53 protein-coding genes, 1 pseudogene and 2 riboswitches (2 of these 56 only partly in view) are annotated in these 57,671 nt (G+C 36.8%); of the genes and pseudogenes, 38 read left to right on the top strand and 16 right to left on the bottom strand.

Annotated features, from left to right (window positions below; all coding sequences use genetic code 11):
* Positions 1-600, bottom strand: partial view of an acyltransferase family protein gene (locus MKY02_RS19690; protein ID WP_076034263.1) — the 5' portion only. 468 nt of this gene lie to the left of the window's left edge; 600 of the gene's 1,068 nt are visible here — the first part of the coding sequence; its start codon is at positions 598-600; its stop codon lies beyond the left edge, outside the window.
* Between the two features lie 114 nt (positions 601-714).
* On the opposite strand from MKY02_RS19690, the gene MKY02_RS19685 reads away from it, so the two are divergent.
* The 3 genes from MKY02_RS19685 to MKY02_RS19675 all read left to right on the top strand — a co-directional run bounded on the left by MKY02_RS19685 (position 715) and on the right by MKY02_RS19675 (position 2,626).
* Complete coding sequence (locus MKY02_RS19685; RefSeq protein ID WP_076034264.1) at positions 715-1,578, top strand: GNAT family N-acetyltransferase; 864 nt, start codon at positions 715-717, stop codon at positions 1,576-1,578.
* Positions 1,579-1,609: 31 nt separating this feature from the next.
* Positions 1,610-2,218, top strand: a complete 609-nt coding sequence (locus tag MKY02_RS19680) for a GDSL-type esterase/lipase family protein (protein WP_340711633.1) — start codon at positions 1,610-1,612, stop codon at positions 2,216-2,218.
* A gap of 270 nt (positions 2,219-2,488) precedes the next feature.
* Positions 2,489-2,626, top strand: coding sequence for a hypothetical protein (locus MKY02_RS19675; protein WP_155981159.1), 138 nt, complete (start codon positions 2,489-2,491; stop codon positions 2,624-2,626).
* 54 nt (positions 2,627-2,680) lie between these two features.
* Here MKY02_RS19675 and helD read toward each other — a convergent pair whose 3' ends face one another.
* On the bottom strand, positions 2,681-4,912 hold the full coding sequence (helD, locus tag MKY02_RS19670) for an RNA polymerase recycling motor HelD (protein ID WP_038180308.1): 2,232 nt from the start codon (positions 4,910-4,912) through the stop codon (positions 2,681-2,683).
* Positions 4,913-5,086: 174 nt separating this feature from the next.
* Between helD and MKY02_RS19665 the strand changes: the two genes are divergently transcribed.
* The gene (locus MKY02_RS19665) at positions 5,087-5,806 is read left to right on the top strand and encodes a glycerophosphodiester phosphodiesterase (protein ID WP_340711632.1); all 720 of its coding nucleotides are present in this window, start codon (positions 5,087-5,089) and stop codon (positions 5,804-5,806) included.
* A gap of 271 nt (positions 5,807-6,077) precedes the next feature.
* Here the strand turns inward: MKY02_RS19665 and MKY02_RS19660 are convergent, their stop codons facing one another.
* Positions 6,078-7,100: a DUF2804 domain-containing protein gene (locus tag MKY02_RS19660; protein WP_038180301.1), complete on the bottom strand. Its 1,023-nt coding sequence runs from the start codon at positions 7,098-7,100 to the stop codon at positions 6,078-6,080.
* 306 nt (positions 7,101-7,406) lie between these two features.
* Here MKY02_RS19660 and MKY02_RS19655 point away from each other — a divergent pair.
* Positions 7,407-7,898: pseudogene (locus tag MKY02_RS19655) on the top strand (amidase domain-containing protein); the annotation flags it as partial.
* Between the two features lie 86 nt (positions 7,899-7,984).
* Here MKY02_RS19655 and MKY02_RS19650 read toward each other — a convergent pair.
* Positions 7,985-8,569 carry a glycerol-3-phosphate acyltransferase gene (locus MKY02_RS19650; RefSeq protein WP_038180298.1) on the bottom strand — a complete coding sequence of 195 codons (585 nt, stop codon included), beginning with the start codon at positions 8,567-8,569 and terminating at the stop codon, positions 7,985-7,987.
* Between the two features lie 96 nt (positions 8,570-8,665).
* On the opposite strand from MKY02_RS19650, the gene MKY02_RS19645 reads away from it, so the two are divergent.
* Complete coding sequence (locus MKY02_RS19645) at positions 8,666-10,486, top strand: sensor domain-containing diguanylate cyclase (protein WP_038180297.1); 1,821 nt, start codon at positions 8,666-8,668, stop codon at positions 10,484-10,486.
* Positions 10,487-10,623: 137 nt separating this feature from the next.
* Positions 10,624-11,196 carry a nitroreductase family protein gene (locus MKY02_RS19640; RefSeq protein WP_038180295.1) on the top strand — a complete coding sequence of 191 codons (573 nt, stop codon included), beginning with the start codon at positions 10,624-10,626 and terminating at the stop codon, positions 11,194-11,196.
* A gap of 301 nt (positions 11,197-11,497) precedes the next feature.
* Here MKY02_RS19640 and MKY02_RS19635 read toward each other — a convergent pair whose 3' ends face one another.
* Complete coding sequence (locus tag MKY02_RS19635; protein WP_038180292.1) at positions 11,498-12,880, bottom strand: dipeptidase; 1,383 nt, start codon at positions 12,878-12,880, stop codon at positions 11,498-11,500.
* 161 nt (positions 12,881-13,041) lie between these two features.
* On the opposite strand from MKY02_RS19635, the gene MKY02_RS19630 reads away from it, so the two are divergent.
* Together MKY02_RS19630 and MKY02_RS19625 are read left to right on the top strand one after the other, a co-directional pair.
* On the top strand, positions 13,042-14,295 hold the full coding sequence (locus tag MKY02_RS19630; protein WP_038180291.1) for a hemolysin family protein: 1,254 nt from the start codon (positions 13,042-13,044) through the stop codon (positions 14,293-14,295).
* A gap of 229 nt (positions 14,296-14,524) precedes the next feature.
* Positions 14,525-15,103: an RNA polymerase sigma factor gene (locus tag MKY02_RS19625; protein WP_076034265.1), complete on the top strand. Its 579-nt coding sequence runs from the start codon at positions 14,525-14,527 to the stop codon at positions 15,101-15,103.
* 203 nt (positions 15,104-15,306) lie between these two features.
* Here MKY02_RS19625 and MKY02_RS19620 read toward each other — a convergent pair whose 3' ends face one another.
* From MKY02_RS19620 to MKY02_RS19595, 6 genes are all read right to left on the bottom strand, one after another.
* Positions 15,307-15,735, bottom strand: coding sequence for a MarR family winged helix-turn-helix transcriptional regulator (locus tag MKY02_RS19620; RefSeq protein WP_038180287.1), 429 nt, complete (start codon positions 15,733-15,735; stop codon positions 15,307-15,309).
* 25 nt (positions 15,736-15,760) lie between these two features.
* Positions 15,761-16,165 (bottom strand): transcriptional regulator Spx, encoded by a 405-nt coding sequence (spx, locus tag MKY02_RS19615; protein WP_340711631.1) that lies wholly within the window; start codon positions 16,163-16,165, stop codon positions 15,761-15,763.
* Between the two features lie 202 nt (positions 16,166-16,367).
* Positions 16,368-17,255: a YitT family protein gene (locus tag MKY02_RS19610; RefSeq protein ID WP_038180285.1), complete on the bottom strand. Its 888-nt coding sequence runs from the start codon at positions 17,253-17,255 to the stop codon at positions 16,368-16,370.
* Between the two features lie 758 nt (positions 17,256-18,013).
* Positions 18,014-19,576 (bottom strand): ribosomal protection-like ABC-F family protein, encoded by a 1,563-nt coding sequence (abc-f, locus tag MKY02_RS19605; RefSeq protein ID WP_038180267.1) that lies wholly within the window; start codon positions 19,574-19,576, stop codon positions 18,014-18,016.
* 724 nt (positions 19,577-20,300) lie between these two features.
* Complete coding sequence (locus MKY02_RS19600) at positions 20,301-20,489, bottom strand: SE1832 family protein (protein WP_038180262.1); 189 nt, start codon at positions 20,487-20,489, stop codon at positions 20,301-20,303.
* Positions 20,490-20,569: 80 nt separating this feature from the next.
* Positions 20,570-21,649 carry a PseG/SpsG family protein gene (locus MKY02_RS19595; RefSeq protein ID WP_038180261.1) on the bottom strand — a complete coding sequence of 360 codons (1,080 nt, stop codon included), beginning with the start codon at positions 21,647-21,649 and terminating at the stop codon, positions 20,570-20,572.
* Positions 21,650-21,795: 146 nt separating this feature from the next.
* Here MKY02_RS19595 and MKY02_RS19590 point away from each other — a divergent pair, with 146 nt between their 5' ends.
* Both MKY02_RS19590 and MKY02_RS19585 read left to right on the top strand, forming a co-directional pair.
* Positions 21,796-22,596 (top strand): oxidoreductase, encoded by an 801-nt coding sequence (locus MKY02_RS19590; RefSeq protein WP_038180260.1) that lies wholly within the window; start codon positions 21,796-21,798, stop codon positions 22,594-22,596.
* A 220-nt stretch (positions 22,597-22,816) separates the two neighbouring features.
* Positions 22,817-23,380: an NADPH-dependent FMN reductase gene (locus MKY02_RS19585; RefSeq protein WP_038180259.1), complete on the top strand. Its 564-nt coding sequence runs from the start codon at positions 22,817-22,819 to the stop codon at positions 23,378-23,380.
* Here the strand turns inward: MKY02_RS19585 and MKY02_RS22105 are convergent.
* Both MKY02_RS22105 and MKY02_RS19580 read right to left on the bottom strand, forming a co-directional pair.
* Entirely contained in the window at positions 23,339-23,533 is a 195-nt protein-coding gene (locus MKY02_RS22105; RefSeq protein ID WP_051448582.1) for a heavy metal-binding domain-containing protein, read from the bottom strand. The genes MKY02_RS19585 and MKY02_RS22105 overlap by 42 nt on opposite strands.
* Positions 23,530-23,718 carry a heavy metal-binding domain-containing protein gene (locus tag MKY02_RS19580; protein WP_051448581.1) on the bottom strand — a complete coding sequence of 63 codons (189 nt, stop codon included), beginning with the start codon at positions 23,716-23,718 and terminating at the stop codon, positions 23,530-23,532. The genes MKY02_RS22105 and MKY02_RS19580 overlap by 4 nt, the downstream gene beginning before the upstream one ends.
* Before the next feature lie 73 nt (positions 23,719-23,791).
* On the opposite strand from MKY02_RS19580, the gene MKY02_RS19575 reads away from it, so the two are divergent.
* The 6 genes from MKY02_RS19575 (at position 23,792) to MKY02_RS19550 (ending at position 30,127) form a co-directional block, all read left to right on the top strand.
* Complete coding sequence (locus MKY02_RS19575) at positions 23,792-24,385, top strand: TetR/AcrR family transcriptional regulator (protein ID WP_038180258.1); 594 nt, start codon at positions 23,792-23,794, stop codon at positions 24,383-24,385.
* A gap of 16 nt (positions 24,386-24,401) precedes the next feature.
* On the top strand, positions 24,402-26,585 hold the full coding sequence (locus tag MKY02_RS19570) for a DNA topoisomerase III (protein ID WP_038180256.1): 2,184 nt from the start codon (positions 24,402-24,404) through the stop codon (positions 26,583-26,585).
* 120 nt (positions 26,586-26,705) lie between these two features.
* Positions 26,706-27,356 carry a hypothetical protein gene (locus MKY02_RS19565; protein ID WP_038180254.1) on the top strand — a complete coding sequence of 217 codons (651 nt, stop codon included), beginning with the start codon at positions 26,706-26,708 and terminating at the stop codon, positions 27,354-27,356.
* 14 nt (positions 27,357-27,370) lie between these two features.
* On the top strand, positions 27,371-27,856 hold the full coding sequence (gene ybaK / locus MKY02_RS19560; RefSeq protein ID WP_038180252.1) for a Cys-tRNA(Pro) deacylase: 486 nt from the start codon (positions 27,371-27,373) through the stop codon (positions 27,854-27,856).
* Between the two features lie 124 nt (positions 27,857-27,980).
* Complete coding sequence (locus tag MKY02_RS19555) at positions 27,981-28,622, top strand: YczE/YyaS/YitT family protein (RefSeq protein ID WP_038180250.1); 642 nt, start codon at positions 27,981-27,983, stop codon at positions 28,620-28,622.
* A gap of 305 nt (positions 28,623-28,927) precedes the next feature.
* The gene (locus MKY02_RS19550; protein WP_179078261.1) at positions 28,928-30,127 is read left to right on the top strand and encodes a glycine C-acetyltransferase; all 1,200 of its coding nucleotides are present in this window, start codon (positions 28,928-28,930) and stop codon (positions 30,125-30,127) included.
* A 167-nt stretch (positions 30,128-30,294) separates the two neighbouring features.
* Here the strand turns inward: MKY02_RS19550 and MKY02_RS19545 are convergent, their stop codons facing one another.
* Positions 30,295-31,458, bottom strand: a complete 1,164-nt coding sequence (locus MKY02_RS19545; protein ID WP_076034270.1) for a pyridoxal phosphate-dependent aminotransferase — start codon at positions 31,456-31,458, stop codon at positions 30,295-30,297.
* Positions 31,459-31,638: 180 nt separating this feature from the next.
* Between MKY02_RS19545 and MKY02_RS19540 the strand changes: the two genes are divergently transcribed.
* The 7 genes from MKY02_RS19540 (at position 31,639) to MKY02_RS19510 (ending at position 38,554) form a co-directional block, all read left to right on the top strand.
* Positions 31,639-32,427, top strand: a complete 789-nt coding sequence (locus tag MKY02_RS19540; RefSeq protein WP_038180240.1) for a carbon-nitrogen family hydrolase — start codon at positions 31,639-31,641, stop codon at positions 32,425-32,427.
* 79 nt (positions 32,428-32,506) lie between these two features.
* A riboswitch (SAM riboswitch) is annotated at positions 32,507-32,612 on the top strand.
* A 118-nt stretch (positions 32,613-32,730) separates the two neighbouring features.
* Positions 32,731-33,744, top strand: coding sequence for a methionine ABC transporter ATP-binding protein (locus MKY02_RS19535; RefSeq protein WP_076065795.1), 1,014 nt, complete (start codon positions 32,731-32,733; stop codon positions 33,742-33,744).
* Entirely contained in the window at positions 33,734-34,405 is a 672-nt protein-coding gene (locus MKY02_RS19530) for a methionine ABC transporter permease (RefSeq protein WP_038180235.1), read from the top strand. The genes MKY02_RS19535 and MKY02_RS19530 overlap by 11 nt, the downstream gene beginning before the upstream one ends.
* Before the next feature lie 15 nt (positions 34,406-34,420).
* Positions 34,421-35,239, top strand: a complete 819-nt coding sequence (locus MKY02_RS19525) for a MetQ/NlpA family ABC transporter substrate-binding protein (protein WP_038180232.1) — start codon at positions 34,421-34,423, stop codon at positions 35,237-35,239.
* Between the two features lie 577 nt (positions 35,240-35,816).
* Positions 35,817-37,073, top strand: coding sequence for a Y-family DNA polymerase (locus MKY02_RS19520; protein WP_038180230.1), 1,257 nt, complete (start codon positions 35,817-35,819; stop codon positions 37,071-37,073).
* 285 nt (positions 37,074-37,358) lie between these two features.
* Positions 37,359-37,700 carry a YolD-like family protein gene (locus tag MKY02_RS19515; RefSeq protein ID WP_038180226.1) on the top strand — a complete coding sequence of 114 codons (342 nt, stop codon included), beginning with the start codon at positions 37,359-37,361 and terminating at the stop codon, positions 37,698-37,700.
* Between the two features lie 407 nt (positions 37,701-38,107).
* A complete protein-coding gene (locus tag MKY02_RS19510) occupies positions 38,108-38,554 on the top strand; it encodes an RDD family protein (protein WP_038180224.1) in 447 nt (148 codons plus the stop codon).
* Between the two features lie 279 nt (positions 38,555-38,833).
* Here MKY02_RS19510 and MKY02_RS19505 read toward each other — a convergent pair whose 3' ends face one another.
* On the bottom strand, positions 38,834-39,475 hold the full coding sequence (locus MKY02_RS19505; RefSeq protein ID WP_038180221.1) for a hypothetical protein: 642 nt from the start codon (positions 39,473-39,475) through the stop codon (positions 38,834-38,836).
* Positions 39,476-39,719: 244 nt separating this feature from the next.
* Between MKY02_RS19505 and MKY02_RS19500 the strand changes: the two genes are divergently transcribed.
* Together MKY02_RS19500 and MKY02_RS19495 are read left to right on the top strand one after the other, a co-directional pair.
* The gene (locus tag MKY02_RS19500) at positions 39,720-40,667 is read left to right on the top strand and encodes an L-threonine 3-dehydrogenase (protein WP_038180220.1); all 948 of its coding nucleotides are present in this window, start codon (positions 39,720-39,722) and stop codon (positions 40,665-40,667) included.
* A gap of 670 nt (positions 40,668-41,337) precedes the next feature.
* Positions 41,338-42,945, top strand: coding sequence for a long-chain fatty acid--CoA ligase (locus tag MKY02_RS19495; RefSeq protein WP_340709438.1), 1,608 nt, complete (start codon positions 41,338-41,340; stop codon positions 42,943-42,945).
* 118 nt (positions 42,946-43,063) lie between these two features.
* On the opposite strand, the gene MKY02_RS19490 is transcribed toward MKY02_RS19495, so the two are convergent.
* Entirely contained in the window at positions 43,064-43,552 is a 489-nt protein-coding gene (locus tag MKY02_RS19490) for a QueT transporter family protein (protein ID WP_038180218.1), read from the bottom strand.
* A gap of 7 nt (positions 43,553-43,559) precedes the next feature.
* Positions 43,560-43,604, bottom strand: a riboswitch (PreQ1 riboswitch).
* 493 nt (positions 43,605-44,097) lie between these two features.
* On the opposite strand from MKY02_RS19490, the gene MKY02_RS19485 reads away from it, so the two are divergent.
* From MKY02_RS19485 to MKY02_RS19430, 12 genes are all read left to right on the top strand, one after another.
* On the top strand, positions 44,098-45,702 hold the full coding sequence (locus MKY02_RS19485; RefSeq protein WP_340711630.1) for a helix-turn-helix domain-containing protein: 1,605 nt from the start codon (positions 44,098-44,100) through the stop codon (positions 45,700-45,702).
* Positions 45,703-45,800: 98 nt separating this feature from the next.
* Positions 45,801-46,760, top strand: a complete 960-nt coding sequence (locus MKY02_RS19480; RefSeq protein ID WP_340711629.1) for an ABC transporter substrate-binding protein — start codon at positions 45,801-45,803, stop codon at positions 46,758-46,760.
* A 188-nt stretch (positions 46,761-46,948) separates the two neighbouring features.
* On the top strand, positions 46,949-48,664 hold the full coding sequence (locus MKY02_RS19475; RefSeq protein WP_038180214.1) for an ABC transporter ATP-binding protein: 1,716 nt from the start codon (positions 46,949-46,951) through the stop codon (positions 48,662-48,664).
* Positions 48,665-48,734: 70 nt separating this feature from the next.
* Complete coding sequence (locus tag MKY02_RS19470) at positions 48,735-49,718, top strand: ABC transporter substrate-binding protein (RefSeq protein ID WP_340711628.1); 984 nt, start codon at positions 48,735-48,737, stop codon at positions 49,716-49,718.
* Positions 49,719-49,841: 123 nt separating this feature from the next.
* A complete protein-coding gene (locus MKY02_RS19465; RefSeq protein ID WP_327192109.1) occupies positions 49,842-50,822 on the top strand; it encodes an ABC transporter substrate-binding protein in 981 nt (326 codons plus the stop codon).
* 217 nt (positions 50,823-51,039) lie between these two features.
* A complete protein-coding gene (locus tag MKY02_RS19460; RefSeq protein WP_038180211.1) occupies positions 51,040-51,855 on the top strand; it encodes an ABC transporter ATP-binding protein in 816 nt (271 codons plus the stop codon).
* A 17-nt stretch (positions 51,856-51,872) separates the two neighbouring features.
* Positions 51,873-52,919, top strand: coding sequence for a FecCD family ABC transporter permease (locus MKY02_RS19455; RefSeq protein ID WP_038180208.1), 1,047 nt, complete (start codon positions 51,873-51,875; stop codon positions 52,917-52,919).
* Between the two features lie 50 nt (positions 52,920-52,969).
* Positions 52,970-53,953, top strand: a complete 984-nt coding sequence (locus MKY02_RS19450; protein ID WP_445329622.1) for a FecCD family ABC transporter permease — start codon at positions 52,970-52,972, stop codon at positions 53,951-53,953.
* A gap of 51 nt (positions 53,954-54,004) precedes the next feature.
* On the top strand, positions 54,005-55,063 hold the full coding sequence (locus MKY02_RS19445) for an NAD(P)/FAD-dependent oxidoreductase (RefSeq protein ID WP_038180203.1): 1,059 nt from the start codon (positions 54,005-54,007) through the stop codon (positions 55,061-55,063).
* A gap of 394 nt (positions 55,064-55,457) precedes the next feature.
* Positions 55,458-56,465 carry an ABC transporter substrate-binding protein gene (locus MKY02_RS19440; protein WP_038180201.1) on the top strand — a complete coding sequence of 336 codons (1,008 nt, stop codon included), beginning with the start codon at positions 55,458-55,460 and terminating at the stop codon, positions 56,463-56,465.
* Positions 56,466-56,482: 17 nt separating this feature from the next.
* The gene (locus MKY02_RS19435) at positions 56,483-57,505 is read left to right on the top strand and encodes an ABC transporter permease (protein ID WP_038180198.1); all 1,023 of its coding nucleotides are present in this window, start codon (positions 56,483-56,485) and stop codon (positions 57,503-57,505) included.
* Positions 57,498-57,671: the 5' end (the start) of an ABC transporter ATP-binding protein gene (locus tag MKY02_RS19430; protein ID WP_340711627.1), read on the top strand. 624 nt of this gene lie beyond the right edge of the window; the window shows 174 of its 798 coding nt (coding positions 1-174); its start codon is at positions 57,498-57,500; its stop codon lies beyond the right edge, outside the window. Before MKY02_RS19435 ends, MKY02_RS19430 begins: the two co-directional genes overlap by 8 nt.

Here is a 57,671-nt window from a genome sequence, read left to right as displayed (position 1 = left end):
AATGGCGAAGTAGACCAAAGTTATGAGCGTAACATCTAAATTCCATAGTATAGGAATTGTTTGTGCAGCTTCAGCTGAAGAGCCGCCAATAATATCTATTACATAGTAACTTTGGATATGCGCGATAATATAGCAAATTGCAAGTACAAGAAATTGATAGAATCGGTTTAAATATTTTGTTAGTAATAAGAATAATAAGTAAGTAAAGAATAAGACTGTTGTAAACCAAAATACACCGTAAGATCCGCGTGCATAACGTCCACCAATAATGAGCGTACTTAAATCCTCCATATACCATGAAATATCGGTATTTCCATAAGCGAATGCCAATATATAACGAATGCATGTAATAACCAATAGGAAAAAGAAATAGGGAACCATCAATTGCATAAATCGTTTTTTAACAGCTTTACGAATAGGCTCGTCCTTTGATAACGGTTTGAAAAATAATCCACTCAGTACAAAGAAAGCGGGCATGTGGAACCAATAAATATATTGTAAAAGAGGGTAATCCAAGTCGCCAGGAAAATGACCTATTACTACTAATATCATTAAAAATCCCTTTGTCACATCAACCCAAGTTAAGCGTTGTTTTGTCATTGTAAAACCTCCATCTCGATATTCTATACCCCTAAAAAGCCAAATGATAGTCGCTTAATTTGATAATTTGTTATCATTTAGATGACAAAACAATTACAACAAGGTGGTTTCAATTTGAATATTTTTATAATGAAAGCAACATATCCTATTGATGGTGAAACTTATCAAGAAGTTTTACAATTATTGAGAAAAGCTGAACTTGAAGATAAACTAAATTACAAAGTGGTGATGAACGAAAGTAGCTGGTGCAACCCAGAGGCATATGGCTTTCTAGTGCTGGCTTATGATGATGACAAGGACGAACTTGTTGGTGTAGCTAGTGCAGTTGATACGATGGGGTTCAATACTTTTGAATGGTCAGCAGTTGTAGCTCCTATGTATCGTGGGATGGGAATTGGTAAGCTACTAGTTGGGAGCATTGCAACTGGATTTAATGAACGTAATACTGTTGGAGAATTAGCTCTTACATTAAACGGTGACGAAGGTCGTAAATTCATCGAAGAGCAAGGCTATGAATATAGTTTTTCAGAAGCAACACTACAGGCATCTGCTGAATATACAGACGTTCTTAGAGACTTAACAATTCGCTTATATAATGGAGAACGCGATGCACTTGTTCCTATTTTTGAATCTGCATTTGATGATACTCCAGAAGATACAGATCATCTAATCTCTACGAATACGACAACAGAGGGACGCGTGTTATGGGTTGCGGAAAAAGCGGGTGTAGTTGTTGGTACTGTGACTTCAGTTGAAGAGAATGATGTCCAGTGGGTAACTGCTTTAGCAGTACATCCTGATTTCCAACGTCAAGGAATAGGAGCTGCACTTTTAGCATGGGTCAAAAATGTTGCTTCTAAAAAAGGGCAATCGACAGTATTACTTGATGTTGAGATTGAAAATGAACAAGCGCTATCTGTTTATGAAAGAGCTGGATTTTCGAAAATACAGCAAGTAGATTATTTTGCGAAAAAATAATCACTAGAAAAGAGCAGAAGGGGATTATTAGATGAAAATCATATGTTTTGGAGATAGTATTACAGCACGAAAAGAAAACTATCCAAAACCAGTGTTAACATCCATGCTAAAGTTGAAAATGAAACAGCATCAATTTATTAATGCTGGAGTATCTGGTAATACAACGGAGCAAGCTAGAGTTCGTTTTCAGAAAGATGTACTTTCAAAAAATCCTGATGTTGTAACAGTATTATTTGGTGGAAACGATTCTGCAAAGCATAAATTAATACCGATAGGCACGTTTAAATCTAATATTCGCTACTTTGTTCAGCAAATTGGAGCTGATCGAACTATTCTTATTACATCTCCGCCAGTCGATGAAGCATTACAACCAAATCGTAAAAATCAAAGGCTAAAGAAATACGGCCAAGCAGTCAAAGATGTCGCGGAAGAAACAGGATGTCATGTCATTGATTTTTTTGACATTCTCTACAGTAGGGTAAACTACAAGGAGCTTTTGGTCGGTATAAAAAACGATGGGTTACACTTCGGAGAAGCTGGTTACGAAATGTTATCAGACGCGATAATAGTAGAATTAAATAAAATGGAAGATGTGAGTAAAGTGGGTTTTTTCAAAAGAATTTGGAGCATCTTTAAATAATCCGAAGAATACCAAGCAAATAATAAATTGCTTGGTATTTTTAATTTACTAAATCATTTTAAGAGGTGTTTAAAATCATAAGTCATTTAAGGATAGTTGTAGTGCGATAATAATCTGGATATCATAAATCATTTATTTTATAAAATTCAAAATAAAAATTTGAAATCAATAATAATTTTTACTAAAAATATACATATTTAGTCGATAATATTCATAAACTAATGGTAATGTTAAAGGAATACAAAAACCATCGCAAAGGGGAGATCTACAATGAGATTACCTGCACTAGGAAAAGTCGATGAAAAAAACGAAAAGCAATTAGTAAAAGAGAAAAAGGGCATCCGCCGAAAGATAATGAATATATTCTCTAAAAAACAAAATTATTATCCTCTCTCTGCGAGGAAATAAAAAGAGGCTTCCAATTGTCGGCTTGCAAACGACTTTTGGAATGCCTCTTTATTTTTATTCTGCTAATAAAAACGCATTGCGTGAAGAGCCTACTAAATGTAGCTCATGCATGGCACGGGTGACAGCTACATATAAAAGCTTTCGATCAAGTGCTGTATCACGGAAAGGCTTTTCGATGGCTGTTACAATAACTGCATCGAATTCAAGCCCCTTTGCTAAATGACTTGGTATGACGAGAAGTGCACCCTGATCAATCTCGGATGATTCAGATAAAGTCTGTGCCATTACACCAGCATTTTGTAATACTTTCGTATAGTCCATTGCTTCATCAGAGGTTTTACAAATGAGTGCGATGGAGCGGTGCCCTTTTGCTCTAATTTGTTGATGAATATCTTCAATCGCTGTGGGGTCAATTATTCCCATCTCATGGAAGGTTGGTTCATCTCCATGACGGACAACTGGCTCTACAAGTGGTAAATCTTCGCCCATTTTCGATAAGATTTCATTTGCAACAGCCATAATTTCTATTGTAGTACGATAGCTTTTTTGTAAAGTTTTATAAGTAGCGCGAGGGAATAACTCGCGTACGGGCGTCCAGTCCGTTAAGGAGCGGTAACTATGTATACCTTGGGCCAAGTCGCCTACCATAGTGAACATATCAGTTTCTAGACCTTCTTTTAAAGCAGCTAACTGGAATAAGCTATAATCTTGCACCTCATCGATGAAAACAACGCGCATTTTCCATTCTTCGTTGACCCCTTTGATTTTGGCATGCAAATAGAAGATTGCAGCCAAATCTTCTAAGGCCCAAGTTTCTTTTATATGAGCGTTGAAAAATTGCGCATGCTCTTCTTCAGACCATTTGGGAGATAACTCTCTTTGTAAATCATAATTCGTCAAAAACTCACGATATAAGGATTTGATTTTATGCTTCTTAAAACGCTTCATATAACTTGAACAGGTAGATTTAGCCATCTTTTCAACAGCTGGAATTCGAACATCACGTTCATCAATCCATTTTGTAACTGTTTGTTTACGCTTAGCTGCATCTTGAATACCGAACAATGCCTTATCCAACATTTCATCATATCTTTTATTTAAAGAAAGTAGTATTTGCTTTTTCTTTTGTCGTACATAATTTTGTAGCACAGCTTTAATTCGTTCAATTCGCTTTTCAATGGGCATATAGGCAAAATCTTTTAAGAAGAGTTTTCTTAAATGAGAGCCTGTTAAAATGCGATATTTTTCGATATAAACGTCTTCGAATTGATCAGCTATTTGGGATTCAATCCTTTTTAAATAGCGATCCATAACATCTCGGTATTCTAATGAACCTTTCATTTTGGTCAGCCAAAGCACTGTTTCATCGGTAGTGTCTTCGCTCACGAGTTTTTCAAGCTGTTCATTTGGATTTTGGATTTTCAGCTTAATATCAGTTGCGTGTTGCACATAATCTGAGTAAGTTGTTTGGCAAATTTGATCAACACCAAGCTCAGGTAATACGTCGCCAATATAGTCTATGAATAGCTGATTAGGTGCTAAAATCATCAGTTCTTTTGCGTTGAAATGCTCGCCCATTGTATAAAGGAAATAAGAGATTCTATGGAGTGCAATAGTTGTCTTTCCTGAACCAGCTGCACCTTGTACGAGTATCGGTTGTTTTAAGTGAGCACGTATAACATCGTTTTGTTCAGCTTGAATCGTTGAGACGATTTCAGTAAGTCGTACATCAGCTTTACCTGCCAGTGCATCTTGTAATAGCTCATCATTTGTTGTCAGGTCAATATCTTGGACGTCTAATAGTTTGCCTTCTTCAATTTTATATTGCCGTTTTGAAAAGAGGTGCCCATTGTATTCTTCGTCATGTACTTTATAAGTAAGATCACCAAGTCGTCCGTCGTAGTATACGTTAGCGACAGGAGAGCGCCAGTCAACTATGATGGGTTCTTGTGTTTCACGGTCAAATAGAGAGGTCTTACCAATATATAGTTTTTCCGCTGGTTCGCCTTCTTTTTGAAAATGTATACGTGCAAAATAAGGTTTTTGTTGAACTGCTTCAAGGCCTTCTTTTTGATCACGTGCCATTTCAAAAAAACGAGCATTCGTTAAAATATTGAGGTAGCTTAAACTTGAATCTAGGTATTCTAAATCAGCCATCGATTTTCGAATACTGTCCTGTGCTGATTGAACGTCACGTTTGGATTCTTCTAAGAGTTTTCGCATATAATGTTTTGTGTAAGCCAGGCGCTGAGCTTCTTGTTCAAAATCGGGATGCTTCTGTGTCATTTACAGTCCTCCAATTTGGCAATTTTGCGTCCTGTTGAAGATGTTGGGGTTTTGATAGCAATGATAAATATTACTACATGAATTCAGAGAGTACAAGTAAAAGTTTTCAATTGTCTGGAAAATCTAGAAAGTGTAGCATATAGTTAACGAATAAACCTTTGGAGGAAATAATAAATGAAAATATTTGCACATCGTGGGGCTTCAGGTGATTTCCCTGAAAATACACTTTGTTCTTTTCGTGAAGCCGCAAGATTACCTATTTACGGTATTGAATTAGATGTCCAACGTACAAAAGATGGTGTTCTCGTTATCAACCATGATGAACGTATCAATCGTACTTCAAACGGAGAAGGCTATATCCGTGATATGACGTTTGAAGAATTACGTTCATATGATTTTGGGTCATGGAAAGGTGAACAATTTGCAGGCGAGAAAATCCCAACTCTGCAAGAGGTATTAGAGCTTTTCAAAGCGACTCATCATATGATTAATATTGAATTGAAAACGGATGTCTTTTCATATCAGGGGATAGAAGATGAAGTAATAGCTTTGCTAGTAGAAAATGACATGTTAGACAGAGTTGTTTTTGCATCATTTGATCATGAAATGGTGGAGCGAGTATTAAAAAAAGCACCGCAAAATGAAGTAGGGGCATTATTCATGAAGATATTAGTAAATCTACATGAGTACGGTGTAATGATAGGTACGGATGCACTGCATGTTTCATTAGTAGCGGCTAAACGAGAAGCCGTTAAAACGGCGATTGAACGAGGAAATATAGTGCGCGTCTATACTGTGAATACAATAGAAGATTATGATTTGATGAAAAAGCTTGGAGTCGAAGCTGTGTTTACAGATTATCCGGAGAAACTCTATATGCATGGGAATAAATAAAGGATTGGTGCTCGCTATTGGGAAGGAATCAGTGCTAGTCGAGAAGAGATAATCGCTACTGGGAAGAATTATCGATACTCAGAGCGAGATTAGCGCTACTCGAGAAGAAAGTATCACTACTCAGGGGAGAAGTATCACTACTGGAGAATAGATTATCACTACTCAAGGAGACCATAGCTACTCAAAAAAACTAATCTTACTCAACGAACGCATTTTTAACAACTGCCAAGATAAAAGGACAGCCTCTCAATCAAATCAGAGGCTGTCCTTTTTACCATTTAGCTAAATGTTCTTCGGCGGTGCCGAGTAGTTGTTGGATAGGTAGGTAACAACCGCTGTCTAATCGGACGCGGCCGTTGAAATAGCCTACCATTTGATGTACTTCGGATTTGATAACTTTGGCGTTTGTAGTAGCGATACGTTCAAAGAAAGGTGTGAATGTAAGTTGAACATCATCCGTGAATTTAGATTTAATATGCCAAGGTTGCATAAAATCTTTTGTATTGTATTCGAAAATAACATCTTCATGGATTTTAGTCATCTTGCCATCTAGAAATATTGCATTTTCCGTCATGCCGGTACCATCTGTCCATTGTCCACCTAAGTTTAGACCGATTCGGTGTCCTCTACATCTTTGGGAAGCCATAGCCCAGTTCCAAGTTGCTTCACGTGGCCAAACGCCACGACCATAGTCAAGCACTGCGTAGCACTCTTCTTCTTGAAAATTATAACGTTTTTCTCCTATTTTAACGTAACCGTTAGTTGGTAATGAATGATGTTTTCCAGTAAATTGGAAGGTTTGACGATTCCAAGGGATGACGACATTGAGAGAGTCGTCGTTTACAGGGTGTTTGATTGTTAAGTCAGCATGCAGTAAATCGCCATCAAAATCAGGGATAGTGACAGTCATTTGTGTTTCATTTTGCGCATATAGCAGTTGGATTTTCATATCATCGTGATTGAAACTTATAGTTTCTAATACGCTTGTAGGCATTTTAACTTTATTGCCCAAGGGAATAGTGATTGTTTTTTCAAAGTAACGTTGAGTTTCGTAATCTAAGAAGTAGACGAAACAAACAGCAGCATAATCTAAATGGCTAATTGTAGCAGAGAACATAATTTCATCTCCGAAAACACACCAATAATTCCATTTCTTTTTACGCATGAAATGGCCTTTCAAATTACTATTGATAATTGGTTTTCGAGCGAATCCTATGGCAGCGGGATTTAGATTACCCTTCTTGTCACATAATAATGTCGACTCAACAATTTCTTTTTCTGCGTGCTGTGTCAATTTCGAACACCCTTTCAAACGTAAAGTAGGAGAAACAAATTAGTTGTTTTTATTGTACCAAATTTTTGACTTATATTGGGCAATTCAAATAAGGAATATTGAAATTGTTGTATAAATGTAAAGACACTGACAAATATCATGGAAATGTAATAACATGAGTAATAGTTTGAGGTTCTTTATAAATAGATAAATTTCGTTAAAAAGACTTTTAATGACAAAATAACTACTTTATAAAAATCCTTTACAATAATAGAAATATTCAATCAGGGCAATACATATACATGAGTAAGGAGGTGTGATGGAGCAGTTTACAATCGACAAGCAGCTGTCGCTTACGCCGATAAATGGTGGGACAGCTACAATCCAGCATTTCCGCGATTTGATGTGGATTGTACGAATTATATATCGCAATGTCTTTTTGCAGGAGGCGCACCAATGTGGGGAGCGCCAAACCGATCGGGGGGATGGTGGCTAAAAGGAGGTAATTGGAGTTTTAGTTGGAGTACACCGCATTCATTGCGTTGGTATTTAGAAACTTCAAAGAAGGGACTGAGGGGAAAGCGAGTTGCATCTGCCTATGACTTAGAACTAGGAGATGTTATTTTTTACGATTTCCAAGATAACGGAAGAATAGATCATTCTGTCATCGTTACAAGTTTTCAAGATGGTGAACCTCTTGTGAATGCCCACACATCCAATAGCTTTCATCGACCATGGGAATATTTAGACTCAACTGCTTATACGCCGAATATGAAATACTACTTTTTTCACATAGAAGATGTTATATTACCAATATAATAAAGTACCCGACCTATTCAATGGATAATAGGTCGGGTTTGCTGTGTTTTCAAAAAAAGTAGGCTATTATAATATTGGTTTTTTCATTATTTTTTTGATTTCCAAGCTTTTTCTTGATAGGACTCGATAATGTCGAAGCGATGTTTGTAAACAATGATTAAAATAATAAGAATGATTGGCCACGCAACTGGTAAACATCCGCTGTAAATAATTGATCCTATATAACATACATAACCAAAAAGCATACTTAGTGTTGCGCTTTTCAGGAAAGGAATTGGAATTAAAAAACCAACGACAAAAGCTAAAAATAATAACGGATTAAAAGCAAGTGTAACTCCGACAAAGGTTGCAATACCTTTACCACCTTTGCCTTTTAACCAAAAAGGAAATAAATGGCCGATAATGACAAGGGCACCAGCAACTGCGATTGAAAATTCCGTTTCGTTCAGCAAGTAGCCGAGTAGAACAATGAGTAATCCTTTGCTACCATCACCAATTGAAGTTAGGAAAAATGCGGATTTACCAATAACTGCTCCAGCATTTCTAGCGCCTAAATTCCCGCTGCGATGCTCACGTAAATCGATATTTCGCCATTTACCAACCCACCATGCAGTCATGAATGTACCGACGAAGTAACTTACTAGCCAATAACAAATCGTCAAATAAGACATACAAAATCCTCCAGACTCTTTTTTACAGTATGTAGGAAAAACAACTATGAAAACAACCCTTTTTTAATCGATTATCAAATATTTGGAGGAGTACAATTGAGAAAGATCAGTGCATTAATACTATTTGTATTCATCCTCAGTGGCTGTACATTAGTCGATTATGAAACTAATTCCCAAATCAAATACGGCTTATTAGTAATCAATCAAACAGATATAGCAGAGAGTTCTATCATTCCATTACGAGGTGAATGGTTATTTTTTACTCATGAACTACTATCTAATAGAGAGATAGAGAAGAGGATTATAACATCTAATGTTGATAAAGAATATTTGCCAAGAACTTGGAATGACTCTTTAAGGAATATAACAGACTATGCAACATTTGCTCTCTATTTGAAAATTCCTAAAGAGCAAATTGGTCATACATTTGCGCTTTCTACTCGTTTCCAATCAAGCGCCTATACCTTGCTTGTTGATGGAATGCCCATTTCAACGAGTGGTTCTGTTGGTACTTCTAAAGATACATCAGCTCCTTCAATGACACCTAAAATTGGCTATTTCGTTCCTAACTCTGATAAGATTTTAGTCGTTTTGCAAGTGTCTAATTTTGAAGACAACGTTGGTGGGCCAAGTGAAGAGATTTTATTTGGACGAGCAAATGCTATAGTCAATTATCATTCAGATCGGCAAGCAGCTCTGTTATTTATGAATGGCAGTATAATTATTATAGGGATATACCATATAATTATTTTTTTATATAGGAAAACTGAACGACCTTTCCTTTATTTTGGCTTGTTGAGTCTATTCATAGCGGTGCGCTCACTTTTCGTAGGGCCAATGCTTTTGCAAATGCAGTTCTCACATTTGTCTTGGTTTTTACTAAAGCGAATAGAGCACACATTAATTTACGGATCAGTCTTAGTATATATAGGTTTTATTTCTCGACTATTCCCTAGAGAAGCTGGTAAGAAGATAGTTTATATAGTAATAGCAATAATTATGCCTCTATTATTGCTAACGTGGGTAACACCACCGAGCTTTTTTAAATCTCTTTTCTTTGACATTTTTCCTCTTGCTTTTATACTTATGATTTTCATAACGATTATATTAGTAAAGGCTTTTGTTAACAAAAGACCTACTGCTCTAATGAACTTAATAGCGAATTTATTGTTTTTTATAACGGTGGTGAACGATTATTTGTTTGCAAAGGGTTTAATAGATACACTCATGCTTTCAATTTACGGATTTTTCTTCTACGTCATTTTGCAAGCATTCAATTTAAGTCGCAATTACGCAAAAAATTTCCATGAATCTGAATTACTTAGCAAGGAATTAATGACGTTAAATACATCACTTGACAAAAAGATTCATGAAAGAACATATGAATTACAGTTGAAAAATGAGCGATTGAAGCAACTGACAGAATTAGATGGCTTAACAGGCATTAATAATCGACGCTATTTTGAAGATCGACTACCAATCTGTTTCCGAAAAAGTTACAAAGACAAGTGGCCTCTAACAATACTCATGATTGATATTGATGAATTCAAAAAATATAACGATACATATGGTCATCTAAAAGGTGACGATCTTATTTGTCATACTGTGAATATAATGAAGGATATCGTAGCTGACCGAGGCGTAATTTCTCGTTATGGTGGAGAAGAATTCGCAATCGTTATTCGAGATATGGGCGAGGGTGAGGCAAGGATACTTGCTGAGAAAATACGCAGTTCAGTTGAAAATGCTAAATTTGAACATAAAGGTAGAAGTGATATACAATTTGCAACTATTAGCATTGGTGGCACTACGACATTTATGCATTCATTTGAATCAGTAAGTGATTTTATCGAAGCAGCTGATCAAGCACTTTATCAGTCAAAAAATAGCGGCCGCAATCAAACAAACTTTTTATAATAAAAATGATAAGGATTACTTTCGTCATTTTTTGTTTTTTTTTAGGAATATGGTATGGTGGATAGTGATGCATACATAACTCGTATGATGAAACTTACTGCCAAATTGTAAAAATTTGCAGAGTAGGAGTGATGGAAATGAAGGAACAATCATTAACAGTAATAGAAGCAATTAAACAACGCCGTTCCATTAAAATGTTCAATGGTCAGCCGATTGATCGTGAAGATTTAATGTCGATAATTGACGATGCAGTATGGGCACCTAATCACGGTAACCGTCAACCTTGGCGATTAGTAGTGGCATGCGGTCCTGAATTAGAACCATTAAAAGACCTTATTCGTGAATTTGCTGTACCAAATTGGAAAGAACTTTCAGAAGATGAGCTTCAAAGCAAGATGAGTAAATTCTCATTACCAGGTGCATATGCATTTGTAGTCATTCCAGAAGATGCTCGACAAAAAGAACGTTTAGAAGACTTCGCCGCAGCAAGTAGCTTTATACAAAATATGCAGCTGCTTGCTTGGGATAAAGGAATCGGTGCATGCTGGAAAACTCCTGCTTGGCTAGATAATCCAAAATTCCGTGAACCAATGGGTGTAAAATCAGGTGAACGCATTATCGGCATGTTACAATTCGGCTACTATGATCTTGTACCAAAAGAAAAACCACGTAAATCAGCAAGTGAAATTGTAACGATTTTTGGTGAATAGAAATATACACTAACCATAGTACTTCTATGGTATTAGAAATCCTGCATGCGTTAACCAAACGTATGCGGGATTTCTTTGATTTTGAGGGGAGGGGATGATAAAGAGAGCTTGAGTGAAGTAAAAGAGTAGGCGAGTAGGATAAATGGAAGCCTAAGTAGCAAAAGAATAGATGAGTAGGTTAAATGCGGCCTCAAGCAATGCAAAAAAAGGAGTTCGAGTAATATGAATAAAGTACTAAATCTCTGATTAAATTAATTTTGCAAATAAAAAACGCTCCTTTTTTAAAAGGAGCGTTTTTTATTTATAGGGCATCCTTATCAACTGCTGCTACTTCGTAGTAGTAGTCGCTGATAACACGGAGTCCTTTGTCGTAGTTTTCTAGATGGAAGTGTTCGTTTGGTGCATGGAAGTTTTCACTTGAAAGTCCGAAGCCCATTAAGATTACTGGAGTTCCTAGAATTTCATCAAATGCTGCGACGATAGGAATTGAACCACCACCACGAATATATGCTGTTGGAGTGTTATATATTTTTTCGTAAGAACGTCCAGCAGCTTGGATTAGTGGATGGTTCATTGGTGTAATGAATGGTTTACCTTTATCAAAGTCAGTAACTGTAATTTCAACGCCAGTTGGCTTGTGAGCTGCGATATGTGCGCGTAGCTTTTCTACAATTTCTTCAGGATCTTGATTAGGAACAAGGCGACAAGTTATTTTTGCACCAGCTTCAGCAGGTAAAACTGTTTTAATACCTTCGCCAGAGAAACCACCGAATACGCCGTTTACTTCAAGTGTTGGGCGCGCCCATGTATGTTCAAGGTAAGTGTAACCCTTTTCACCGAATAACTCTTTCACACCAATTTCCTCTTTGATACCTTCCTCGTCAAAGTTTAAAGCGCGAAATGCTGAACGTTCTTCGTCAGTAAGAGGAACAACGTTATCATAAAAGCCATCCACTGTGATAGTGCCGTGCTCATTATGGAAGGATGTTAAAATATCAGCTAAAGCATGTATTGGATTTTGTACACCACCACCATAAAGTCCTGAATGAAGGTCACCTTTCGCTCCACGAATATCTATTTGTACGCCTGTTAAACCACGTAAAGCATAGCAAACAGCAGGTTTCCCAGGTGCATAAAGACCTGTATCTGAAATTAAAACTAAATCTGCAGCTAGATAGTCTTTATGTTCCTCAACGAATGCCGGTAAGTTTTTACTACCGATTTCTTCTTCACCTTCGATTAAAAATTTCACGTTAACGGGTAGCTCACCTTTTAGTTGCATTAAAGCTTCAATGACTTTAATATGCATGAACACTTGACCTTTATCGTCACTTGAACCACGTGCATATAAAATATTGTCACGAATCTCAGGCTTAAACGGTTCGCTATCCCATAAGTTTAAAGGATCAACAGGTTGTACATCATAGTGACCATATACTAAAATGGTTGGTTTGCCTTCAGCGTGTAACCAATCTGCAGTAACAGCGGGATGGCCCCCAGTTTCATTAATTGTGATGTTTTCTAATCCGACTTTTTTCATAGCATCGCCTAAAAAAGCAGCGGCAGTTTTCATGTCTTCTTTATGTTCAGATAAAGAACTGATACTTGGAATAGATAAAAACTGCTTTAATTCTTCCAAATGTTCCTCACGTTTGGTAGTGAAATATTGGTCTATACTATTCATAATTATCCCCCATTTCGAAATATTCGATAATAAAATAAGTATAGCATATCCCTTTAAATAATTTGAAAGGTACACATGAAAAAGAGGTGGATTATCAATAATATGGTATATTGTCTATATGAAAATGTTCTGAATTCGTTTATTAACAGGAGGAAGTTTAGTTGGAGTTTATAGGTTTAATCATATGTTTGGTGGCGTCATTTTTCTTTTCAGGCAGTGAAACAGCTTTAACAGCTATCAATAGGATGAAGGTCCAGTTGCGTGCTGAGCAAGGAGATCGCATGTCTGAAAAATTGTTTTTGCTCATTTCGCATCCGGACCGCATGATTACAACAATTTTAATTGGAAATAATATTGCGAATATACTTTTGCCAACGTTCTTAACCATCATTGCACTTAGACATGGGTGGCCACTTTCGGTAGCTACTACAATTTTGACAGTAATTATCATTATATTCGGAGAAGTACTTCCAAAAACAATCGCTGTAACTTTTGCGGATCGTATTGCTTATATGGTCGCTCCAATCATTGCATTATTAGTGCAAATTTTGCGCCCAATTACTTGGATTATCCAAAGTTTTACCAATATTTTTATCCAAATCATTTCAAATGGAGCAGTGAAAGAAGCAATACTGACGAAAGAAGAACTTCGAACTATGGTGGACATTGCATCAACAGAAGGAACATTTGCTTTTGATGAATCAGAACGCCTTAAAGGTGTTATGGATTTTCCAAATAAAGATGTATCAGATGTTCTCGGTACGCACAGAACAGAGGTTATTGGACTATCTATTCATTCAACGTTTGAAGAGGTGCGCGATACCATTTTGGAATACTCGTTTACCCGTTATCCGGTTTATGATGAAAGTATGGATGATATTGTCGGTATGTTCTATTCAAAGAAATTTATTGAATGGACATTAGATCCTTCGAAAACGCTAGGTGATTTCATAGATCGCGAACCACTTTTTGTAGTTTCGAATATCAATGTAGAAAAAGTATTTAAATTAATGCTGGCTAAGAAAAAGCATTTAGCTATAGTTTTAGATGAATATGGAGGGACGCTTGGGATTATTTCTCATGAAGATATAATAGAAGAAATGATTGGACAAGAAATCGAGGATGAATCGGATGAGGAAGAGGAGTCGCTCATTTATGAAGTGACTGAAACTAAACTTGTTTGTCATGGTCGTCTTGAAATTGTGGAAGCTAATCGCATTTTTGAAGTAAATATTCCACAGCTCCATGATACGTTAGGCGGTTTTGTCCTTGAACAATGCGTACATGTTCCAGAAGAAAATGAATCATTTGATTTTGAGAATCTTCATGTAGTAGTAAATGAAATGGATGATAACCGTATTGCTAAGTTAACTATTACAAAAAAGCCAATCGAATCTGATAAAGAGGAAGAGTAATCGAAAATAAATAAAATCCTATCCAAAATTTTGGGTAGGATTTTTCTTTTGTAATGTAAGCTTTCACTTTAGATAGTTGATATTCCAACGTTTTAGAATCTAGATTACATGATTTATATATTAACCTTACATGAATGTAATAAAATTGAAAGAGAATCCGATAGAGTGAAAGGTTTGTTTTTGCGACAATAGGGTTAACAAAGCAAGACGCGAATCGGAGGTAATGAAAATGAAAACAAATACAAATACAAATACAAATACAAATACAACACTAGAAACAGTTTATGAGGAATATAATCGTTATATATATCATTTATGTCTAAAACTAACTCGCAATAAAGCAGAGGCAGAGGATTTAATGCAAGAAGTTTGGGTGAAAGTTGTACGTTATGAATCTTATGTAGCAGACGTAGATCACGTCAAAGCTTGGTTAACTACAATTTGTATGAACACTTTCCGCGACCGTTATCGCAAAAATGTTCGTCGTAGTAAATACATGATGAACCAACCTGATACTTTAGACGTTCCTGTACTAGATTTGGTTCCCAATAATGAACTATCTACTGAGGAAGTTATTGAGCAAGATGCAATCGCTCAAATTGTGCAAGATAAAATTGGTAAATTAGATGCTATATATCGCAATACATTAGTATATTTCTATGTAAATCAATACTCACTTGTTGAGATTGCAGAATTAATGAATGTTTCAATCGGTACAGTTAAATCTCGTTTATTCCGTGCGAAACAACGTCTAAAAGAAATGATGATGGCCGATCAATCTTCAGTTGAGGCAATCATGCCTGCTTAATCTATAGTTGTCCGTTAATCAAAAGTCGGGCAATCTATACAGAGATCGCCGCCTTGAAAAACGGTAAATATATAAGAAAATAGCTACCCAAATGTGGGTAGCTATTTTGGTATGGTAGGAAGTATGATATTCCAACTATAGGATTTGGCCAAAATTTTGTTCAAAATAAAACCGCTAACACAATAATTTCATGTTAGCGGTTGTTATGAACCAAATAAGCATTTAGAGAAAATCTTACTGAGCGTATGAATTTCTTCTTCGCTGAGCATGCCAAACATTTTTTCGATAATTTCATTTACATGGCGATGTGCCTTTGATAGGAGTTCTCTACCAGTATCTGTAATTTCAAGTTGTGATGCACGACGATCTGTTTCATTTTGCGTCTTTTTAACAAGGCCAGTTTTTATTAGTTTGCTAGTTAGAACAGTTACTCCACCTGTTGTCACTTGAAGTTTTTCAGCGATAGCTGAAGGACGTTTTGGACCTTCGTTATTTAGAAGATCTAGTATTAAAATATGCGTTTTAGAAAAGCCTAGACTGTTCTGGCTATTCCATTCATTTGCCCATTTGCGCTCTAAAGTAGCAACTACTTCAAATAATGAAGAAATGCTTTCTCTTCTAGCATCATTCATATTACTCATCTCCAAAATGTTTCATTCAGCCTTCTAGTGAAAGGCGTTGCATTTCATAAAGCTCATAAGCACGCACCTTGCGTGGGATGAAACGACGAATATCCATATCATTATAGCCAACTTGTAGGCGTTTTTCATCGACCAAAATTGGGCTACGTAGCATTTTTGGATGATCCTTTACAATATCATATAGTTCTTGAATAGAAAGTTGATTTATATCGCAATTTAAGTTTTTGAAGTCTTTAGAGTTTGTAGAAATAATTTCGTCTGTACCATCTTCAGTCATGCTTAAAATCAATTTGAATTCAGACAATGTTAACTGATCAGAGGTAATTCTCTTTTCAGTGAAAGAAATGTTATTTTCCTTTAGCCACTGTAAAGCCTTTTTTGATGATGTACAGCTCGTTTGAGAAAAAATTGTAACAGCCATCTATTTATCCCGCTTTCTCTACTGATTATTATACTTATATCTTACAAGTAAGATATATATAAGTCAATGGTTTTGATATGAAAAACAAGTTAAATTAACATCTAAAGCAGAAAGTTTGAATTTTCGACAAAAATAGTAGCTGATAAATAAAAAAAATCCACTGTACTAATTATGCCCAGTGGATTTTGAAAGTATGAGTTATTTAGTGAACATCTTTTTTCTTAAAGTTTCCGCCTTGAATTTCAGTCATATTACTGAAAGCAAGGAATGCAGAAGGATCGACGTCTTCTACAATGTTTTTTAACTTAGCTTCTTCTAAACGGCTGATAACACAGAAAATCACTTGTTTATCATCTTTTGAATAGCCGCCTTGTCCATTTAAGTAAGTAATACCGCGACCTAAGCGAGACATAATCTGATCTCCAATTTCATCTGCTTCATCACTAATAATCCAGATGGATTTTGTTTGATTCAAGCCTTCAGAAACAAGGTCAATTGTTTTGAATGCAATGAAATATGAAATAAGCGAATACATAGCGCGGTCAAAACCGAATACGAATCCTGCACTACCTAAAATAAATAAGTTCATGAATAAAATAATTTGTCCTACAGAGAAGGGCAACTTTTTATTGAATAAAATGGCTAATGTTTCACTACCATCTAAGCAACCGCCAGCTCTAATTGCAATCCCAACACCAATACCTAGTAATATACCGCCTAAAACCGTAGCTAATAGAGTATCATTTGTAAATGCTGATGAATTATGCATAAATGAAGTCGCTATTGATAAAACGACGATACCATAAGCGACTGAAAAGGCAAATGTTCGACCAATTTGTTTATAGCCTAAATATAGAAATGGTAAGTTAAAGAGGAATAGGAATAACCCTAGTGAAAGATTTGTAAGGTGAGAGGCCATAATGGCAATACCGGTAACGCCACCATCAATCAAGTTGTTTGGGATGAGTACCATTTCCAACCCAACAGCCATGATAAGTGCTCCTATTGTTAAGAAGAAGAGTTTTATTGCATATTTCTTAAGTTTATTTTTTTTTCTTTGTACTATTTTAGCTTTCTTGTCTGAATCCATAAAAACACCTTCCTTATAATAATTTTTACACGATATGTTGCTGATTTCAAGGGATATCTATGAAACCATGGTAAATGTATAGGATTTGAAAAAACTCCGCAAAAGCGGAGTTTTAGTTTTTAGAGAAATAATTAACTTTAGATGCTATTAGCTTGCGGATATTCGTTCTCCAACTTCAGTCGGGCGCTCAAAGTCAAATAGCGACTTTGGCTTCCGCCTTCCAACGACCTCGCAGCTGAACGAGCGCCTTTAGCATTTAGATGATATCCAGCTTCAGGCGCTAGCGGCTCGGGTCGTTTCAGTCGGGCACTCAAAGTCAAAGAGCGACTTTGGCTTCCGTCTTCCAACGACCTCGCAGCTGAACGAGCGCCATCAGCATTTAGATGATATCCAGCTTCAGGCGCTAGCGGCTCGGGTCGTTTCAGTCGGGCACTCAAAGTCAAAGAGCGACTTTGGCTTCCGTCTTCCAACGACCTCGCAGCTGAACGAGCGCCATCAGCATTTAGATGATATCCAGCTTCAGGCGTTAGCGGCTCGGGTCGTTTCAGTCGGGCACTCAAAGTCAAAGAGCGACTTTGGCTTCCGTCTTCCAACGACCTCGCAGCTGAACGAGCACCATCAGCATTTAGATAGATATCCAGCTTCAGCGGCCAACCCCTCGAGGTCACTTCCACTTTCTCGGTCGAAAATTGAAAAGATATTTTCGATTCGAAAGTTCCAGTGCTTGTCGGGGCTGAGCGGGCCGCTTCAGCATTTAGTTATTGATGTCCAGTTGAGAACCATTCTGCTACGTCCCATACTTTTGTAACTAGACCTTCGTAAAATTCAGGTTCATGGCTGACTAGGATGATTGTGCCTTTGTATTCTCTCATAGCTCGTTTTAATTCTTCTTTTGCATGAACGTCTAAGTGGTTTGTCGGTTCATCGAATAGCATCCAGTTACTTTCATCCATCATTAATTTACAAATACGAACTTTTGCTTGTTCTCCACCGCTAAGTTGGCTTAATGGACGTGAGATGTGCTCGTTTTTCAAACCAGTAGATGCTAGAATGGCACGTACTTGGCTTTGCTCCAAACTTGGATATGCATTCCAAACGTCTTCAATTGGTGTGATGTTACCGGCTTTAACTTCTTGTTCAAAATAAGAAGGGAAGAGGAAGTCACCACGCGTTACTTTACCACCAAGAGGCTGAACTTTGCCAAGCATTGTTTTAAGTAGTGTTGATTTACCAACACCATTCATACCTACAAGGGCAATTTTTTCACCACGTTCAATTTCGAAAGTAAGTGGTGGTAATAGTGGTTTGTCCTTGTCGTAGCCAATTAACAAATTTTCAGCTTCTACGACGTAACGACCCGAGCTACGTGATTCTTTAAAGTTAAACTTAGGTTTTGCTGCTGTTTCTGGACGGTCAATACGTTCCATGCGATCCAATTGTTTTTGGCGCGACTTAGCTCGTCCAGTAGTAGAATATCGTGCTTTATTTTTTGCGATAAAGCCTTCTTGTTTTTTAATAAACTCTTGTTGCTTTTCATAAGCATCGATATGTTGACGCTTGTTAATTTCAGCTAGTTCTAAAAACTTTTCGTAAGTGGCAGTGTAGCGAGTTAGTTTTGAAAATTCTAATTGGAAAATAACATCGACAACGCCATTCATAAATTCTGTATCATGTGAAATTAAGAAGAATGCATGTGGGTAACCTTTTAAATAATTTGAAAGCCAAGTTACATGCTCTTCATCCAAGTAGTTGGTAGGCTCATCAAGTAATAAAACTTTTGGTTTTTCTAATAGAAGCTTCGCAAGTAATAATTTTGTACGTTGACCACCAGAAAGTGCTGTTACATCACGCTCAAGGCCGATTGCATCTAAACCAAGTCCACGTGCAACTTCCTCAATTTTCATATCTAATGTATAAAAATCTCCAGCATCTAAAGCATCTTGAATTTCAGCCATCTGTTCTAATAATTCTTCTAGCTCTTCAGGTGTTGCTTCAGCCATTTTGCCTGTAATTTCGTTCATCTCAGATTCTTTTTGGTAAAGCGGTAAAAAGGCATCGCGTAAAGTTTCACGCATCGTTTTACCTGGTGTTAACACAGTATGCTGATCCAAGTAACCGTAATGTGTGTTCGGTAACCATTCAACTTTGCCTTGGTCATGGATTAATTGTCCCGTGATGATACTCATTAATGTGGACTTTCCTACACCATTAGCCCCAACAAGACCAACATGTTCGCCTTCTACGATACGGAACGATACATCTTTAAAAAGTGTACGGTCGCCGAATGTATGGCCAAGATTTTCAACTGTTAAGATACTCATTATTTTGTCCTCCATATAAAATACGATAGTTGCACTTTGTAAAAAAATATTCATTTCCAAACGCATGATTGCAAACGAAGCAATTCGTATTTTTTGTTATAGTTAGTAGTTCGATTTTAGGTCAACATGACGTTGATCATGCAACCGTTGCGACAGGACGTCGCAAACTTAGGTTGCTTTCCTTTAAAAGGCGGTTTTGCATTTAGATGAGATATCCAGCTTCAGGCGCTAGCTGCTTGGGTCGTTTCAGTCGGGCGCTCAAAGTCAAAGAGCGACTTTGGCTTCCGCCTTCCAACGACCGCACAGCTGAACGAGCGCCATCAGCATTTAGATGAGATATCCAGCTTCAGGCGCTAGCTGCTTGGGTCGTTTCAGTCGGGCGCTCAAAGTCAAAGAGCGACTTTGGCTTCCGCCTTCCAACGACCGCACAGCTGAACGAGCGCCATCAGCATTTAGATGAGATATCCAGCTTCAGGCGCTAGCTGCTTGGGTCGTTTCAGTCGGGCGCTCAAAGTCAAAGAGCGACTTTGGCTTCCGCCTTCCAACGACCGCACAGCTGAACGAGCGCCATCAGCATTTAGATGAGATATCCAGCTTCAGGCGCTAGCTGCTTGGGTCGTTTCAGTCGGGCGCTCAAAGTCAAAGAGCGACTTTGGCTTCCGTCTTCCAACGACCTCGCAGCTGAACGAGCGCCATCAGCTTTTACAATAAAAAAAACCCGCAGTTATGACAACGCTGCGAGTTGTTTGTTCAATTCGGCTAGTTGTTGCTCCATGTCTTTTAGGCGCTGTTCGGCCTGTTCGACAGCTGATCCGTTACCTATTGAATCGAGTTTTTCGATGTCACCTTGATGACGGATGTAGTCGCTTTTTAGTTCTAATATTTGGTATTCTATTTCGGCTTTAGTAGGCATGAAAATACTCCTTTATATAGATTTCGACTATTGTAATGTCTAATTCTGGAACTGCGACTAATTTCAACACAGCTTTTTTATTATTGTATCATACGTGGCGTTTTCTTGGTGTGATCTTGTACTAAAAAAGCCTGTGTTTTTGGTGTTCTGTGCGCAAAATTAATGAGCATGGAATAGATGTAATGGTTGTTACTTTGTAGATCGAGCTTTTTTTGGTTTCGAATGGCGCGGTCGCGACGTGCTTCGTGTAAAAGTAGTTCCATAACAGCATTTTGCAAGTGAGATTGTTTTAATTTGCGACCACTTCCAAGTTGAATAAAACCATTTTGATCACGAGGGAATGCGTGCATGATTTCTGTTTCATTTTGAGAGATGACGATACATGGGATGCCTACAACAGCAACTTTGTAAGGGGTATAACTTGCTGCACAAATGACGATTTGGGCTTGGGAAAGTAGAGTTTCAAGCATATCAGCAGCTTGTATAACAGTAATATTCCTACGACTTAAAGCCATCATATTCAATTCATCTATATCATGTGCGTATGAAGGATCTACTAATACAGAGATACGTACAGGAATTTGCAGTTGCATTAAGTGGCGCATTGTTCGATACGTTAAATTTTCCGAATCACTACCTTCATATACGACGACAATATGAGGTCTTTCTCCTTCATCTTCAGTAGAAGTAATGGCTGCAATTTTTTCAGGTACAACAAATGAAGATGGGCCAGTTAAGTAATGAGGGTCTACCTTTTCTCGAATTTCTCTATAAAGTGTATGCAACACGCAATCAGCTGCTTTACCTCCCTCGCCAAAATCATCAAAATGAACGAGAGCAGGGACAATTTCTTTTAATTTCTCCGTATCTTCGAGTTCTGTATTTATGCCATCACGTACAAGTAAATCAGGCTTTAGTTTCGATATATATTGAAGCAACTGTTTTTGATCGCGGTAAGAAATAGGCTCTATTCCTGTCGCTGCTAGCTTTTTCAAGGCTAACTCAGAAGGTTGCTTAATGAAAATGAGAATTTTTTCATCGCTGAACATCTTAACAAGTGTTGCGATTCTTTCAACAGGGTATAGGTCATTATGTGATGAAACTTCAACCGCAAATGCAATCGTTTTTTTAGAATGATTTTCTGTTTGGTTATTAGTCATTTAAATCCCATCCTTTCAACTTATCTATCTACTTTATGGTGGAAAATTAATGATTATGTCTGTAAAATCACTAGAATGTAAGATACATAGGCTAAACTATCCTTCATTTTGGACGGTATATAGAATAGGAAGGGGCGTGAACAGTTATGTTGATGCGTTCAGCAATTGTCGTTGGAGCAACTGGCTTGACTGGACAGGAGCTTGTCAAAGTCCTTTGTGAGAGTGAAGAGTACGCGGAGATTACAGTAATTGCTCGCCGTGCCTTGAATTTTGAACATCCAAAACTTATTGTGAAAATTCGTCAGTTCGATCAATTGGAAGAAATAGATTTCAAATTTTCCCATGAACTTTATTGCTGCCTAGGTACTACACGTAAAAAGGCAGGCTCAAAGGCTATGTTTGAAAAAGTTGACCTTGAATATCCAGTGAATATCGCATCGATAGCAAAAAAATGTGGTATCCCGCATATACTTGTTATTTCAGCTATGGGTGCAAATAAAAATTCTAATTTCTATTACAATCAAGTAAAAGGGAAAATGGAACAAAATTTAATGGCACTGGAATTACCTCAATTATCGATTTTTAGACCATCGTTACTGTTGGGAAATCGTGAGGAAGTACGCCCAGCAGAGAAAATTAGTGGAGCTGTAATGAATATCTTGAATCCTATATTCAGTGGTCCACTTAAAAAGTACCGTGCTATCGCTGCCAATACATTAGCAAAAGCTATGTATAGTGTAGCTATAAAAAATACAAAACAAAAAGTCAGGGTATTAGAATCTGCAGAAATTTCAATGATTGGAAAGATAGACCCATTAGTTGATGATCATGAGGAAATAATTGACGAAGAACTTATCTTTAATTGGGAGAAACGTCAAGATATTTTCATTGAAAAGGAAATACTTGAAGAAGAAAAAATAGACAAACCGTTAAATGATAAACAGTAATATTCAAAAACTGTTGAAGATAGTTAATAATTTTGTCAAAAAATAATTTTCAAAGTAAACCACCTTGTTTAAGTAGGGTGGTTTACTTTGTTTGGCGAAAAATGTAGTTTTCTGTTCCGTCTAAAGACTGAAATTATGTCGAAATTGTGCTTGTCACCTTATATAAAGAATCTGCATTTGTTACAATAACGATAGGAATTTTGAATTGGAGGTAACATCTATGAAGATCTTACTTGTAGACGGTACAATTATCGGAAGAAAAACTGGTGCAATTTTAAAACAAATAGAGACATATATTAAAGAATTTGATGATAGCTTAGAACTAGAATTATTACATCTAGCAGACTTCGAACATCAATTTGTCGATGGTCGTCCATTTGATCAATATAATACTGATATGAAAACACTTGTGAAAAAATTCGAGGAAGCAGACGGTTATATTTTAGCTACACCTATATTCCAAGGATCAATTCCAGGCGTATTAAAAAATGCATTTGATTTCCTACACCCTAAAGCTTTGCGCTACAAACCGGTTTCAATTGTAGCTAATGGTGGTACACAACAACATCACCTAGTTGTAGAAAACCAACTAAAACCAATCCTCGACTACTTCCGTGCACTCGTAACTCCAAACTACGTATACACACATGCTAGTCACTTTGATAAAGACAACAACATCATAGATGAAAATGTTCTTGAACGATTACAAGAATTAGTACGAGTATTCGGGAAGTACTGCGAACTAAGTAATGATCTTCCGAAGGAACCAATCGACCAACATTAAAAGGAGTGGCTTTTGCCACTCCTTTTTAGTTTGTATAAATTTTACTGCTGTGCCATATGCACACACATTAACCGTTGCATCTTTCATAAACTCAGATGTATACAGAACACCTATGACAGCATCTGCCTCTTTTTCTTTTGCCACCACAATCATTCGATTCTTTGTATCTTCAAGTGCTGTTTTGTCATTTCAGTATACGATTTATTTTCCCCACTCATAGTGCCTCTTAAAGAGCCAAGAATATCACGACCAATATTTTTGGAAGTTACAATTACCCCCTCTACTACAGTTATCACTTCTTCAATTGTTGTAATAAGTATTTTTAAATTTTCTTGCACACAAAATTAATACAACTGCACTAATAAAGTAGCACAACTGTATTAAAAACGTTCAATGTGTTATGATTGGGTAATGGAAAAGATAAATAAATTTGAAGTACAAAGAGAAAAAATTGTTCGAGCAACTTGGGCAGTTATTCGAAGAGAGGGACTGGAAAATGCAAGTGTGCGCAACGTTGCACAAGAAGCAAATCTTTCTGTTGGCTCTTTAAGGCACTATTTTTCAACACAAAGTGATCTACTAGTTTATTCAATGGAACTAATTCGAAAAAAATCGGATGAACGAATTGAAGCGATGCGTTTATTTGGCAACGGTCCTTCAATAGAAGATATACTAGAAGTCTTACGTCAGTTTTTGCCGTTAGATTTAGAAAGAAAATTAGAAATGGAGGTTTGGCTATCGTTTTCATCTAAAGCATTAGTGGATGAAGCCATTCGGGCAAAATGTCAGGAGCTTTTAGAAAACTCCTATCAAATTTTGAGAACGATACTTGAATTACTAATATTCTTAAAAGAGGCAAGAGAAGATTTGGATATTGATGTAGAAGTCATTCGATTATATGCCCTCCTTGAAGGGATGTCCTATCATTGCATCATGCTGCCAGATAAATTTACGCCTGAAATCATTAAGCATGTATTACATGAACATTTACAAACGTTAAAATAAGGAGATAAGAATTTATATGGGAAAAAGCTTAGTTTTAGCAGAAAAACCATCTGTAGCACGCGATATAGCACGTGTTTTAGGGTGTACAAAAAAAGGTAATGGCTTTCTAGAGGGGCCTCAATATATTGTTACTTGGGCACTCGGCCATTTAGTTACTCATGCTGATCCAGAACAGTACGATCAGAAGTTTAAAGAGTGGAAGATGGAAGATTTACCGATATTACCGAATCCTTTCAAACTAGTACCTATTCGTCAAACAACAAAACAATACAATGCAGTGAAAGCACAATTAATACGTCAAGACGTCAATCAGATTATTATAGCAACAGATGCAGGGCGTGAAGGGGAGCTAGTAGCTCGCTGGATATTAGAAAAAGCGAAATGCCGTAAACCTGTTAAACGTTTATGGATTTCGTCGGTGACGGATAAAGCTATTAAAGATGGCTTCAAAAACTTAAAAGATGGCCGTTCTTATGAACATTTATATGAGGCAGCTGTAGCACGTGCAGAAGCTGACTGGGTTGTTGGCATTAATGCCACACGTGCTTTGACAGTTAAATATAATGCGCAATTATCCACTGGCCGTGTACAAACACCTACTCTTGCAATGATTGCAGAACGTGAACAACAAATTAAAAACTTTAAACCAAAAACGTATTATGGCTTACAAGCACATACAAACGAAACAAAATTCACTTGGTTTGACCGTCAAAATAATCAATCTCAGTCTTTCCAAAAGGAAAAAATTGAACAGTTATTAAAAAAATTAGACTCTGTAACTGAAGGGGTTATTCAAGATATTCAAACGTCCCCAAAACGTCAATCTGCCCCAGCATTATTTGATTTGACTGAGCTACAAAAAGAGGCACATAAGCGTTGGAGCTGGTCTGCAAAAGAAACACTTTCAACGCTTCAAAATCTTTATGAGCGTCATAAAGTAGTTACTTATCCGCGTACAGATTCAAAGCATTTAACGGATGATATGAAGAGCACATTAAAGGAACGTATTAAAGCATCGGCTGTTGGGGATAATCGAGCTGCAGCGAACCTTTTACTTCGTAACAATTCAGTACAACCACAAAAGGGTGTTATTGATAATGCAAAAGTATCTGACCACCATGCGATCATTCCAACTGAAGAAGTGGCTATTTTACAAGATTTGTCTGATAAAGAACGTCGCTTATACGATTTAATTGTCAAACGGTTTTTAGCTGTTTTCTTTGGCCCGTTCCAATATGATCAAACAACGGTTACGTTAGCTGTGGGTAATGAAGTATTTAAAGTAAAAGGCCGTACAATTCGTGATGAGGGCTGGAAACGTGTATATCAACAAGATGATGATGACGACACAGATGAGCGTTCACTACCGAGCTACAATAAAGGTGATAAAATCGCTATCCGCGCCATTGCAATGACACAAGGTGATACAAAGCCACCAGCCTATTTCAACGAAGGAACATTACTAGCTGCGATGGAAAATCCAGCACAATTTATGAGTGGTGAGTCGAAGGACTTAATCAAAACGTTAAGTGAAACAGGTGGTATTGGCACTGTAGCAACACGTGCAGATATTATTGAGAAGCTATTTAATTCATTTTTAATTGAGAAAAAAGGTAAGGACCTACATGCTACTTCTAAAGGTCGTCAGCTTTTAGAATTAGTACCGACAGATTTAAAATCACCTGCTTTAACTGCAGAGTGGGAACAACAATTAACGAAAATTGCAAAAGGTTCAGCAAAAAAATCGGATTTCATTAATGATATGGTTAATTTTTCTGAAAAAGCTGTTAGTGATATTAAGAAGAGCGATCAAAAATTCAAGCATGATAATGTTACAGGGAAAAGATGTCCAGATTGTGGGAAATTATTACTTGAGGTGAATGGTAAACGTGGTAAAATGCTTGTCTGCCAAGATCGAGCTTGTGGTCACAAGAAAAAAGTATCAATGGTGACGAATGCGCGCTGTCCAGTTTGTCATAAGAAATTGGAACTTCGTGGTGAAGGAGAAGGACGCATTTTCGTTTGCTCATGTGGCCATCGTGAAAAATTATCGGTATTTGAGAAACGTAAGAAGGAAACTGGTAATACAAAGGTTTCTAAAAAAGAAGTCCAAAAATATATGAAAAAACAAGATGATCAACCACAAAACAATGCAATGGCAGAGGCACTGAAGAAACTTTTAGGAACAAAAGATGAATAAATGGGTATTTTTTACCAATAAAATTTTATGAACATTTGAGAACAACGACCTTTTGAATTTTCAGATAACGGTGTTAAAATAGGTTTTAACTATAATGGTATTAGAAAAGAGGTGATTTGCATGAAATTAGCTGCTCGATTAAACAATCAGTATACAGACATTGAAAATCGTAAACGAGCTCTTAGGCAAAAGAATGCAGGTGATGCTTATCGTAAAACAGCTCAGTATTTTCAACCAAAGTCGAATCCAGCTTTGGAAGAGCTAATGGATTTGCTAACGGGTAAAAAGGAAAAACAACATCAGCCGCAAGTCCAAGCTGCTATTCGTGAGCTTCAACAAAAGGACCATGAATTCCGTGCTAAAGCAAAAGATAACATGGAACAGACATCACCATTAGTTGAGACCTCAGTTGCAGTTAGTCAGGTTATTGAGAAAATGCGTTCCTCTACTAGTGCTACGCTCGAAAAAACAACTGGAGTGTTAGAGAGAGTTCACCATTCAGCATTAGAACCAATGAGACAAGATGTACGTACTGAAGACGAAAATGAGATAATCCAGCAAACTCGTGATCAAATCACCAAAGTAAAACAACCAGTTACAACAGAAGATTCTACTAATCAATTTGGGCAAGTAACAAATTCAACACAAACTTTAGAGCAAAAGCTTAAACAGCGTCTATTTGATCGAGCAATTTCTCGCTATTCATATCATGTGCAGATGGCGAAATCAGGATTTAGAGTGACGCAGCCTAGCTTTTATCGTATTGCTTAGGAGAAGTGAATGTTTTGGCTAAAAATGCAAAAGTACAAAAAACAAATGCAGTGCGCTTATTGGACCAAAAAAAAGTCCCATACTCATTGACAGAATATGAAATCACAGACGGTCAAGTCGATGGTATTTCAGTTGCAGGTAAAATTGGGCAACCTGTCGAGAGTGTTTATAAAACGCTCATTTCTACAGCTAGTAAAGGGAGATTTTACGTTTTCGTCATTCCGGTAGCAGCAGAGCTTAATCTAAAGGCTGCTGCAAAGGCTGTTGGGGAAAAGAAGATAGAGATGCTACCTGTCAAAGATTTATTGCCAACTACAGGGTATATTAGAGGTGGCTGTTCGCCTATTGGTATGAAAAAGTTATTCCCAACCTTCATAGATGAATCAGCAAAAACGATTGACCGTATCTTTGTTAGTGCAGGGAAAATAGGCATGCAAATATGTATCCAACCGGCCGTTTTAGCAAAAATCATCGATGCGAAATTCGCAGCTATTATATAAATCTAGGACAGTATTATTTTAAATAGGAACGAATTTTGTTATAATAGTTTAGTTATCATTGAAAAGCCACTTTATGCTTGTTGCGTAGAGGGCTTTTCATTTTTCTGTAGAAAGAAGGATTCTAGTGAATAAAATAAATAGTTGGCGCTGGGGATTTTTTATGACGGGACTTATCGTCATTGCGCTCGGTGTTTCGTTAACAATTAAAGGGCAAACCTTTGGGGTAGGCTCATGGGATGTACTGCATATAGGTCTATTCAAAAACTTCGGTTTTTCCATTGGTAGTTGGTCAATTATTACTGGCATAATTATTATTGGTATTACAGCAATTGGTACTCGTCAATTGCCTAAGATAGGGACCTTTATCAATATGGTGTGTATCGGTATTTTTATTGATTTCTTCAATTGGTTATTGCCTGATGTTGATCATTTAGCACTACAATTTCTTAGCTTCGTAATCGGTATTATTTTAATAGGTTTAGGTGGCGGAATGTACATCTCAGCAAATCTTGGGGCAGGTCCTCGTGATAGCTTGATGCTTTTAGCTGTAGACAAGCTGGGTTTAAGTATTACTAAAGCCCGTACAATTATGGAAATTGCAGTTGCTGTAGCAGGATGGTTACTTGGTGGTCCTGTAGGTCTTGGTACTGTCCTTATGGCATTTGGTCTTGGTCCTATTGTTCAATTTTCGCTTGCGTATAGCCGCAAATTATTATTGAAATGTATTGGCGAAGAACAAGTAACATTTTCAGAGTTAACGAAATAAGTAGAAAGTGAGTAGATAATTGTCTACTCACTTTTTTAGTACTCTAGAATAAGATGAGTGAGTCATAACAGAGAAATTTAGAAGAGGTTATGAATGATGAATTACTTAATAGAATGTACTGTTTCCATCAAAATAATCTAGAAAAGTAAGTATTCTAATTTTTCTGAGTGTACAACTGTGTTTCTTGTAAGGACAGTATGTCTAGTTATTGCAATGAATTTCATATCGCTGTTGGTAATAGTTCTTTTCAGATGTACAAATAACGATGAAAGTATGCTACAATATTTTTATCGAAAATTGAAAGGATGATATTCTTGTCAAACGTACTGAACACATTCGTAGACGACAACTTGCAACAACTGCGCGACCAAGGCTTATACAACGAAATAGATCCAGTAGAAGGCCCGAACGGTTCAGTTATTCAAGTGCGTGGCAAAAATTTGGTCAACCTATCTTCAAATAACTATCTTGGCTTAGCAACAAATGATAAATTAAAGAAAATTGCTCAAGAAGCAATCGAAAAATACGGCGTAGGTGCTGGAGCAGTCCGCACAATCAATGGTACACTCGATCTTCACGTTAAATTAGAAGAGAAACTAGCAGAATTTAAAGGTACAGAAGCAGCCATTTCATATCAATCAGGATTCAACTGTAATATGGCAGCCATTTCGGCTGTTATGGATAAAAATGATGCTATCCTTTCTGATCAACTAAATCACGCATCTATTATAGATGGTTGTCGCTTATCAAAAGCAAAAATTATTGCTTTTAATCACTCTGACATGGACGATTTACGTGCCAAAGCAAAAGCAGCAACTGAATCAGGCTTATACAATAAAGTAATGGTCATCACTGACGGTGTGTTTTCAATGGATGGAGATATCGCAAAACTTCCTGAAATCGTAGAAATTGCGAAAGAATTTGATCTTATTACATATGTGGATGATGCTCATGGATCAGGTGTAACAGGTAAAGGGAAAGGTACTGTGAAGCACTTCGGTTTAGAAAAAGAGATCGACTTCCAAATCGGTACACTGTCTAAAGCAATTGGTGTAGTAGGTGGTTACGTAGCTGGTAAGAAGAATTTAATTGATTGGTTAAAAGTACGTTCTCGTCCATTTTTATTTTCAACAGCTTTACCACCAGGTGATGTTGCTGCAATCACTGCAGCTGTTCAAATGTTAATTGATTCAACAGAACTTTGCGATAAACTGTGGGAAAATGGCGATTATTTAAAAGCGGGTCTGAAAAAACTTGGTTTTAACATCGGCGCATCTGAAACACCGATTACACCGTGTATCATTGGTGACGAAAAACTAACTCAAGCCTTTTCTGCTCGTCTCTTTGAAGAAGGCGTATACGCTAAATCAATCGTCTTCCCAACTGTACCAAAAGGCACTGGACGCGTACGTAATATGCCAACTGCCGCACATACAAAAGAAATGCTAGACGAAGCTTTAGCGACTTATGAAAAAGTAGGTAAAGAGCTAGGCGTAATTTTTTAATATAAAAAATGCTCAGCGCTATGTGTGCTGGGCATTTTATTAGGAAATTTTCTTTGTTAAATCTATAACCATCTGTGATTATGTGACTGTTTTATTGATATATTTATTAAACCCATGCACTGAAAAGCTAACTTATGAGATAAGTTAGCTTTTCAGTTTATAAATACTTAAAATAAATTTAGTTTTGAGATACGAGTTATTGCTTCATGAAGCCTGTCCTCATCAACAAGTAAGCCAACACGTACGTACCCTTCTCCATATTCACCAAAACCATTACCCGCAGCAACTGCTACATCAGCCTGTTCTAGCAATAAATCAGCAAATGTTTCACTCGTATATCCTTTTGGTACAGGAAGCCATGCAAAGAATGATCCTTTTGGAGCTGTCACTGCCCAGCCAATACGATCGCAAGCGACTTTTAATGCGTTCCGGCGGCTTTCATACATAGCCACTAACTCAGTTACACAATCTTGTGAACTAGAAAGTGCTGCAATACCAGCCTCTTGCACAGCAGGAAATAGGCTGACAAATAAATGGTCTTGTACTAAATTTAATGCTTCAATTAACTTTGCGTTACCAACGGCAAAGCCGACCCGCCAACCGGCCATATTATACGTTTTCGATAAAGTATACAACTCAACCCCGACATCTTTAGCACCTTCAGCTTGTAAAAAGCTCACTGGTTTTTCACTATCAAATCCAATTGCTCCATATGCAAAGTCATGCATTACTGCAATATCGTGATCTTTCGCAAACTGCACAGTTTCATCGAAAAATGATAAATTAGCAACAGCACCAGTTGGGTTGTTTGGGTAATTTAAATACATTAATTTCGCACGAGCTTTTACCTCATCTGACACAGTTGTGTAATCAGGTAGGAAGTTGTTTTCCGCTAGTAATGGAAGTGTATCGAACTTGACATCCGCTAGTGCTACGCCTGACCAATAGTCCGGATAACCAGGGTCTGGGAGTAGCATTGAATCACCAGGGTTCATAATAGCTAAAGGTAATTCAACTACACCAATTTTTGTGCCGAAAAGTATGGCTACTTCCGTATCTGTATCAATTTCAACGCCGTATTCTCGCGCATAAAATTCAGCAATGGCTTCCTTGAATTCTGGCAAGCCACGGAATGGAGAGTATTTATGAGTTTGCGGATTAATAACAGCTTCCTGCATAGCTTTTATAATATGAGGAGGCGTTGGTTGGTCTGGATTTCCTTGGCCTAAATTGATGACATCTCTACCTTCCGCAACTGCGGCACCTACTTTTTGTACTAAAGTTGCGAAAAACTGCTTCGGCAACTGTTGTAATCTCGTTGAAAATTCCATCTTCGAACAAACCCCCTTGAATTATTTTCTTTAATAACTTGTTATCCACAAAATCTTTCTTATAAAAACGCTATACACAACAACTACTTTGTGGATAAAATAGACGTATGTATAAAATAGTCGCAATAATAAGAGAAATATTATAACCTTTTTAAGAAAATGTCTACAGGTGGTGGAGTTATGAAAATTGCATGTATACAATTAAATGTTGCCTTCGGGGACATCGAAAAAAATTTTACAAACGTCGAAAAGTTTATCAGGGAGGCCGCTGATAAGGGGGCGGAACTCGCAATTCTTCCCGAAATGTGGAATTCTAGCTATGCTTTAGAGAAATTAGAAGACCTTGCAGATCCGAACGGGGAACGCACAAAGAATTTTCTACAAAAGCTTTCAGAAGAATTACAAATTCATATTGTTGGTGGCTCGGTATCAACGAAAAAAGATGGTAAATTCTATAATACGATGTACGTATATAACAACAAAGGGGAGCTTGTCAGCGAATATGATAAAGCGCATCTTTTCCGTCTAATGGACGAGCATTTGTATTTATCAGCTGGCGATAAGCAAAATAACTTTGAACTGGGTGATATTCCAGCAGCTGGTGTTATCTGCTACGATATTCGTTTTCCAGAGTGGTTACGTCTTCATGCATTGAACGGAGCGAAAGTAATTTTCGTTTCTGCACAATGGCCAACGCCACGTATTGATCATTGGAAAACGTTATTACAAGCACGTGCAATTGAAAGCCAGTGTTTTGTTATTGCAGTAAATAGAATTAGCCATAAAAAACAAAATTTCAACGGTCAATCGATGGTTATTGAACCTTGGGGTGAAGTGTTATGGACTGGTGGAGAAGATGAAGAAATGGCGATTATCGATGTCGATTTCTCTATAGTGGATGAAATTCGCCAACGAATCCCGGTATATGATGATCGTCGTCCTGAATTATATAAAGATATTTTGAAATAATTCAAAGTTTCAAAAAAGTGTTTGACATCTACATTATTTCACAGTAATATTTAGTTCATAACTTACAAACGAATATTGAATTTTATCTAGAGAGACCGAGGGATAGGCCCTATGACGTCCGGCAACCCCCTGCCAAAGGGAAGGTGCCAATTCCTACAGAATGAGTACATTCTGGAAGATAAATCGCCAATTTACACTTACGATGCTTCTTTCAGATAACCGAAAGAAGCGTTTTTTAATACAGCAAATTCCAAGTATTTCTATAGAAGTTACATAATTTAAACAGATTTGAGGGGATACAATATGCTCGAGATTCAGAATCTTACAAAAGTATATAAAACCAAGAAGGGTACGGTAACGGGTGTAGACAACGTATCGTTGACAATCGATGAAGGTGAAGTTTTCGGTATTGTTGGCTATTCTGGCGCAGGAAAAAGCTCGCTTCTACGTTGTATCAATTTATTAGAGCGACCAACAAGTGGCAGTATCGTAGTAAATGGTCAAGATTTAACAAAATTAAAAGGTGAACAACTTCGTAAAGCGCGTTTGAAAATCGGAATGATATTCCAACATTTTTACTTAATCAGTCAAAAAACGGTTGGCGAAAATATTGAATTTGCTTTAAAAGCAGCGGCTACACCACCGAAGCTGATTAATGCTCGTGTAAAAGAATTGCTTGAAATGGTAGGTTTATCTGAGAAAATAGACGTTTACCCAGCACAATTAAGTGGTGGTCAAAAGCAACGTGTCGGCATTGCCCGCGCACTTGCAAATAATCCATCCGTACTACTTTGTGATGAAGCGACATCAGCACTTGACCCAAAAACAACGGTTTCCATTTTACGCTTACTAAAAAAGATCAATCGTGAGCTAAATATTACAATCATCCTTATCACGCACGAAATGGATGTTGTGAAAGAAATTTGTGATCGAATGGTTATTATGCAAGAAGGAAGAGTCATTGAAGAAGGGGCAGTTTACGACGTTTTTGCAAATCCGGTTGAGCCATTAACACAAGAATTTATTAGCAGCGTTGTATCATTTGAACTGCCACCAACGATTCTTAAAGGTGTGACAGGGGAAATTGTGAAAGTACTATTCAAAGGAGATGTAGCTGGAGAGGGCGTCATTTCAGATATGATTCAAAACTTTGAAGTACGTGGTAATTTCTTGCACGGCACAATTGAATATATTCAAGAAAAACCTCTTGGCATTTTCTTAATGGAGCTACAAGGTCAACCGGATAATGTAGGGAGAGCTATTTCTTATATGGAAGGACGCGGTGCGTTTGTGGAGGTGATTAACAATGCTATTTGATTTCGAGCACTTTATTAGTATGCTTCCAGACATTTGGAAAGCATTTGGTGAAACGTTACTGATGATTGGTATTTCACTTAGCATTTCACTAATTATTGGTTTACCACTTGGAATTATACTATTTGTTACAAGCAAAGGTTTATTTTTACGTAATCGTTTTTTTAACGGAATTTTAGGGTTTATCGTCAATCTAGTTCGTTCCGTTCCGTATATCATTCTATTAGTAGCGTTGTTCCCGCTAACAAAAATACTGGTTGGAGATACAATTGGTCCCGTAGCGGCAAGTGTTTCATTATCTGTAGCAGCCATTCCGTTCTTTGCGAGACTTGTAGAAACGTCTATGCGTGAAGTTGATAAAGGTGTCATCGAGGCATCAATAGCTGTCGGTGCAACACCGTGGATGATTATACGAGATGTGCTATTACCTGAAGCGAAATCGGGTATTATCCAAGGTGTGACAATGACGATTATTAGTTTAGTCGCATATTCCGCAATGGCTGGTATTGTCGGCGGCGGTGGAATTGGCGACCTAGCTATTCGCTTTGGTTACTACCGCTATGACAACACAATTATGATTGCGACAGTTGTCATTTTAATTGTTATTGTCCAAATTATTCAACTTTCAGGCGATGCCATTTCAAAAGCAATTGATAAACGATAAAGGGGAGATTTGAAAATGAAAAAGTTTTTACTAGCAGCGTTATTATTCGTATTAGCAACAGTTTTAGTTGCATGTGGTAACAAAGATGAAAGCAAACCAAAAGATTCAAAAGACATTAAAATTGGCGCAACTGCAGGGCCGTATAGTGACATGTTAAATAAAGCAATCATCCCGCAATTAGAGAAAAAAGGGTATAAAGTAAAAACAGTTGAATTCAGTGACTACGTACAACCAAACAAAGCATTAGATTCTGGTGATATTGATGCAAACCTTTTCCAACATTCAATTTATCTTGAAAACTTTAATGAACAAAATAAAATGAAATTAACTGGTCTAATTAACGTACCAACTGCACCAATGGGCTTCTTTGCAAAAGATTTTAAATCAATTGATGGTATTAAAGACGGCGCAAAAGTAGCAATTGCTAATGATCCATCAAATGCGGCACGTACATTATTAGCGTTACAAGAACAAGGTCTTATCAAAATTGACCCGAACATCGAAGAACTAAAAGCATCTGAAAAAGACGTTGTTGAAAATCCTAAAAACTTAGTGTTCCAACCAATAGAAGCGGCGGGGCTGCCTCGTGCAATCGATAGCGCTGACCTTGTTGGTGTCCCAGGAAACTTTGCACTTGCGGCGGGACTGAATCTACAAGATGCACTCTTCTTAGAAAACATGCCTGATAAATTCCGTAATGTTATTGCGGTTAAGGAAGAAAACAAAGATTCACAACTAGCAAAAGATATACTAGAAATCGTTAAATCGGAAGAATTTGAAAAAATCATCGATGAAGAATTTAAAGGTTTCGGCAAACCTGACTGGATGAAGTAAATGTTGAAGCGGTCCGCCTAGACTCGACAAGCGCTGGAACCTTCGAATTGAAAACGTACTTTCAGTTTTCAACCGAGAAGGTGGAAGTGACCTCGAGAGTCTGACCGCTGAAGCTGGATATCTCGAGTAAATGTTGAAGCGGTCCGCCTAGACTCGACAAGCGCTGGAACCTTCGAATTGAAAACGTACTTTCAGTTTTCAACCGAGAAGGTGGAAGTGACCTCGAGAGTCTGACCGCTGAAGCTGGATATCTCGAGTAAATGCTGAAGCGGTCCCCTAGACTCGACAAGCGCTGGAACCTTCGAATTGAAAACGTACTTTCAGTTTTCAACCGAGAAGGTGGAAGTGATCTCGAGAGTCTGACTGCTGAAGCTGGATATCTCGAGTAAATGTTTCGAGCATTTTTCTAAAGAGACTACTGCACACTTTTAAGTGTGCAGTAGTCTCTTTTTATTATGAAGTCCTCCTGGTAAAACTTATACTCACTACTCATTCACAATACCTGATATTCCCACTTGCCATCTCACTCATCTCAATTTAAAATAAGAACAAACGTTCTCTATTGGAGGATAGGTGTATGTACGAAAACATGCCAAGGCGATCAATTATGTGTATCGATATGCGTTGCTTCTATGCGAGTTGTATTGCAACATTGGAGCATTTAGATGTGATGAAAACGCCGATTGCGGTAGTTGGTAACTTCAATCAAAAGGGAAGTATCGTGCTAGCGGCATCGCCGATGATGAAAAAACGTTTCCAAGTAAAAACGGGCACACGCCTCTATGAAATTCCGAAGCATCCGGATATTCGCCTATTTGAACCTAAAATGGACTTCTTCATCCGCGTTTCAATGGAAATTACACGCTTACTCAACAGTTATGTCCCAAAGGAAGCTATCCATATTTATAGTGTTGACGAAAGTTTCGTTGATTTAACAGGAACAGAAAAATTATGGGGACCAGTTGAACAAACCGCGAAGAAGATACAACGAGATATTTACAATCAGTTTGGAATTCCAAGTGCCGTCGGCATGGGGCCTAATATGTTGTTATCAAAGCTAGCGCTTGATTTAGAAGCGAAAAAAACGGGCTTTGCTAAATGGGTATATGAAGATGTGGAAGAAAAGTTATGGCCTACATCACCACTCTCTAAGATGTGGGGTATTGGGTGTCGGACAGAACGCACGCTTAATCATATGGGGATTTTTTCAGTAGGAGATTTAGCGAAAGCAGATTTAAAAACACTAGAAGCTCGTTTTGGTATTATGGGTAATCAGCTTTATCATCATGCGTGGGGAATTGATCTTTCTGAGCTCGGTTCACCGATAATTGAAGGGCAAATCAGTTATGGTAAAGGACAAATTTTAATGCGCGATTATAACAAAAAAGAAGAAGTGCTTGCAGTTGTTTTAGAGATGTGTGAAGACATCGCAAGGCGTGCGCGTGAAGCATTTAAAGTAGGGCGTACCATTTCACTAGGACTCTCCTACAGTAAAAATGCATTTGGTGGAGGCTTCCATCGTTCACGCACAATCGATGAGCCAACAAATGAAACGATGAAAATTTATCAGGTCTGCCAGCAGTTGCTTGATGAACACTATATAGAAGATAGACCGGTACGCCAGCTGACGATTAGTATTACAAAGCTTGAATCTGAACGTTCAATGCAGCTTAGTTTGTTCGATACTGACCGCTTTCGTCGTCGTAAGCTCGGAGCTACCATGGATCAACTACGCTCTCGTTACGGCCCTACTGCACTTTTACGTGCGGTCTCTTATACAGAAGCTGGCACCGCTGTCTCACGTTCAAAATTATTAGGAGGTCACAAAAAATAAAGTAATGTATATTTATTCAATATCCATTTAATTGATATACACTATTTGAATAATAGTTGTATAACACGGCAGGGTGGTAATGTCTTGCGGACATGTGGATAACTAAGTGTTAGTTGCAAATAGGTCTAGTTATGCACAACTTATGCACTAAATACACAGGTTGAAGCAGTTCGCATAAAAAGACTGACGTAATATTGAATGCGAAGAAATTAATTTAAAGTATGTTTTAGTATGTTCTTTTATATCATGTCATACAAAATATAATGGAAAAGCAGGTGTTTTAAGATGATTCGTGACAGAGGTAATGTTAAATGGGTTTCGATGATGTTACCAGAACATGTGCAGCAAATTAGAGTGTGGAAACATGAATCAGAAGAAGAATTACCGAATGAATTGACTGAATGGGAATTAGAAGAACTGCAACAGGTTATTCAACTCGCGTATGACCAAAAGTTAATTGTTACGCTTAAAATTATGGTTGATCATAATTTAAGTCACTATACAGGTATTATTACGGATCTTAAGGCATCCACTCGTGAGCTATCATTAGAAATGGATACAATCATTCGGCGTATACCATTGGATGCTGTTTATAGAGCGCAATTAGAAAATAACTATTGTGATTAATCTTTAAAATAAAAATCAATTACATTAGATGGCCCCTATACCAATGTATAGAGGTCTTTATTGTTATATAAAAAACAATGAAATCAATAATGTTTTCTGAAAATCACTTTTCGTGACAATTACGACAATAATCGTTGCTGTGTAATATTGAACAGGGATAAACTACTATCACTCCTCACAGCGTTACAGGTGGGGCATTAATTCATCGAATGATTCTATTTTAGAGCTCGTATAAATCACCTAAATATAGAGTTATAATAGGTATTTTGTGCAACGAGGGGAATTAATTTATTACACTGAAATTTCACGTATTATCTATTGAAGAACAAATGCTCAAAATGCAAAGTTATGTATCATACACTAATGATGACGACGTAAATTAATAGAAGGGAAAGGAGAAAGTAGAAGTGAACTATGGAGGGTTTTGGATCCGTTTCTTAGCGTCAATTATTGATGCTGCTGTGGTGGCTGTGGCAACAGCGCTAATTGGGGGCGTTTTAAAAGTTCCAAAAGGGGTCATATCTGAAATGATATTTGGTGATGAACTATATCTAACAACTTACCCTTTATATAGCTGGATTCTCATTATCGTAGGTATATTATATTTCATCGGACTACCGGCAACGCCATGGAGAGGTACCGTCGGGAAAAAAGTGCTAGGCATAGAAATTGTTGATAAGAACGGTGATACAATCTCTATTTTCCGAAGCGTCATTCGGAATGTCGCTCGAATCTTTAGTGGACTTCTCCTCGGACTTGGTTACATAATCGCCGCATTCCACCCGCAAAAGCGTGCCTTGCATGATTTGGTTGCAAACACTTATGTGATTGATGCTAGGAAGATTGATAAATAATACAACAGAAGATTTACTACTAGTTGGTGAAAAGTGGTGTGGGATTGAGTGACTTTATAAAATTGTTAGGCAGGTAAACGTAAGAGCTAGCTGATTTGAAATCTTAAAGTCGTGAGAAAAAGATAAAGTTTATACTAATTAATGAGGTAATCTTAACTAAAATAAATGAATTTTTAAAGTAATGTATAAAACCCACCCGAAATGCCTAATACTATACCAACTCCCCATTGGAATGTAAAAATTCCATCCTTAAAAAACCACCCTCCCCCGGGTGGTTTTTTATTTTGCCTCTAATCTTGCCTTCATTTCTTTGAAAGAATAAAACAATAAATGTTTTTGTAATCCTCTTACTTTTGCGGTGGCTGCATGTGCTTCTTTTTCGAATGTCTGGAAATCATGCTGTTCATAGGCGATCAAACCCTCAATGGCGTGTGGCATCCATTCTTTTTTTAGGTTTGGGATGAGCGATTTTGCTGCCTCGAAGTTACCGAGTAAAGTTTCAATATGTGCGATAGTGTAGCTACGAATAGGTTCTTTTTGAAGTTGCTTCGCTTCTACTAAAGCAAGTTCGAAATCTTTGTCCAGAGTAGCTAGCAAAGAACGGTAGTTGTGTTGAACATCTTGTTTTTTATAACTGCTTAGTATTTTTTGTACGCTTATTTTTTGCTCGGTTACTGTTTCATGTGCAACCGCGTATGGGTAGGCAAATACGGGTTTTGTTTTATGCTTTGTTATAAAGCGGTCCATTTTACTAATGTTGTTAGACCAAAACAAAGTGTTGAGGTATGGGAACATTGTGAGAGCGAAGACATACATAAATAGTAAGAGAAATACTACGACTATAGGTAAGTCCATTATAAGTAGGAATGTGCAGCTGATGATGGCGACCAAATAAATAAAAGTTAGTTTAAATAAATGCATCGATTCCACTCCTTTTGTTTATTATAAAATAAACAATGAATAATTGTATTGTAAACAAACTGTCCTTTGTGTGAAAACGATTATTGTGTTTTAGAAACATACATTGTATAATCTAATTATTAAAAACATTGATAAATCAACGTATTATTGTTGTTATTTGTATTTTCTAGAAATACATTTGTAACACTCGGGAGAATGTGTTTTCTGTAAATACAAATGTTTATTGGGTGAGGAGGATTTTTAAATGAAAAAAATTATGATAACCGGTGCGTGCGGTCAAATAGGGTCAGAGTTAGTATCTAAGCTGCGCGAAACATATGGAACGGAAAATGTTTTAGCAACAGATATTCGCAAACCGGATACACAAAAGGGACCTTTTGAAACACTGGATGTTATGGATGCTGGTCGCATGAATGATATGGCGAAGGATTTTGGAGCAGATACTTTAATGCACATGGCTGCATTATTATCAGCAACTGCAGAATCTAAACCGTTATTTGCTTGGAATTTGAATATGGGTGGACTTGTTAATGCTTTAGAAGTTGCGCGTGAACAAAATCTGCAGTTTTTCACACCGAGTTCAATCGGTGCATTTGGACCTTCTACGCCCAAAAATAATACACCACAAGATACGTTGCAACGCCCTACTACGATGTATGGTGTAAACAAAGTAGCGGGTGAACTATTATGTGATTACTATTACCAACGCTTTGGTGTAGATACTCGTGGAGTACGTTTCCCAGGATTAATTTCTTACGCAACTCCTCCTGGTGGTGGTACAACAGATTATGCGGTTGATATATACTATAAAGCGATTTCTGAAGGGAAGTATACTTCATATATCGCACAGGGCTCATACATGGATATGATGTATATGCCAGACGCGTTGCAAGCTATTGTAGATTTGATGGAAGCAGATCCTACGAAGTTGATACATCGCAATGCGTTCAATGTGACAGCTATGAGTTTTGAACCTGAAGAAATTGCGGCATCAATCCGCAAACATATCCCTAATTTTAAAATGGCTTATGAAGTGGACCCAGTACGTCAAGCCATTGCAGATAGTTGGCCAAATTCTATTGATGCAAGTGCTGCAAAAGAAGAATGGGGCTTTAAAGCAAAATATGACTTAGATGCAATGACAGCAGATATGTTAAAAAAGTTAAAAGAGAAAGAAACTAAAACTGCTTAATGGATAGGCATTAATAGAGCCGTACCTTCTTAATTGAAGGTACGGTTTTTTTATTGGAGAAGATAAGTATTTTAATAGATAGAACTGCATATTGTAATGAGATGATAGATTTAAGAATATTCTCTTTTAATTAATATTTTTCTCAAAAATATTCCATTTTAATAGTTTCATAATAGCGCTTACATGTATAATTGTGTAAAATGTATTTATTGGAAAAGTTTGAATATTTATGTTTTGAAAAGATAATCTATAGATTTGACTATTCTATTAGTATTAAATAGCATCATGAAATTTTGGATGCTACAAAAATTGACTTGTCAGATAAAAAATGAGGGAATCGCCTTAGGTATTATCGAGTCAAAGGATAATCGAACTTTAAGTGAGCAAATGTATTAAAGCTTCAATAGCAATAGTAAGAGGTTAGCGGCAAATAAGGTTCTGAAGAAAGTTTTATACACACAAGTGTTACCCCGCAATGCTTCTAGGATACAGGTGGCTATGTTATATGGAAGTAATAAGGTTGATAAAAGCTTCCGAGACAGCCATAGTAGCATCTATTTACGCAGATACAAATGAAGTCATGAAAATGATTATTGCAAAGAATCTCGGTTTATAAGCATTTGTTTTTAAATAAAATCATATTACTTAATTAAAGGGGAGTTGGATGAGTATGATGCAAACGCCATTAGTACTAACTGATTTTGTGAAACGTGCAGAGAGATATTTTCCGAAAAAATTAATCATTTCTAGAACGAGTGAAACGATGATTCACCGTATTACTTATAAAGAGTTTGGACAGCGGACACGAAAATTATCTGAAGCATTAACGAAATTGGGGATGAAAAAAGGTACAAAAGTAGGCTCATTAGCGTGGAATCATCACCGCCATTTAGAAGCATACTTCGGTGTACCATGTGCAGGAGCAGTACTCCATATGATCAATATTCGCCTATCACCAGAGCATATAGTATATATTATTAACCATGCTGAAGATGAAATTTTACTTGTAGATAGCGATATTTTCCCGTTAATTGCTCAAGCTGCACCTTTACTAAAAACGGTGAAACATTTCGTTGTTATGCAAGATGGAACAGACTTACCTGAAACTAACTTAGAAAACGTTCATTCTTATGAAAAACTGCTAGAAGAGGCATCAGATTCCTATGAATTCCCTGATGATTTAGATGAAAATATGCCGGCCGGAATGTGTTACACAAGTGCCACAACAGGCTTCCCAAAAGGTGTTGTTTACACGCACCGTAGTTTAGTACTACACAGCTTAGCACTTGGTTTAGCAGATTCACTTGGTATTCGCGAGAGCGATGTAGCTATGCCAGTCGTACCGATGTTTCATGTAAATGCCTGGGGTATGCCATTTGCAGCAGTAAATTTTGGCACAACACAAGTATTGCCAGGCCCAATGTTCAACCCACAGCTCTTACTCGATTTAATCGAACAAGAAAAAGTGACATTAACAGCAGGTGTACCGACAATTTGGCTTGGTGTGTTAAACGAACAAGAGCAAAATCCACGAGATTTATCGTCATTACGTGCCATAGTTTGTGGTGGATCAGCTTCACCAAAAGGTCTAATCCGTGCTTTCGAAGAAAAATACAAAGTACCATTTATCGTTGGTTACGGTATGACTGAAACTACGCCGATTGTAAGTCTTTCCACGTACACAACGGAAATGGAGAACTGGTCTGCAGAAGAGAAACTTAATATTCGTGCAACACAAGGATTGACGACAACTCTTGTTGAAACACGTGTTGTCAACGAAAATGGAGAAGTGCCTTGGGATGGTAAGACTATGGGTGAGTTAACTGTTCGAGGCCCCTGGATTGCAGATGAATATTATAAGGATGACCGCACGGAAGAAGCGTTTAAAGGCGGTTGGCTATACACAGGTGATATTGCTGTCATAACACCAGAGGGGTATCTCAAAATTACAGACCGAACAAAAGATTTAATTAAGAGCGGTGGAGAGTGGATTTCATCTGTAGATTTAGAAAATGCACTCATGACACATGAGGCTGTATTTGAAGCGGCTGTAATCGCAGTTCCAGACGAAAAGTGGCAAGAACGTCCACTAGCTTGTGTTGTCTTGAAAGAAGGTAGTAGTGCAACGAAGGAAGAGCTTCTTTCGTATTTAGAAGGGCAATTTGCAAAGTGGTGGGTACCAGATCATGTTGTCTTTTTAAAAGAAATCCCAAAAACATCCGTCGGCAAATTCTTAAAGGCAAAATTGCGTGATGAAGTGAAGGATTACCAATTATAAAAACAAAGAGAGAGTCTTCATTAGGGACTCTCTCTTTGTTTTTGGTCTGAAAAATTTTATTGTGAGCGTAAAACAAAAAACCACCCATCCGCAAAAATGCGACTAGGTGGTTATAATATTAATCTTCAATTAGCTTACTAAAGTTAATACGCTTGTTCAGTGCTAGCATAATCGGAATACCAAGTCCCATCACAACTAATTCACCGACAGCAACTGTTAGCCAAGTATATAGAAACGGTAGCTGGAATGCGAGATTCAATTCGATGGCAATTAAGAACATCGTAAATGTAAATACAAGTGTACCGAAAATCATTTGCTTAACATGTCCTTTAATAAAACGTTTCGCAAAGATTGTGATGCTTAAGGCTAAGACAGATTGACCAAGGCCAAAGATTAAATCATACATACCAAGTGGTGAAAATAGATTTGTAATCAATACACCGATCACGATACCTACAAAAAATTTCTTGTTGAAGACAACAAGATGATTGAACACCTCAGCAATACGGAACTGTATAGCACCGAATGCGAGTGGGGCAATTAGCATAGACACAGCTATATAAAGCGCTGCGATAATTCCGCTAGTAGCCAAAGATTTTACTTTCATTATTCATTTCCCCCTAGTTTTTTTTCGTGGGATGGTTACGAACCACGTTATAAAAAGTCTACACTACACCCTATCATAGCGAATTTAAATTGTACATGTATAAATTAACCTTTCACTACAACTTTTATATTCAAATTTAAGCTAAGTAAATCAATAAAAAAACAATAGATTCCATATTTTTCGGATACCTATTGTAGAATTTTTTTCATGAATCAAGATGTAAATTGTTTATAACCCTCTAAAAACAATGGGGATTTTAAAGAGACGTTCTCCACAATGACATGGCTAAATGGAAAATTCAAAGTCGTTTATTATGTATTTTAAGTTTTATGCCATTACTTATTATTGGCCACTTCAACATCTATAATACCCAAAAATTATGATGAAAGAATGAAAAGGGTGGATGTATCTTCCTTTTATATCCTACTATTCTATAGTATAGTAGTGGTGATATTGATAATCATTATCATTATTGTTATGTAAGTTGTTAATGAAGGAAATAGGTAAGTTTTCTTTTACTAGTAAAGCATAGGAGGAACAGTTTGTTGATCAAAAGTGGAAAATACATAAAGTTAATCAATGTTCTAAAAGATATAAAAATAACAGAAATAAAGCCTAAGAATGTATTGATATTTAATACTATTAAGTCACCTACTCTCATTTTAGTAGTAAAAGGAGAAGCTGAAGCAAACTTAAATGAGCTACAGTCTTCAATAGTGGAGGGGAATCTTATTAGCATACATCCTGGATCTCTTCTACGTTTAAAAAATAGTTTATCTGATGATGTTTTTGAATATTATCAAATGACACTAGAGCAATATGAATTGACCAGTATTTTGGACAGTGAATTAAAATATCATCTTCAATATAATAATCTACCTCAAAATGGATTTCTAACAGAAAAACTCCCTCATAGAGCTTTTATGATTATGAAAGAATTAATGGATTGTTTTTCGTCAATGGAAGAGGATGATCGAATTCATTATTTATTAAAAGAATTCTTAGAGCTCTACTTTTCTACAGATACTAGATATCCGAGTACAGTATTTAGCTCTACTTGTGCTTATATAGACGAGCATTTTCATGAAAAGATAACGCGTACTTTTATAGCTGAAATGATTGGTTATAATCCACGCTATTTTTCGGCATTTTTCAAAAAACAAATGGGTTGGAATTTTTCTGATTATTTGGCATACGTAAGGGTGAATAAAGCAAAGGAATATTTACTTACTAGCGATTCGCCCTTAAACGATATTGCTTATAAAGTTGGATATGCTGATGGTAGTTCGCTTAGTAAAAAATTTAAAAGTTTGGTAGGCATGTCACCAAGTGATTTTCGATTAAAACGTAAGCCAGAGAGAATTATAGCGTTACAATTTTTAGGAGATATGCTTGCGTTAGGAATTAAACCAATAGCATCTACAGCTGAAGTCTTAAATGATTCGCAACTTCTACAAGCTGAGTTAAACGGTGTTATTGATGTAGGAAAAGTCCCTTTAGATGAACTCGCTGCAGATTTAATCATTGTCCCAACTTATTACTATTATGCTAACCCGGAAAGGATAGGGCAAATGGAGAAAATTGCACCTGTTTTTATGGTTAATTGGGGAAACAGTGATTTACTAAAGGAGTTACGTTTTTTTGGAGAGCTTCTTGGGAGAGAGAAACAGGCAGAGGATTGGATAATAGCATTTAAAGAAAAGGTGCAGCAGTCTAAACGAAGAATTGAACAGGTAAAAAAACAAAATGAAACAGTAGCATTATATGAGTTTTGGGACGATCAATACATAAGAATATGGGATCGAACAGCTAGAGCGGCCTATAATTTGTACGACATGCTTGAATTAGCAGCACCAGAACGAGTTCAGAGAGAAGTGTTGGATGCTCAAAACCATTTAGTGATTCCAGAGGATCGTTTACCAGAATATGCAGCAGATCATATGTTTATCATTGCATGTGAAAAAAGTGGATATTTGCATAGAGTGAAAAAAACAATAGAAAATCACCCCATTTGGAGTTCAATCCCTGCTGTTCAAAAACAGCAGATTTATTTTTTGAAGCAAGAAGAATTTAGATTTTGTGAAGCATATGCATTGGAAAAACAATTAGAGATTCAAGTGAGACACTTGTTAAAGGAAAAAGAGGACTGACTATCTAACATATGAAAATACTGACTTATTGACATCGACTATAAATATGTAAACTGATATCCTAAATGAGAATGATAATCATTAACAGGAGGATAAAGATGTTAAAAAATAAATCAATTTTCTTGTTTTGTTTACTATTAATCATGTTTTCAATTGTTATGGTTGCGTGTAACAAAACCGAAGATAGTACAAGTAAACAACAAAATAATGAGAATAAAGAGGAAAAGGCAACAAGGGTTGTAAAAACTATACATGGAGATATTGAAATACCATCCAAACCAAAAAGAATCGTTGTAGATGGCTATTTACCAACCTTGCTTTTATTAGATGAAAAACCAGTAGGAGCAACTGATTCGGATCTTGAAAATATCCATATTCAAAATTTAGTCACCGGAATTGACAGTATCGGGGAAAACTCTAAAGAAAAAATATTAGAGTTGAATCCAGATTTAATAATAAGTGCCAACTCTGAAAATAGCGCGTTTGAAGATTTTTCGAAGATAGCACCTACAATAATAATTCCTTATGAAACTTACAAAGATGCTCATGAGGAAGTAACAGCATTTGGAGAAATGCTTGGAAAGGAAAAGCAAGCACAAGAATGGCTTGCTTCATTTGATACAAAAATTGAAGAACAGCGAGAGAAAATTAAAAAAGTAATAAGTGCCAATAAAACTGTTTCAATCTTTGGTGCTTATAATAAGGACTTCTACATATACGGAGATGGTATTTATAGGGGTGGACAGGCAATATACAAGCAACTTCAACTCACACCACCTGAAAAAATAAAAAAAGAACTGATCGAAACAGGCGATACATTTAAACAAATATCGTTTGAGGCTTTAAATGATTATGCAGGTGACTATATCTTTTTGGATCAATCATATGGTGGCAAATTGGACAAGAAAAATAGTATGTGGAATTCAATGGATGCAGTAAAAAACGACCGAGTTTTTGATCTTGATCCTAAGAGATTTTGGCCATATGACCCTATCTCAGTATTAGCTCAGTCTGAAGAAATAGCTGATTTACTAGTATCGAAGAATCAGGAAAAGTAAGACAATATTAATTTTATTTCCATTGATGAGAGGCTTTGCCTGGAGCAGTTTGATATAGTGGAGTCTCTCTTTTTATCTCAATAGCTAATAAGAGTTCATTTGAATTTTCGTGTTCGTTATCATATCCATTGAACAATATATGGATTTGGCATAAAGAAAAATATTGCTGAGTAGGGGTGTATTTAACAATGTTAAAGCGATTTTTTTCCTATTATAAACCGTATAAAGGTTTGTTTATATTGGATTTTTCTTGCGCAATCATTGCAGCGTTATTGGAGCTTGCTTTTCCATTAGCCGTAAATCGCGTAGTAGATGATTTATTGCCATCAGGAAACTTGGCGTTTATCTTATGGGCGTGTGTCGGATTATTTGCAATTTATATCGTCAGTTCAGCCCTTCACTATGTAGTTACTTACTGGGGACATAAGCTTGGTGTGAATATTGAAACAGATATGCGTAAGGAGTTATTTACACATATTCAAAAGCAACCATTTAGATTTTTTGATAACAATAAAACAGGTCATTTAGTTTCACGGATGACAAATGATTTAATGGATATCGGAGAAATTGCCCATCATGGGCCAGAAGATTTGTTTATAGCACTGATGACATTAACGGGTGCGTTTGGTTTAATGCTATCAATTAATTGGAAATTAGCTATTCTGACATTTATCATCATTCCACTGATCATCTATTTATCATTGTACTTTAGCCGGAAAATGTCTCGGGCATTCGATCGAATGTTTGCTGATATAGCTGACTTCAATGCAAGAGTAGAAAATAATGTGAGTGGTATGCGAGTGGTACAGGCTTTTACAAATGAAGATCATGAAATTGCTCAGTTCACAGAAAATAACAGTCGCTTTCGTAATACAAAATTGATTGCTTATAGAATAATGGCTTGGAATTCATCTATTAGTTACATTCTTATGAAAGTTGTTTCCATTTTCGTTCTATTATGTGGAACTTGGTTTGTTATACAAGGGAATATGTCATATGGAGAGTTTATCGCCTTTGTACTTCTGTCAAATGTATTTCTTCAGCCGATTCAACAAATAAATTCAGTAATTGAAATGTATCCAAAGGGTATTGCTGGTTTTAGACGTTACTTAGATTTACTTGAAACAGAACCGGAGATTGCAGATGCTTCAGAAGCAGAAGATGTCACACAACTACAAGGGAATATTAACTATCAAAATGTATCATTTGGTTATGAAAATAAAGAAAATGTGCTAGAGAAGATTAATTTATCAATCCGTGCAGGTGAAACGGTAGCACTTGTAGGTCCATCTGGTGCAGGTAAAACAACGATTTGTAGCTTACTACCTCGTTTTTACGATGTCAAAAACGGCAAAATTACGATTGATGACATTGATACGAAGAAAATGACTTTAGAATCTCTTCGATCGCATATAGGGGTAGTTCAGCAAGATGTTTTCCTTTTTGATGGAACGATTCGTGAAAATATTGCCTATGGTAAATTAGGAGCTTCAGAAGAGGAAATTTGGGAGGCGGCCAAAAAAGCACAGCTTGAAGATATTATCCTTTCCCAATCAAATGGACTAGACACAATGATTGGTGAAAGAGGGGCCAAGCTATCTGGAGGGCAAAAGCAACGTCTTTCAATTGCTCGTATGTTTCTGAAAAATCCATCTATTCTTATTTTGGATGAAGCCACTTCTGCACTTGATACGGAGACAGAAATCGCTATTCAGAAAGCTCTAGCCAATCTATCGAAAGGACGTACAACGCTTGTTATTGCCCATCGTCTAGCAACGATAAAAAATGCTGATCGTATTATTGTTGTAACGGAAGAGGGTATCAAGGAACAAGGGAATCATAGTGAATTATTGGAGATGAAAGGTGCATACAGCAGACTCCATGAAGCACAATTTGGCTATTAAAATTGAAATAATATGTAGGCGATATAGTAAATACAAACTTAGAATTACGCGGATAGAGGGGAATATTATAATGTTCAATAAATTGAACTTAAAGGTAATTTTGCTGATGGTACTTAGTTTGATGCTTATTTTAACAGGATGTGGAGCGACTAAGAGTAATAAAGCACAAGAAGAACAAAAAAATGAAAACGTACAAGCTGAAACGGGAACTCGTACGATTACTGACGATATCGGTCGTAAAGTTGAAGTGCCAAATAAGCCTGAACGAATAGTGACGGATTGGTATTTAGGACAATTGCTAGCACTTGATGTCATGCCAGTAGGAGCTGTTATGGCAAACCTGGATTATGCAGCATATTTGAAAGACTATTATAAAGAAGATGCAATTGAAAATATTGGTGATGGTGAAGCGTCTTTAGAAAAAGTTATGGAATTAAATCCTGATTTAATTATTACATGGGATAAAGAAGCAGTTGAAAAATACGAAAAAATAGCTCCAACAATTGTTTTTTCAGATACTAATTATAAATCTATTCACGAAGAAATCAAAGCAATGGGGGAATACCTTGGACGTACCGATAAAGCGGAGCAATTTCTTGGAGATTTTGATAAACGTATTGCAGTAGCTAAAGAAAAAATTAACAAAGTAATCAGCAAAGATTCTACCTTTACTATTTTCGATTTAGGGAAAAAGAACCTTTCAGTTATTGCTCCGAACGGTGTTGTTGGAGGACGAGCATTATATGAAACATTAGGAATGACACCTCCACCAAAAGTAAAAGAGTTGTTTGATACGAAAGAAGCGGATGGCAGCCGTTACGAAATATCATATGAAGTTGTAAATGACTATGTAGGAGATTATGTAATAGAGATGAACTACTTTAATAAGGGCGGTTCATTACCAGCGACATGGACAAATCTTGATGCAGTTAAAGAGGGAGAAGTAATTAGTTTAGCGCCCGAATATTACTTCGCTTCTGATCCCGTTTCAGTACTGCACCAAGCTGAAGATTTAGCAACTAAAATTGAGAAATTAACTAAGGAAAAAAAATAGTGTAGTAGTAAATAATCTCAATTATAAAAAGAAAATTATATTTTATATCGCTAGAATTTAGTGTTTGATAGAGTTTGCATTATTAAGTAACTAACAGGATGTAATAGACAAGGGGATATTAATTTGTATATACAACAATACCGCAATCGAAATTGGAAATTAGGAATAGTAGTAACCCTATTTGTATTAATGGTTTTAGCCCTATCTGCTTGTAGTAGTACAAATAATGATAAAACAGTAGAAGATACAACTAAGAGTTCAGATGTTAAAGAGAGTAAAACAACAAAAACAATAAGTACAATAAATGGAGAAATAGAGATTCCTACACAACCAAAACGCATTGTGGCAGAAGAATATTTAGGTAGTTTAATCGCTCTAGATGTTATTCCTGTTGGAGCACCCGAATTGACACTTAAAAACTATTATTTCAAAGATAAATTAAAAGGTGTTTCTGATACAGGAGTTTATGGGAAACCATCTGCAGAAAACATACTAGCAATGAATCCTGATCTAATTATTACCGGGAACAATGAAAGCTACAAGATTTTAAGCAAAATTGCCCCTACAATTGTTATTCCTTATGGTGATTTAAAAAATGCTCACGAGGAGTTAACTTATTTTGGGGAGCTATTAAATAAGGAAGATGAAGCAAAAGTTTGGTTAGAAAAATACGACCAACAGATTGCAGATGCTAAAGCCAAGGTAGACGCAGCTATTAAAGAAGATAGCAGCTTCTCAATTATGGAAGACGCAGGAAAGGTGACATATGTGTACGGTGACAATTTTGGTCGTGGCGGCCAGGCAGTCTATCAAGCTTTTGGAAGGAAACCTCCAAAGAGTATTGCTGAAGAAATTATGAAGAAGCAATGGGCAGAGCTTTCAGAGGAAATGATACCAGAATACGCTGGTGACTATATTATCATGACTTCCAACGGTCGAACAGTTGAAGATTTTAAGAAAGATCCAATTTGGGGCAGTTTGGAAGCGGTTAAGAACGACCGTCTATATATTTGGCCAGAAGAACGCTCTTGGTATTATGATCCCATTGCAACACTTGCACAAGTTCAAGAACTGACTAATTGGCTTACTAATCTTAAACAATAGAAAAGGGTGGTCCCTGCCTACTTAATGGTGAGGGAACATCTTTCTTTTTATAGAAAACTTTTAAATTGATCATTATTCAGTAGTAGTTCGACAGGAATGTTTAAGCTAACGGAAAAATGTTGTAAATATTTTCAACATACTTTATACTGAAATAAATGACAATGATAATCATTATCAATTGAATTGTCATAAGGCAAAGGAAGGATGATAAAAAAATATGTCAGTTCTTACTGTTGATCATGTGGCAGTTGGGTATACAAACACTGTAATTATAGAAGAGTTAAGTGCCGCAATTCCTGAAAAAAAAATTACGACCATTATTGGTCCAAATGGATGTGGTAAATCAACGCTCTTAAAAGCAATAGCAAGGGTTTTAAAGACACAAAAGGGTGCAATTTTTCTAGATGGGCGTGCAATTCAACAAGTTTCCACAAAAGAAATTGCAAAGAAAATGGCAATCTTGCCACAAAGCGCCGAAGCACCATCAGGACTTACAATATTTGAATTAGTCTCATACGGCCGATTTCCACACCAAAGAGGCTTTGGTACATTAAGAAAAGAAGATTTACAACATATTCATTGGGCAATTGAGGTCACTGGATTAGGTGAGCTAAGAGATCGCCCCGTAGAAGCGTTATCAGGAGGACAACGACAGCGCGTATGGATTGCAATGGCCCTTGCACAAGATACGGAAATTTTAATATTGGATGAACCAACAACGTATTTGGACTTAGCCCATCAACTTGATATTCTCTTATTGCTTAAAAAGTTAAACGAAGAGGAAGGGAAAACGATTGTAATGGTACTGCATGATTTGAATCATGCATCACGTTTCTCGCATTATATGATTGCGATGAAGGACGGTAAGATTATTACAGAGGGAAAACCGGAAAAAGTAATGAAAAGTGAAAATTTAAAAGCAGTTTTTGATATTAATGCAATATTAATGACATGTCCTTTTAGCCAGAATCCAATTTGCTTATCTTATCAATTGAATAAAGAAACGGAATGCTTATTGCAAACTGTTGAATAAAAGTAAGGAGAAAGAAGATGTCAGATTCAGTAGAAGAATCAATAGATTTAAAGAAAGTATATAAGGGCTCACGTCCAATTATTGCAACTGTCATATTACTGGGTGGAACGATAGGCCTTTTATTCGCTATAGGATTATCAGTATCATTTGGTGCAGCAGATATTGATTTTGGAACTGTTTGGTCTGCTGTTTTTCAATTTAACCCCAATTTAACTACACACCAAATTATTCAAGATATAAGACTACCAAGAGTTCTTGGGGCAGGTTTAGTAGGAGCGTGTTTTGCTGTAGCAGGTTCTATTATGCAAGGAATGACACGAAACCCATTGGCTGACTCAGGTCTATTGGGATTAAATGCAGGTGCTGCTTTCATGCTTGCTATCTGCTTTGCTTTCTTTCCTGGCTTACCTTATATGTATATTATTTTATTTTCATTTTTTGGAGCAGCTTTAGGTGCTGGCATTGTTTATGGAGTGGGTTCTTTAGCAAAGGGTGGTTTAACACCTATGCGTCTTGTATTAGCAGGAGCAGCAGTCAGTGCTTTGCTCGGAGCGCTTAGTGAAGGAATTGCAATTTATTATCGCATTGGTCAAGATTTGGCGTTTTGGTATGCAGGTGGTGTTTCGGGTACAAAGTGGGAGCATCTTAAAGTTATGTCTCCTTGGATAATAGCAGCAATTATTGGTGCAATCATGCTGTCAAAATCAATCACTTTGCTTAGTCTAGGAGACGAAGTGGCGATTGGACTTGGACAACGAACAGGGAGGATAAAATTCTTTGGATCAGTTGTCGTATTAGTGTTGGCAGGTGCAGCCGTTTCAGTTGTAGGTGCCGTTGGATTTGTTGGATTAATTGTTCCTCACTTAACGCGTTTTCTTGTAGGAAGCGATTATCGTTGGATTGTACCTTGTTCAGCAATTTTAGGTAGTCTATTAGTTATACTAGCTGATTTTGCTGCGAGGATGATAAATCCACCTTATGAAACACCTATAGGAGCATTGATTGCTTTGATTGGCGTTCCATTCTTTCTTTACCTTGCTCGTAAAGGAGGAAAAGAGTTGTGACTGAGGAAAATTACATATCTGCTTATCAACAAAAAAAACATCGGAAGAATATCTTGCTTATTCTCACTATTTGTCTACTCATCATTATAATGTTCATGATAAGTATGGGTACAGGTTTTATAAGGCTTACCCCAATTGAATTAGTTCGAACATTATTTGGAATGGGGACGGATAAACAGAATATAATCTTGTTTGATTTCAGATTACCACGAATCGTTATCTCCATTTTAGTAGGGATGGCATTAGCTGTATCGGGGAGCATATTACAAGGAGTTTCAAGGAACGCATTAGCTGATCCAGGAATTTTAGGTATAAATTCAGGAGCAGGTTTAGCAGTCATGTTATTTATTTCGTTCTTTCCAACTACAACAGCAGCACCGGTTTTTTTTCTTCCTATATTAGCGTTTGTAGGTGCAGCAGCCACAGCTATTCTGATCTATGTACTTGCATATAAACGTGGTGAAGGAATTTCGCCTACAAGGCTATTGCTAACAGGTGTTGCAGTAGCGGCGGGTATTAGTGCGGCAATGATTGTATTGACATTGAGATTATCACCTGAAAACTACCAATTTGTTGCTATTTGGATGGCAGGTAGTATTTGGGGTTCTAACTGGAGCTTTGTATTGGCATTATTGCCTTGGATTCTTATTTTATTACCAATCGCTTATTCGAAGGCTCGTGTCTTAAATACATTTAATCTTGGAGAGATACCTGCTACGGGCCTTGGGCTAGCTATAGAAAAAGAGCGATTAATTTTACTAGCAATTGCAGTTGGCTTAGCTGGTGCAAGCGTATCTGTAAGTGGGGGAATTGGCTTTATTGGTTTAATTGCACCACATTTAGCACGACAACTAGTGGGTGCAAAACATCAGTATCTCTTACCGACAGCTGCTTTAATAGGTAGCCTTTTGTTAATAACTGCGGACACGATAGGTAGATGGATATTACAACCATCTGAAATTCCAGCTGGTATTGTCGTTGCAGTTATTGGAGCACCCTATTTCTTATATCTACTTGCAAGGTCAAAAGCATAGAGTGTGAATTTTGAATATTAAAAAATAATAAGTTTAATAGGAGGATTCAAGATGAATTCAGAAGAATTGTATGATGTAACAATTATTGGCGGTGGCCCAGCAGGACTTTTTTCAGCTTTCTATAGTGGCTTAAGAGAAATGAAAACAAAAATTATCGAATTCCAACCTTTTTTGGGAGGAAAAGTGCATGTGTATCCAGAGAAAATGATCTGGGATATTGGTGGACTGACACCTGTTACAGGTGAACGACTGATAGAACAATTGATTCAGCAGGGAATGACTTTCAATCCTAAGTTAGTATTAGGAGAAAAAGTTACGTCAATTAATAAAGGCGAAGATGGGAACTTTATTATTTCAACATCAGCGAACAATAAACACTTTTCAAAAACAGTTATTTTAGCTGTTGGGGGCGGTATTATAAATCCAACAAAACTAGATATCGAGGGCGCTGAACGGTTTGAAATTTCAAATTTACATTATACTGTCAAATCTCTAGAACGCTTTAAAAACAAAACTGTATTGATTTCAGGTGGCGGAAATGCTGCAATAGATTGGGCGAATGAATTGGAGCCCATTGCCAAAAAAGTTTACTTAACCTACCGAAAAGATATGTTAAAAGGGCATGAGGCAGAGGTATCACGTCTATTTAATAGTTCAATTGAGTGTTTACTAAATACATCAATTGAAAAACTAATTGCCTCAAATGATCACGAACGTATTGAAAAAGTCGAGTTGTTGAGTATTGAAGATGGCAATATTATTCAACTACCTGTTGATGAAGTTATTATTAATCACGGTTATGATAGAGATAAAGAGCTGACATCAAATAGTGGATTAAATATTGAAATGGCAAATGAATATAGTATTGCAGGAAGTCCTTTAAGTGAAACGTCTGTAGAAGGTCTATATGCTGCAGGTGATATTTTGAATCATGAAGGAAAGTTACATTTAATTGCAGGTGCATTTCAGGATGCAGCAAATGCAGTAAATAAAGCAAAGCAATACGTAATACCAGATGCATATGAGTATGGAATGGTGTCATCTCATAATGATATTTTCAAAGAAAAGAATAAGGAATTAGTGAAACATTTATACTTAGCGAAAAATTAACTATAAATATAAGCGTTTTTTACCAATGTATTTAAGTAACACTAGACTTTGAAACAATTTTTTGTTTTGGAGCCTAGTGTTTCTTTAATTTTAAAGGTATTTTTTTTCATTCTAATTTAATGCATTTATGAGAGGCTTAATTTTGAAATAGGATAAAATTAATTTCATTTCCATTAGTTATAAAAATTCACAAAATGTTCACATTTTAAAGGGATACATCAAAACGTTGATGTTCAGCCATTCAACGCGTTAAAGTGGCGAAGATGTCATATTTTGAATTGTCGAAAGATTCATAATGTTGTTGACGATTGACTTTTCCCCCTGTAATATAACACTAATTATAGTCACGCTAGATTAATAGAAGTGGTTACGATTCAAATAGGGGGGATTTCATATGAAGAAGGGTTACAAAAAGTTAGCATTTTTATTATTTGCAGCAATGCTAGTATTAGCAGCATGTGGAACCAAAGATAAATCTGACTCTGGAGGATCAGGCGATTCAGGATCTGAAAAATCAGATGAGAAAACATATAAAATCGGGATTTCTCAATACGTTGAACATCCATCTTTAAATGAAGCTACTGAAGGATTCAAAAAAGCAATTGAAGATAGCGGTCTTAAAGTAGAATTCAAAATTGAAAACGCACAAGGGGATTCGAGTATTAATACAACTGCAGCAAATAATTTAGTTGGTGACGGTATGGATTTAATATTTGCTAATGCAACGCCAAGTGCTCAAGCAGTTGCAGCTGCAACATCTGATATTCCGGTTCTTTTTACATCTGTAACAGATGCAGTAGGAGCAGAGCTTGTAAAATCAATGGAAGCTCCAGGTGGAAATGTAACAGGAACTCTTGATACACATCCAGAAGCTATTCCAAGTACAGTGAAGTTTTTAGCTGAAGAACTAAAAGCTAAAAAGATAGGAATGGTTTTCAACTCAGGAGAGCAAAACTCGCGTGTACAAGTGGATATGGTAAAAGAAGAAGCTAAAAAATTAGGTGTAACAATTGTAGAAGCATCTGTTTCAACATCTGCAGAAGTAAAACAGGCAACTGAATCATTAGTAGGAAAAGTAGATTCAATCTATATCATTACTGATAACACAGTTGTAACAGCACTTGAATCAGTGTTGGATGTGGCAACTGATAAGAAAATTCCTGTAATGGTTGGAGAATTAGACTCAGTTAAACGTGGAGGTCTAGGTGCTTACGGCTTTGCGTATTCGGATATTGGTTATGAAGCTGGTGAAATGGCAGTGAAAATCTTAAAAGATGGTGTAAAACCAGCAAATATCCCAGTGGCATATCCTAAAAACTTAAAATTCGAGATCAACAAGAAAGCAGCTGAACAACTTGGCTTAGACATTAAAGACGAATGGAAAGCAGAAGTAGTCGAATAGATAGGAGATGATTCTACATGTTTACAGCAATCTTTGGCTCTGTTGAGCAAGGAATCATCTATGCAATTATGGCGCTCGGAGTGTATCTTACATTCCGAGTTTTAGATTTTCCTGATTTAACAGTGGATGGTAGTTTTGTGACAGGTGCTGCAACAGCAGCGACTTTAATTGTACTTGGTTACCACCCAGCATTGGCAACAGCAGCGGCGATTGTCGCAGGTTTTTTAGCAGGATGTATGACAGGAATACTTCATACGAAGGCGAAAATCAATCCTTTGTTATCTGGGATATTAATGATGATTGCTCTTTATTCCATCAATTTACGTATTATGGGGGCAACTACAGAAACCGCAATTGGGCGTCCAAACGTACCGCTTTCGAACGTCGATTCACTGTTCACCATTTTCTTTGGCTGGTGGGGTAATTTAGGTATTGATACAGCAATAAATAACACTTTAAGCAGCATCGGCATCGAAAATGTTCCAAAAACATGGGGTACATTTTTCATTATGATCATCGTAACTTTTGCGATTAAAATTATTTTCGATAGGTTTTTAAAAACCGAAGTTGGTTTAGCTATTCGTGCAACCGGTGATAACGACAAAATGATTCGTAGCTTTTCTGCGAATACAGATACATTAATCATTTTAGGGCTGGGTATTTCAAATGCTTTGGTTGCATTATCAGGTGCCCTTATTGCGCAGTATACGAAATTTGCAGATGTGAGTATGGGTATAGGGATGATTGTTATCGGTTTAGCTTCTGTTATTATCGGGGAAGCGATTTTAGGGACGAAAACAATTGTCCGTACAACTTTAGCTGTGATTGTCGGTGCGATTATCTACCGAATTGTAATTGCTATCGCCCTTCGCGTTGAATTTTTAGATACCGGTGATATGAAGCTTATCACAGCATTAATTGTGGTCGTGGCGTTGATATTGCCTAAATTCTTTGAAAAACGTAAAGAGCGTGCACGCAAAGCAAAACGTCGAGGAGAACGTACGGTTACTAGTGAACAGGAGGCGAAACATCTTGCTTAAACTAGAGGGGATCAACAAAATCTTCAACGAAGCAACGCCAGATGAAAAAATTGCCTTAGATAATATTAATCTAGATTTAAAAACAGGTGATTTTGTCACTGTAATTGGTAGTAACGGTGCTGGGAAATCTACAATGATGAATATGATTTCGGGAGCTTTATCACCT

Origin of the sequence: Viridibacillus sp. FSL R5-0888 (assembly GCF_038009105.1) — a bacterium.
Taxonomy (GTDB): domain Bacteria; phylum Bacillota; class Bacilli; order Bacillales_A; family Planococcaceae; genus Viridibacillus; species Viridibacillus arenosi.
The sequence above is the reverse complement of the archived record's forward strand: the minus strand, read 5'-3'. Positions and strand labels throughout refer to the sequence as shown.

Bases quoted from the DNA above. Each gene is read 5' to 3' on its own strand.
- MKY02_RS19595 (WP_038180261.1), bottom strand. From the start codon at position 21,649: ATGACTAATAACCAAACAGAAAATCATTCTAAAAAAACGATTGCATTT.
- MKY02_RS19575 (WP_038180258.1), top strand. From the start codon at position 23,792: ATGGAAAAGATAAATAAATTTGAAGTACAAAGAGAAAAAATTGTTCGA.
- MKY02_RS19635 (WP_038180292.1), bottom strand. From the start codon at position 12,880: ATGAATAGTATAGACCAATATTTCACTACCAAACGTGAGGAACATTTG.
- MKY02_RS19525 (WP_038180232.1), top strand. From the start codon at position 34,421: ATGAAAAAGTTTTTACTAGCAGCGTTATTATTCGTATTAGCAACAGTT.
- MKY02_RS19640 (WP_038180295.1), top strand. From the start codon at position 10,624: ATGAAGGAACAATCATTAACAGTAATAGAAGCAATTAAACAACGCCGT.
- MKY02_RS19475 (WP_038180214.1), top strand. From the start codon at position 46,949: ATGTTAAAGCGATTTTTTTCCTATTATAAACCGTATAAAGGTTTGTTT.
- abc-f (WP_038180267.1), bottom strand. From the start codon at position 19,576: ATGAGTATCTTAACAGTTGAAAATCTTGGCCATACATTCGGCGACCGT.
- MKY02_RS19590 (WP_038180260.1), top strand. From the start codon at position 21,796: ATGTTGATGCGTTCAGCAATTGTCGTTGGAGCAACTGGCTTGACTGGA.
- MKY02_RS19570 (WP_038180256.1), top strand. From the start codon at position 24,402: ATGGGAAAAAGCTTAGTTTTAGCAGAAAAACCATCTGTAGCACGCGAT.
- MKY02_RS19500 (WP_038180220.1), top strand. From the start codon at position 39,720: ATGAAAAAAATTATGATAACCGGTGCGTGCGGTCAAATAGGGTCAGAG.
- MKY02_RS19680 (WP_340711633.1), top strand. From the start codon at position 1,610: ATGAAAATCATATGTTTTGGAGATAGTATTACAGCACGAAAAGAAAAC.
- MKY02_RS19445 (WP_038180203.1), top strand. From the start codon at position 54,005: ATGAATTCAGAAGAATTGTATGATGTAACAATTATTGGCGGTGGCCCA.
- MKY02_RS19540 (WP_038180240.1), top strand. From the start codon at position 31,639: ATGAAAATTGCATGTATACAATTAAATGTTGCCTTCGGGGACATCGAA.
- MKY02_RS22105 (WP_051448582.1), bottom strand. From the start codon at position 23,533: ATGATTGTGGTGGCAAAAGAAAAAGAGGCAGATGCTGTCATAGGTGTT.
- MKY02_RS19460 (WP_038180211.1), top strand. From the start codon at position 51,040: ATGTCAGTTCTTACTGTTGATCATGTGGCAGTTGGGTATACAAACACT.
- MKY02_RS19650 (WP_038180298.1), bottom strand. From the start codon at position 8,569: ATGTCTTATTTGACGATTTGTTATTGGCTAGTAAGTTACTTCGTCGGT.
- MKY02_RS19600 (WP_038180262.1), bottom strand. From the start codon at position 20,489: ATGCCTACTAAAGCCGAAATAGAATACCAAATATTAGAACTAAAAAGC.
- MKY02_RS19535 (WP_076065795.1), top strand. From the start codon at position 32,731: ATGCTCGAGATTCAGAATCTTACAAAAGTATATAAAACCAAGAAGGGT.
- MKY02_RS19665 (WP_340711632.1), top strand. From the start codon at position 5,087: ATGAAAATATTTGCACATCGTGGGGCTTCAGGTGATTTCCCTGAAAAT.
- MKY02_RS19530 (WP_038180235.1), top strand. From the start codon at position 33,734: ATGCTATTTGATTTCGAGCACTTTATTAGTATGCTTCCAGACATTTGG.
- MKY02_RS19585 (WP_038180259.1), top strand. From the start codon at position 22,817: ATGAAGATCTTACTTGTAGACGGTACAATTATCGGAAGAAAAACTGGT.
- MKY02_RS19545 (WP_076034270.1), bottom strand. From the start codon at position 31,458: ATGGAATTTTCAACGAGATTACAACAGTTGCCGAAGCAGTTTTTCGCA.
- MKY02_RS19625 (WP_076034265.1), top strand. From the start codon at position 14,525: ATGAAAACAAATACAAATACAAATACAAATACAAATACAACACTAGAA.
- MKY02_RS19520 (WP_038180230.1), top strand. From the start codon at position 35,817: ATGTACGAAAACATGCCAAGGCGATCAATTATGTGTATCGATATGCGT.
- MKY02_RS19675 (WP_155981159.1), top strand. From the start codon at position 2,489: ATGAGATTACCTGCACTAGGAAAAGTCGATGAAAAAAACGAAAAGCAA.
- MKY02_RS19515 (WP_038180226.1), top strand. From the start codon at position 37,359: ATGATTCGTGACAGAGGTAATGTTAAATGGGTTTCGATGATGTTACCA.
- MKY02_RS19435 (WP_038180198.1), top strand. From the start codon at position 56,483: ATGTTTACAGCAATCTTTGGCTCTGTTGAGCAAGGAATCATCTATGCA.
- MKY02_RS19565 (WP_038180254.1), top strand. From the start codon at position 26,706: ATGAAATTAGCTGCTCGATTAAACAATCAGTATACAGACATTGAAAAT.
- MKY02_RS19620 (WP_038180287.1), bottom strand. From the start codon at position 15,735: ATGAATGATGCTAGAAGAGAAAGCATTTCTTCATTATTTGAAGTAGTT.
- MKY02_RS19610 (WP_038180285.1), bottom strand. From the start codon at position 17,255: ATGGATTCAGACAAGAAAGCTAAAATAGTACAAAGAAAAAAAAATAAA.
- MKY02_RS19440 (WP_038180201.1), top strand. From the start codon at position 55,458: ATGAAGAAGGGTTACAAAAAGTTAGCATTTTTATTATTTGCAGCAATG.
- MKY02_RS19490 (WP_038180218.1), bottom strand. From the start codon at position 43,552: ATGAAAGTAAAATCTTTGGCTACTAGCGGAATTATCGCAGCGCTTTAT.
- MKY02_RS19455 (WP_038180208.1), top strand. From the start codon at position 51,873: ATGTCAGATTCAGTAGAAGAATCAATAGATTTAAAGAAAGTATATAAG.
- MKY02_RS19505 (WP_038180221.1), bottom strand. From the start codon at position 39,475: ATGCATTTATTTAAACTAACTTTTATTTATTTGGTCGCCATCATCAGC.
- helD (WP_038180308.1), bottom strand. From the start codon at position 4,912: ATGACACAGAAGCATCCCGATTTTGAACAAGAAGCTCAGCGCCTGGCT.
- MKY02_RS19470 (WP_340711628.1), top strand. From the start codon at position 48,735: ATGTTCAATAAATTGAACTTAAAGGTAATTTTGCTGATGGTACTTAGT.
- MKY02_RS19550 (WP_179078261.1), top strand. From the start codon at position 28,928: ATGATATTCTTGTCAAACGTACTGAACACATTCGTAGACGACAACTTG.
- spx (WP_340711631.1), bottom strand. From the start codon at position 16,165: ATGGCTGTTACAATTTTTTCTCAAACGAGCTGTACATCATCAAAAAAG.
- MKY02_RS19480 (WP_340711629.1), top strand. From the start codon at position 45,801: ATGTTAAAAAATAAATCAATTTTCTTGTTTTGTTTACTATTAATCATG.
- MKY02_RS19495 (WP_340709438.1), top strand. From the start codon at position 41,338: ATGATGCAAACGCCATTAGTACTAACTGATTTTGTGAAACGTGCAGAG.